The sequence below is a fragment of the Streptosporangium amethystogenes genome (assembly GCF_000721075.1).
GTDB lineage: Bacteria > Actinomycetota > Actinomycetes > Streptosporangiales > Streptosporangiaceae > Streptosporangium > Streptosporangium amethystogenes.
In genome coordinates this window covers 1-53404 of the sequence record NZ_JOEQ01000028.1, presented here as the reverse complement: position 1 = coordinate 53404, position 53404 = coordinate 1, and the positions used below count along the sequence as shown (strand labels likewise).

The 53404-nt window shown below is 68.9% G+C and carries 67 protein-coding genes; 42 read left to right on the top strand and 25 right to left on the bottom strand.

Annotated features, from left to right (window positions below; genetic code table 11):
- Positions 1-129 precede the first annotated feature (129 nt).
- A complete protein-coding gene (locus tag IG98_RS0131815; RefSeq protein ID WP_030920617.1) occupies positions 130-972 on the bottom strand; it encodes an alpha/beta fold hydrolase in 843 nt (280 codons plus the stop codon).
- Positions 969-1562 carry a TetR/AcrR family transcriptional regulator gene (locus IG98_RS0131810; protein ID WP_030920614.1) on the bottom strand — a complete coding sequence of 198 codons (594 nt, stop codon included), beginning with the start codon at positions 1560-1562 and terminating at the stop codon, positions 969-971. The genes IG98_RS0131815 and IG98_RS0131810 overlap by 4 nt, the downstream gene beginning before the upstream one ends.
- Before the next feature lie 189 nt (positions 1563-1751).
- Between IG98_RS0131810 and IG98_RS0131805 the strand changes: the two genes are divergently transcribed.
- Positions 1752-1937, top strand: a complete 186-nt coding sequence (locus IG98_RS0131805; protein WP_030920611.1) for a hypothetical protein — start codon at positions 1752-1754, stop codon at positions 1935-1937.
- Between the two features lie 32 nt (positions 1938-1969).
- On the opposite strand, the gene IG98_RS0131800 is transcribed toward IG98_RS0131805, so the two are convergent.
- A complete protein-coding gene (locus tag IG98_RS0131800) occupies positions 1970-2665 on the bottom strand; it encodes a hypothetical protein (protein WP_030920608.1) in 696 nt (231 codons plus the stop codon).
- Positions 2666-2805: 140 nt separating this feature from the next.
- On the bottom strand, positions 2806-3804 hold the full coding sequence (locus IG98_RS0131795) for an ArsR/SmtB family transcription factor (protein ID WP_030920605.1): 999 nt from the start codon (positions 3802-3804) through the stop codon (positions 2806-2808).
- Positions 3805-3863: 59 nt separating this feature from the next.
- Here IG98_RS0131795 and IG98_RS52750 point away from each other — a divergent pair, with 59 nt between their 5' ends.
- Both IG98_RS52750 and IG98_RS52745 read left to right on the top strand, forming a co-directional pair.
- The gene (locus IG98_RS52750; RefSeq protein ID WP_051753228.1) at positions 3864-4178 is read left to right on the top strand and encodes a hypothetical protein; all 315 of its coding nucleotides are present in this window, start codon (positions 3864-3866) and stop codon (positions 4176-4178) included.
- Entirely contained in the window at positions 4127-4378 is a 252-nt protein-coding gene (locus IG98_RS52745) for a hypothetical protein (RefSeq protein WP_211264189.1), read from the top strand. Before IG98_RS52750 ends, IG98_RS52745 begins: the two co-directional genes overlap by 52 nt.
- A gap of 71 nt (positions 4379-4449) precedes the next feature.
- On the opposite strand, the gene IG98_RS51030 is transcribed toward IG98_RS52745, so the two are convergent.
- Positions 4450-4611, bottom strand: a complete 162-nt coding sequence (locus tag IG98_RS51030; protein WP_157594624.1) for a hypothetical protein — start codon at positions 4609-4611, stop codon at positions 4450-4452.
- 67 nt (positions 4612-4678) lie between these two features.
- Here IG98_RS51030 and IG98_RS0131780 point away from each other — a divergent pair, with 67 nt between their 5' ends.
- The 4 genes from IG98_RS0131780 to IG98_RS0131760 all read left to right on the top strand — a co-directional run bounded on the left by IG98_RS0131780 (position 4679) and on the right by IG98_RS0131760 (position 6760).
- On the top strand, positions 4679-5005 hold the full coding sequence (locus tag IG98_RS0131780) for a PadR family transcriptional regulator (protein ID WP_030920602.1): 327 nt from the start codon (positions 4679-4681) through the stop codon (positions 5003-5005).
- A complete protein-coding gene (locus IG98_RS0131775; RefSeq protein WP_030920599.1) occupies positions 5002-5358 on the top strand; it encodes a DUF1048 domain-containing protein in 357 nt (118 codons plus the stop codon). The genes IG98_RS0131780 and IG98_RS0131775 overlap by 4 nt, the downstream gene beginning before the upstream one ends.
- Before the next feature lies 1 nt (position 5359).
- A complete protein-coding gene (locus IG98_RS0131770; protein ID WP_030920595.1) occupies positions 5360-5686 on the top strand; it encodes a DUF1048 domain-containing protein in 327 nt (108 codons plus the stop codon).
- 330 nt (positions 5687-6016) lie between these two features.
- Positions 6017-6760 carry an MBL fold metallo-hydrolase gene (locus tag IG98_RS0131760; RefSeq protein WP_030920592.1) on the top strand — a complete coding sequence of 248 codons (744 nt, stop codon included), beginning with the start codon at positions 6017-6019 and terminating at the stop codon, positions 6758-6760.
- A gap of 259 nt (positions 6761-7019) precedes the next feature.
- On the opposite strand, the gene IG98_RS0131755 is transcribed toward IG98_RS0131760, so the two are convergent.
- Complete coding sequence (locus tag IG98_RS0131755; RefSeq protein WP_030920589.1) at positions 7020-7937, bottom strand: aldo/keto reductase; 918 nt, start codon at positions 7935-7937, stop codon at positions 7020-7022.
- Positions 7934-8890: a glycoside hydrolase family 113 protein gene (locus IG98_RS0131750; RefSeq protein WP_245651801.1), complete on the bottom strand. Its 957-nt coding sequence runs from the start codon at positions 8888-8890 to the stop codon at positions 7934-7936. The genes IG98_RS0131755 and IG98_RS0131750 overlap by 4 nt, the downstream gene beginning before the upstream one ends.
- Before the next feature lie 382 nt (positions 8891-9272).
- On the opposite strand from IG98_RS0131750, the gene IG98_RS0131745 reads away from it, so the two are divergent.
- From IG98_RS0131745 to IG98_RS0131725, 5 genes are all read left to right on the top strand, one after another.
- Complete coding sequence (locus IG98_RS0131745) at positions 9273-9557, top strand: hypothetical protein (RefSeq protein ID WP_030920583.1); 285 nt, start codon at positions 9273-9275, stop codon at positions 9555-9557.
- A gap of 93 nt (positions 9558-9650) precedes the next feature.
- Positions 9651-10208: a MarR family winged helix-turn-helix transcriptional regulator gene (locus IG98_RS0131740; RefSeq protein WP_030920580.1), complete on the top strand. Its 558-nt coding sequence runs from the start codon at positions 9651-9653 to the stop codon at positions 10206-10208.
- Entirely contained in the window at positions 10205-10588 is a 384-nt protein-coding gene (locus IG98_RS0131735) for a hypothetical protein (protein ID WP_030920578.1), read from the top strand. The genes IG98_RS0131740 and IG98_RS0131735 overlap by 4 nt, the downstream gene beginning before the upstream one ends.
- Before the next feature lie 281 nt (positions 10589-10869).
- Positions 10870-11283, top strand: coding sequence for an SRPBCC family protein (locus IG98_RS0131730; protein ID WP_030920575.1), 414 nt, complete (start codon positions 10870-10872; stop codon positions 11281-11283).
- Positions 11284-11366: 83 nt separating this feature from the next.
- Positions 11367-11927 carry a GNAT family N-acetyltransferase gene (locus IG98_RS0131725; RefSeq protein WP_030920572.1) on the top strand — a complete coding sequence of 187 codons (561 nt, stop codon included), beginning with the start codon at positions 11367-11369 and terminating at the stop codon, positions 11925-11927.
- An 89-nt stretch (positions 11928-12016) separates the two neighbouring features.
- On the opposite strand, the gene IG98_RS0131720 is transcribed toward IG98_RS0131725, so the two are convergent.
- The gene (locus IG98_RS0131720) at positions 12017-12271 is read right to left on the bottom strand and encodes a hypothetical protein (RefSeq protein WP_030920569.1); all 255 of its coding nucleotides are present in this window, start codon (positions 12269-12271) and stop codon (positions 12017-12019) included.
- A 32-nt stretch (positions 12272-12303) separates the two neighbouring features.
- Between IG98_RS0131720 and IG98_RS0131715 the strand changes: the two genes are divergently transcribed.
- Genes IG98_RS0131715 through IG98_RS0131695 form a run of 5 tightly spaced genes read left to right on the top strand, consistent with a single transcriptional unit; the run spans position 12304 to position 17208 of the window.
- The gene (locus IG98_RS0131715) at positions 12304-12708 is read left to right on the top strand and encodes a GntR family transcriptional regulator (protein ID WP_030920567.1); all 405 of its coding nucleotides are present in this window, start codon (positions 12304-12306) and stop codon (positions 12706-12708) included.
- Positions 12705-13592 carry an ABC transporter ATP-binding protein gene (locus IG98_RS0131710; RefSeq protein WP_030920564.1) on the top strand — a complete coding sequence of 296 codons (888 nt, stop codon included), beginning with the start codon at positions 12705-12707 and terminating at the stop codon, positions 13590-13592. The genes IG98_RS0131715 and IG98_RS0131710 overlap by 4 nt, the downstream gene beginning before the upstream one ends.
- Positions 13589-14626, top strand: coding sequence for a hypothetical protein (locus tag IG98_RS0131705; RefSeq protein ID WP_030920560.1), 1038 nt, complete (start codon positions 13589-13591; stop codon positions 14624-14626). Before IG98_RS0131710 ends, IG98_RS0131705 begins: the two co-directional genes overlap by 4 nt.
- Positions 14623-16041, top strand: a complete 1419-nt coding sequence (locus tag IG98_RS0131700) for a S41 family peptidase (protein WP_030920557.1) — start codon at positions 14623-14625, stop codon at positions 16039-16041. The genes IG98_RS0131705 and IG98_RS0131700 overlap by 4 nt, the downstream gene beginning before the upstream one ends.
- Before the next feature lie 12 nt (positions 16042-16053).
- Complete coding sequence (locus IG98_RS0131695; RefSeq protein ID WP_030920555.1) at positions 16054-17208, top strand: alpha/beta hydrolase family protein; 1155 nt, start codon at positions 16054-16056, stop codon at positions 17206-17208.
- A gap of 90 nt (positions 17209-17298) precedes the next feature.
- Here IG98_RS0131695 and IG98_RS0131690 read toward each other — a convergent pair whose 3' ends face one another.
- Both IG98_RS0131690 and IG98_RS0131685 read right to left on the bottom strand, forming a co-directional pair.
- Positions 17299-17769: a TetR/AcrR family transcriptional regulator C-terminal domain-containing protein gene (locus IG98_RS0131690; RefSeq protein WP_051753226.1), complete on the bottom strand. Its 471-nt coding sequence runs from the start codon at positions 17767-17769 to the stop codon at positions 17299-17301.
- A 116-nt stretch (positions 17770-17885) separates the two neighbouring features.
- Positions 17886-18203 carry an Lrp/AsnC family transcriptional regulator gene (locus IG98_RS0131685; protein WP_084195792.1) on the bottom strand — a complete coding sequence of 106 codons (318 nt, stop codon included), beginning with the start codon at positions 18201-18203 and terminating at the stop codon, positions 17886-17888.
- A gap of 247 nt (positions 18204-18450) precedes the next feature.
- On the opposite strand from IG98_RS0131685, the gene IG98_RS53680 reads away from it, so the two are divergent.
- Positions 18451-18765 (top strand): LysE family transporter, encoded by a 315-nt coding sequence (locus IG98_RS53680; RefSeq protein WP_342666866.1) that lies wholly within the window; start codon positions 18451-18453, stop codon positions 18763-18765.
- A gap of 48 nt (positions 18766-18813) precedes the next feature.
- Here the strand turns inward: IG98_RS53680 and pdxR are convergent, their stop codons facing one another.
- Positions 18814-20184: a MocR-like pyridoxine biosynthesis transcription factor PdxR gene (pdxR, locus tag IG98_RS0131680; RefSeq protein WP_030920547.1), complete on the bottom strand. Its 1371-nt coding sequence runs from the start codon at positions 20182-20184 to the stop codon at positions 18814-18816.
- 53 nt (positions 20185-20237) lie between these two features.
- Between pdxR and IG98_RS0131675 the strand changes: the two genes are divergently transcribed.
- The 5 genes from IG98_RS0131675 (at position 20238) to IG98_RS47540 (ending at position 25438) form a co-directional block, all read left to right on the top strand.
- Entirely contained in the window at positions 20238-21389 is a 1152-nt protein-coding gene (locus IG98_RS0131675) for an MFS transporter (protein WP_037971771.1), read from the top strand.
- A gap of 11 nt (positions 21390-21400) precedes the next feature.
- On the top strand, positions 21401-22057 hold the full coding sequence (locus tag IG98_RS0131670; protein WP_030920541.1) for an HAD family hydrolase: 657 nt from the start codon (positions 21401-21403) through the stop codon (positions 22055-22057).
- A 271-nt stretch (positions 22058-22328) separates the two neighbouring features.
- Positions 22329-22850 (top strand): recombinase family protein, encoded by a 522-nt coding sequence (locus tag IG98_RS54420; RefSeq protein WP_030920538.1) that lies wholly within the window; start codon positions 22329-22331, stop codon positions 22848-22850.
- A gap of 422 nt (positions 22851-23272) precedes the next feature.
- Positions 23273-23839 (top strand): hypothetical protein, encoded by a 567-nt coding sequence (locus IG98_RS0131655; protein WP_030920535.1) that lies wholly within the window; start codon positions 23273-23275, stop codon positions 23837-23839.
- A gap of 324 nt (positions 23840-24163) precedes the next feature.
- Positions 24164-25438 carry an eIF2A-related protein gene (locus IG98_RS47540; protein WP_211264188.1) on the top strand — a complete coding sequence of 425 codons (1275 nt, stop codon included), beginning with the start codon at positions 24164-24166 and terminating at the stop codon, positions 25436-25438.
- Between the two features lie 580 nt (positions 25439-26018).
- Here IG98_RS47540 and IG98_RS0131645 read toward each other — a convergent pair.
- Positions 26019-26675, bottom strand: coding sequence for a LysE family translocator (locus IG98_RS0131645; RefSeq protein ID WP_030920530.1), 657 nt, complete (start codon positions 26673-26675; stop codon positions 26019-26021).
- A 197-nt stretch (positions 26676-26872) separates the two neighbouring features.
- On the opposite strand from IG98_RS0131645, the gene IG98_RS52740 reads away from it, so the two are divergent.
- Both IG98_RS52740 and IG98_RS52735 read left to right on the top strand, forming a co-directional pair.
- On the top strand, positions 26873-27034 hold the full coding sequence (locus IG98_RS52740; RefSeq protein WP_211264186.1) for a hypothetical protein: 162 nt from the start codon (positions 26873-26875) through the stop codon (positions 27032-27034).
- Entirely contained in the window at positions 27031-27222 is a 192-nt protein-coding gene (locus IG98_RS52735; RefSeq protein ID WP_030920528.1) for a penicillin acylase family protein, read from the top strand. The genes IG98_RS52740 and IG98_RS52735 overlap by 4 nt, the downstream gene beginning before the upstream one ends.
- A gap of 193 nt (positions 27223-27415) precedes the next feature.
- Here the strand turns inward: IG98_RS52735 and rox are convergent, their stop codons facing one another.
- The gene (gene rox / locus IG98_RS0131630; RefSeq protein ID WP_030920525.1) at positions 27416-28846 is read right to left on the bottom strand and encodes a rifampin monooxygenase; all 1431 of its coding nucleotides are present in this window, start codon (positions 28844-28846) and stop codon (positions 27416-27418) included.
- Between the two features lie 504 nt (positions 28847-29350).
- On the opposite strand from rox, the gene IG98_RS0131625 reads away from it, so the two are divergent.
- Positions 29351-30532: an FAD-dependent monooxygenase gene (locus tag IG98_RS0131625; protein ID WP_245651800.1), complete on the top strand. Its 1182-nt coding sequence runs from the start codon at positions 29351-29353 to the stop codon at positions 30530-30532.
- Positions 30533-30585: 53 nt separating this feature from the next.
- Entirely contained in the window at positions 30586-31302 is a 717-nt protein-coding gene (locus IG98_RS0131620) for a TetR/AcrR family transcriptional regulator (RefSeq protein ID WP_030920520.1), read from the top strand.
- 132 nt (positions 31303-31434) lie between these two features.
- Here the strand turns inward: IG98_RS0131620 and IG98_RS0131615 are convergent, their stop codons facing one another.
- A complete protein-coding gene (locus IG98_RS0131615; protein ID WP_342666865.1) occupies positions 31435-32070 on the bottom strand; it encodes an MFS transporter in 636 nt (211 codons plus the stop codon).
- A 251-nt stretch (positions 32071-32321) separates the two neighbouring features.
- Here IG98_RS0131615 and IG98_RS0131610 point away from each other — a divergent pair, with 251 nt between their 5' ends.
- Positions 32322-32813, top strand: coding sequence for a substrate-binding domain-containing protein (locus tag IG98_RS0131610; protein WP_245651798.1), 492 nt, complete (start codon positions 32322-32324; stop codon positions 32811-32813).
- A gap of 323 nt (positions 32814-33136) precedes the next feature.
- On the opposite strand, the gene IG98_RS52730 is transcribed toward IG98_RS0131610, so the two are convergent.
- Both IG98_RS52730 and IG98_RS0131600 read right to left on the bottom strand, forming a co-directional pair.
- Entirely contained in the window at positions 33137-33907 is a 771-nt protein-coding gene (locus IG98_RS52730) for a hypothetical protein (RefSeq protein WP_211264183.1), read from the bottom strand.
- 223 nt (positions 33908-34130) lie between these two features.
- Positions 34131-34859 (bottom strand): MerR family transcriptional regulator, encoded by a 729-nt coding sequence (locus IG98_RS0131600; protein ID WP_051753236.1) that lies wholly within the window; start codon positions 34857-34859, stop codon positions 34131-34133.
- Positions 34860-34946: 87 nt separating this feature from the next.
- Between IG98_RS0131600 and IG98_RS0131595 the strand changes: the two genes are divergently transcribed.
- Positions 34947-35423, top strand: coding sequence for a DUF6194 family protein (locus IG98_RS0131595; protein WP_030920504.1), 477 nt, complete (start codon positions 34947-34949; stop codon positions 35421-35423).
- A 142-nt stretch (positions 35424-35565) separates the two neighbouring features.
- Here IG98_RS0131595 and IG98_RS0131590 read toward each other — a convergent pair whose 3' ends face one another.
- Positions 35566-36567 (bottom strand): helix-turn-helix transcriptional regulator, encoded by a 1002-nt coding sequence (locus IG98_RS0131590; protein ID WP_051753223.1) that lies wholly within the window; start codon positions 36565-36567, stop codon positions 35566-35568.
- A 63-nt stretch (positions 36568-36630) separates the two neighbouring features.
- Between IG98_RS0131590 and IG98_RS0131585 the strand changes: the two genes are divergently transcribed.
- Positions 36631-37767: an epoxide hydrolase family protein gene (locus IG98_RS0131585; protein ID WP_030920498.1), complete on the top strand. Its 1137-nt coding sequence runs from the start codon at positions 36631-36633 to the stop codon at positions 37765-37767.
- A gap of 252 nt (positions 37768-38019) precedes the next feature.
- On the opposite strand, the gene IG98_RS0131580 is transcribed toward IG98_RS0131585, so the two are convergent.
- The gene (locus IG98_RS0131580; protein WP_037971754.1) at positions 38020-38712 is read right to left on the bottom strand and encodes an alpha/beta fold hydrolase; all 693 of its coding nucleotides are present in this window, start codon (positions 38710-38712) and stop codon (positions 38020-38022) included.
- A 302-nt stretch (positions 38713-39014) separates the two neighbouring features.
- On the opposite strand from IG98_RS0131580, the gene IG98_RS0131575 reads away from it, so the two are divergent.
- The 3 genes from IG98_RS0131575 to IG98_RS0131565 all read left to right on the top strand — a co-directional run bounded on the left by IG98_RS0131575 (position 39015) and on the right by IG98_RS0131565 (position 40564).
- Positions 39015-39614 carry a TetR/AcrR family transcriptional regulator gene (locus IG98_RS0131575; RefSeq protein ID WP_030920490.1) on the top strand — a complete coding sequence of 200 codons (600 nt, stop codon included), beginning with the start codon at positions 39015-39017 and terminating at the stop codon, positions 39612-39614.
- Positions 39615-39803: 189 nt separating this feature from the next.
- The gene (locus IG98_RS0131570; protein WP_030920487.1) at positions 39804-40256 is read left to right on the top strand and encodes a hypothetical protein; all 453 of its coding nucleotides are present in this window, start codon (positions 39804-39806) and stop codon (positions 40254-40256) included.
- The gene (locus IG98_RS0131565; protein ID WP_030920483.1) at positions 40253-40564 is read left to right on the top strand and encodes a transcriptional regulator; all 312 of its coding nucleotides are present in this window, start codon (positions 40253-40255) and stop codon (positions 40562-40564) included. The genes IG98_RS0131570 and IG98_RS0131565 overlap by 4 nt, the downstream gene beginning before the upstream one ends.
- 82 nt (positions 40565-40646) lie before the next feature.
- Here the strand turns inward: IG98_RS0131565 and IG98_RS0131560 are convergent, their stop codons facing one another.
- A complete protein-coding gene (locus IG98_RS0131560; RefSeq protein ID WP_030920480.1) occupies positions 40647-41489 on the bottom strand; it encodes an alpha/beta fold hydrolase in 843 nt (280 codons plus the stop codon).
- A 108-nt stretch (positions 41490-41597) separates the two neighbouring features.
- Here IG98_RS0131560 and IG98_RS0131555 point away from each other — a divergent pair, with 108 nt between their 5' ends.
- Complete coding sequence (locus IG98_RS0131555; protein WP_030920476.1) at positions 41598-42050, top strand: MarR family winged helix-turn-helix transcriptional regulator; 453 nt, start codon at positions 41598-41600, stop codon at positions 42048-42050.
- A gap of 119 nt (positions 42051-42169) precedes the next feature.
- Here IG98_RS0131555 and IG98_RS0131550 read toward each other — a convergent pair whose 3' ends face one another.
- Positions 42170-42655 carry an ArsI/CadI family heavy metal resistance metalloenzyme gene (locus IG98_RS0131550; RefSeq protein ID WP_030920474.1) on the bottom strand — a complete coding sequence of 162 codons (486 nt, stop codon included), beginning with the start codon at positions 42653-42655 and terminating at the stop codon, positions 42170-42172.
- Positions 42656-42772: 117 nt separating this feature from the next.
- Between IG98_RS0131550 and IG98_RS0131545 the strand changes: the two genes are divergently transcribed.
- The 6 genes from IG98_RS0131545 (at position 42773) to IG98_RS54415 (ending at position 46502) form a co-directional block, all read left to right on the top strand.
- The gene (locus IG98_RS0131545; RefSeq protein WP_030920472.1) at positions 42773-43156 is read left to right on the top strand and encodes an ArsR/SmtB family transcription factor; all 384 of its coding nucleotides are present in this window, start codon (positions 42773-42775) and stop codon (positions 43154-43156) included.
- Between the two features lie 65 nt (positions 43157-43221).
- A complete protein-coding gene (gene arsB / locus IG98_RS0131540; RefSeq protein ID WP_051753235.1) occupies positions 43222-44253 on the top strand; it encodes an ACR3 family arsenite efflux transporter in 1032 nt (343 codons plus the stop codon).
- A complete protein-coding gene (locus IG98_RS54935) occupies positions 44250-45395 on the top strand; it encodes a GNAT family N-acetyltransferase (protein WP_157594623.1) in 1146 nt (381 codons plus the stop codon). Before arsB ends, IG98_RS54935 begins: the two co-directional genes overlap by 4 nt.
- A gap of 200 nt (positions 45396-45595) precedes the next feature.
- Entirely contained in the window at positions 45596-45934 is a 339-nt protein-coding gene (locus IG98_RS0131525) for an SbtR family transcriptional regulator (protein ID WP_211264181.1), read from the top strand.
- A 55-nt stretch (positions 45935-45989) separates the two neighbouring features.
- The gene (locus IG98_RS51025; protein WP_157594622.1) at positions 45990-46238 is read left to right on the top strand and encodes a hypothetical protein; all 249 of its coding nucleotides are present in this window, start codon (positions 45990-45992) and stop codon (positions 46236-46238) included.
- A 141-nt stretch (positions 46239-46379) separates the two neighbouring features.
- Positions 46380-46502 carry a hypothetical protein gene (locus IG98_RS54415; protein WP_281178554.1) on the top strand — a complete coding sequence of 41 codons (123 nt, stop codon included), beginning with the start codon at positions 46380-46382 and terminating at the stop codon, positions 46500-46502.
- Positions 46503-46554: 52 nt separating this feature from the next.
- Here the strand turns inward: IG98_RS54415 and IG98_RS0131515 are convergent, their stop codons facing one another.
- The 3 genes from IG98_RS0131515 to IG98_RS0131505 form a co-directional block, all read right to left on the bottom strand.
- On the bottom strand, positions 46555-47493 hold the full coding sequence (locus IG98_RS0131515) for an EamA family transporter (RefSeq protein WP_030920463.1): 939 nt from the start codon (positions 47491-47493) through the stop codon (positions 46555-46557).
- A gap of 192 nt (positions 47494-47685) precedes the next feature.
- Complete coding sequence (locus tag IG98_RS0131510) at positions 47686-48507, bottom strand: ABC transporter permease (RefSeq protein WP_030920460.1); 822 nt, start codon at positions 48505-48507, stop codon at positions 47686-47688.
- Positions 48504-49448, bottom strand: coding sequence for a daunorubicin resistance protein DrrA family ABC transporter ATP-binding protein (locus IG98_RS0131505; protein WP_030920458.1), 945 nt, complete (start codon positions 49446-49448; stop codon positions 48504-48506). Before IG98_RS0131505 ends, IG98_RS0131510 begins: the two co-directional genes overlap by 4 nt.
- Positions 49449-49534: 86 nt before the next feature.
- Between IG98_RS0131505 and IG98_RS0131500 the strand changes: the two genes are divergently transcribed.
- Both IG98_RS0131500 and IG98_RS0131495 read left to right on the top strand, forming a co-directional pair.
- Positions 49535-50353 carry a TetR/AcrR family transcriptional regulator gene (locus IG98_RS0131500; protein ID WP_030920455.1) on the top strand — a complete coding sequence of 273 codons (819 nt, stop codon included), beginning with the start codon at positions 49535-49537 and terminating at the stop codon, positions 50351-50353.
- 249 nt (positions 50354-50602) lie between these two features.
- Positions 50603-51154 carry a YciI family protein gene (locus IG98_RS0131495; RefSeq protein WP_245651805.1) on the top strand — a complete coding sequence of 184 codons (552 nt, stop codon included), beginning with the start codon at positions 50603-50605 and terminating at the stop codon, positions 51152-51154.
- A 337-nt stretch (positions 51155-51491) separates the two neighbouring features.
- Here IG98_RS0131495 and IG98_RS0131490 read toward each other — a convergent pair whose 3' ends face one another.
- Both IG98_RS0131490 and IG98_RS48175 read right to left on the bottom strand, forming a co-directional pair.
- Positions 51492-52658, bottom strand: coding sequence for a YbfB/YjiJ family MFS transporter (locus IG98_RS0131490; RefSeq protein WP_051753222.1), 1167 nt, complete (start codon positions 52656-52658; stop codon positions 51492-51494).
- Positions 52655-53065, bottom strand: coding sequence for a hypothetical protein (locus IG98_RS48175; protein ID WP_211264179.1), 411 nt, complete (start codon positions 53063-53065; stop codon positions 52655-52657). The genes IG98_RS0131490 and IG98_RS48175 overlap by 4 nt, the downstream gene beginning before the upstream one ends.
- Between the last annotated feature and the right edge of the window lie 339 nt (positions 53066-53404).

The following is a 53404-nucleotide window of genomic DNA, read 5'->3' as shown; positions in this document are numbered from 1 at the left end:
CGACCGCGAACGGGCCCGTGCGATGTGGCGGTGCACCGAACGCCTGTGCCGCCGAACCCTGGCCACCAGGTACCTCGCGCCATCGAAGTTTGAGTGGCACGGGGTACCTGGTCGTCGTCTTCATCGTCTTTAGGCGCTCAGCACCTTGCGGAGCAGTTCGGCGAACTCGGCGGGGTGCGTGCTGAGGCCTGTGTGCCCGCCGGGGAAGTGGATGAGCTCCGTGCCGAACCGCTCGGCGAGGAGGGCCGCGGGACGGTAGGGCAGTTCACCGCGCGAGTCCGCCCCACCCGCGAGCACGAGCCGGTCCGACAGGGCCGCCAGGCGATCCACGTTCGGGACATAAGCCATGAAGCTCGGCACGATATGCCCGAGGAAGTAGGGCATGTTCGCCCTTGTCCGCTCAGCTCGTGCCGCCGCCTGCGGCGGCAGCTCGATGGCCGCCTCGGCGGCGACGGGCTCCTCGGCACCCGGCCGCCGCAGGCCCGCCGCAAACTCGGCCACCGCGGGCATCAGGCCGTCCCGGCAGAACGTGTCCTGGACGCGGGCGAGCAACGCGCGGTGCTCGGCGGCGTCCGGTAGCACCTCCACCGCCGGCGGCTCATGCGCCACCACGCGTTCGATCCGCTCGGGATGGGCGGTGAGCAGGTGCAGCGCAACGATCGCACCTGAACTGCAGCCGGCCACACACGCGGGCGCATCCGGAGACAGCAGTTCCAGCAACCGGAACGCGTCATCGGCATGCTGCACGACCTGCTGAGTGGCCTGCGGGTCCTCCAGCGGGCTGCGGGACAGGCCGCGTGGGTCGTAGGAGGCGACCGTGTAGTCGGCGGCCAGGTCGTCGGCGATGCCGTTGTAGGAAGCCGCGTCTCCGGCGCCGCCGGGGATCAGCAGCAGGAGCGGACCGCTTCCACGCACCTCGTAGTGCAGGGTGGCACCGTCCACGCGCAGGCGGCCGGTGGTCGGGTCGGTCATGAGGGGTCTCCTTCACGGGGTGCGGGCCAGTGCTCCAGGAGAGCGTGCAGGGCGTCGAGACAGCGGGCCCAGGAATCCTCGGCCGGGCGCGCGTGCGCGAACCCGTCGGCGGCCTCGAGGCTGACGAAGCCGTGGAGCGTGCTGCGCACGAGCCGAACGGCGTCGGTCAGGTCGGGCTCGGCCAGTGCGTAGGCGCGCAGCATGCTGTAGGTCAGCTCGACCGCGCGCCGCGGCCCGGGAGCCCGGGCCGCGAGCTCGGGATCGATCTGCGTTGGGATCTGTGTCGCGGTGTAGCGGCCGGGGTGGTCGTGGGCGTAGGTCCGCCAGGCGTTCGCGAACGCCATCAGCGCGTCCTTCCCCGCCCGCCCGGCGGTGGCCTCGGCGATGCGGATGGTCTTCTCGTCCGCCGCCAACAGCGCGATCCGCCCGCGCAGGTCCTCCAGACCGCGCACGTGCACATACAGGCTCGCGTCCTTCACCCCGAGCCGCCGCGCCACCGCCGACATGGTCACGTGGTCGAGCCCGACCTCGTCCGCCAGTTCGGCGCCCGCGAGCGTCACCCGGTCCGCCGTCAATCCGGCCCGCGCCATGCGCACCTCCCTTTCCCTAGAGTCATTAGGAAAAAACTAGTAGCACTAGGTTAAACTTTGTAGCACGAGGATGGCAAAGCGGGGCGGGAGGACTTCGCCGTCTCGGCTCCAGCTCGATGCCCTGGCCGAGAGCGGCTACGACACCCTCACCGGCTGATCCCCGGATCAGGCTGCCTTCAGCTTCCCCTGGTGACGCGGACCCGAGCGGGGGGCCAGGTCGGGGACCTGCTCCGAGGGTTCGAAGTCCGCTACAACGCCACGGCACAGCCGTTCCAGTGGAAGTTCACCACCTTTGACCTGGACGATCTGCTGGCCAGGCTCGACCGGCACACCGCCGATCACCAGGAAGAGTCCTCCGTCGGTCTGGCAGCATGATCAAATCTCGAACGATTTCCGGAGCCGACCACTCAGGTAGGGGTCGTGAAGGTCACCCGTTCGGTGGTCTCCAGCATCTGCCGGGCGAACGCGGCCGACCCGAACCCGCTGGTCACGTTGAGCTTGCTCGCCATCCTGGCGGCCAGCGTGGCCAGCGGCACGGTCCCGGTCGGGCCCAGCGTCACCGCGTCGGCGGAGCCGGTGGCCCCGCGAAGGACCCGGGAGACCTTCCCCGGCCCGGCCGACTCGACCGCGAAGTGCTGCTGTTCCGGCTTCTGGTGCAGGTCGAGCCGGGCCAGCACGCCCGTGAACAGCACCAGCAGGATGTTCGGCGACAGCGCGACCCGCTGGGCCACGTCGAGTGCCTTGCCGTCGGCGCCGTAGGCGTCGATCAGCAGCCCGGGATAGGCGCTGATGATCGACGACCGGATCAGCGCGCCGGTCAGCCGGGCGGGCGCCACCAGAGGTCCCCCGGCCGCGTCGCGCGCGGCGTCGGCGGCGGTCACCCGGCCGATGCTGTACGCCCCATCGACCAGGCACCGCACCCACTCCTGGTCGACGTCGACGAATCGGATCGACTCCAGCGGCAGCAGGCCCTCGTCGGGGATCAGGTAGGTGAACGGCACCTGCGAGAGCATGGCCAGGTCGGCCATCCAGTCGACGACCTCCTGCGGCGGCGCGTCGTCGGCCGCCGGGACCTTCAGCGGATAGCCGTCGCCGGCCCCCACCGGCCGATCGCGGCGCCGCTTCCAGTTGAGCAGCGTCGTCGCGCAGCGCGAGCAGCCGCCCGGCGCCCGCGCTCTCGGCTATGTTTCGCATTAGCACTCATGGTGGCGGGTGGGATCCAGCCCGCCACCGGTGGCCGCGCTCAGTCGCCGGCCAGGGTCCCGCCCAGAGGGGTGCGCTCGTAGTGCACGGATCGGCCGGTCCGCGTCCGCGTGACCAGGCCAGATTCGCGCAGCACGGCCAGGTGGCCGCCGACTGCGCCCAGGCTGAGACCCAGCTGGCGGACCAACTGCGTGGTCGTCGCCGGCACCGCGAGCGCCCGCAGCACCTGCGCGCGGTGCGGGCCGACCAGCCGCGCCAGTGCCACCGCACCGCCCTGCGGGGGCGGCGGCCCGAGCAGGTTCGCGACGCCACGCGCCGGATACACCAGGGCGTACGGCCAGGGCGGCTCGACGTAGCTGATGAGGGTGCCGAAGACGGTCGGCATCAGCAGCAGTCCCTTGCCGCCCAGCCGGTGCCACTCCCACTCGTTCCGGGGGCCGGTACGCACCTCGATCACACCGTCGGCTCCCTCGGAGCGCCAGCCCACCCGCGGATCCAGGTCGGACAGCGCCGCGGCCCAGCCGTACATGGCGAGGTGCCCGGCGCGGTGCACCAGGTCGCGCTCCAGCACCGTACGCAGCCGCGGCCAGTCGGGCTCGACCAGCGCGTGCCAGGTCGCCTCGATCGCGTCCGAAAGCCGGGTGAGCACGTCCGGGGCGGCCAGGATCTGCTGGACGTGGCGCGGCGGCGTACGCAGCCCGACCAGGTTGCGGGCGATCTCCGCGCGAACCTGGTGCAGCGGGGTCGCCCGCACCGCGGCGAGTTCGACGGCGAAGTCGTCGCCGGGGCCCGAAGGCGGAGGATGGATGAAGTCGGCGTTGTAGTCGCCGCGGCGAAACAGCGTCGTCAGCGCCCCGACCGCGGGCGTCTCGCAGAGCAGCCGCGCGTACCGCGGCGCGATGCGCTCCGCCCAGGGCCGCAGCGGCCCGGCCGGCTGCTTGCCCGCCACGACCCGCAGCGCGTTCATTGCTTCACCCAGCGGCGAGATCGCGTAGCGGGTGTGCGCCACGTCGACCGGCCCGACTTCGATGGCAAGCATCTTTCGCCTCCACACGAAAGCTTAACGCCTCCGTCTGCACCGCCCCGAGACTGGCCCGCATGACGACACTCCTGGCCGCACCGGCGCGGGCCACCTACCGCGAGGTGTTCGCGGTGCGCCAGTTCCGCGTGCTGTTCACCGGCTACGCGCTCTTCCTCGGCGGCGAGACGGTGAAGATGCTCGCGCTCTCGGTGACCGTCTACGCCAGCACCGGCTCGCCCCTGCTGGCCGCGCTGGCCTACGCCGCCGGCTTCCTGCCCTACGCCCTCGGCGGCACGCTGCTGCCTCGCCCGGGCCGGTCACCGCGGCGCTGCTGCTCGCCGTGTCCGGGTTCGGGGTCGCGTACCAGCTGGGGCTGGCCCGGCGCTTCCTGAAGGCGGTGCCGGAGGCGAACCGAGGCCAGGCCTTCGGGCTGGCGCTGACGGGGACCATGACGTTGCAGGGGCTGTGCGCGGTCGGCGGCGGGGCGTTGGGCGAGGTGTCAGCGCCCGGCCTGGTCGTCGGCGCGGCGGGCGCGGCGTCCCTGCTGGCCGTACTGGGTCTCTGGCGCGTGCTCGCGTCGCCGAGGGTATAGCAGCGGCCGATGTCGAAGGAGGGTTCGGTCGCGCAGACGCCCACCGTCGTCATCACGCGTAAAGAGGACGGTCAGCCCATCTGCCTGATCAGCAATCCGTAGTCCGCAGGGCCAGCCAGCTTGGTCATCACCATGGCGAAGCCGCGGCCGAGTTCGGCGGCGTCCGCGAGTTGCTGGGCATTCGAATCGCTTCCGTGGTCTGTGCTCGCCGCTTGCCGGGCACGGTGCTCCACTACTCCGTGGTACCGTGTAGTGGTACTCGGTAGCACCGAGTACCAGGAGGGCGGAAGAGGACCCACGATGGACGACCTGACGGAGATGCTGAAGGGCACGCTTGAGGGCTGCGTGCTTGAAATCATCGGCAGCGAGGAGACCTACGGGTATGCCATCACACGCCGGCTGAACGAACTCGGCTTCGCCGACGTCGTCGAGGGGACGGTTTACACCATCCTGCTGCGGCTGGAGAAGAACGGGCTCGTCCAGGTGACGAAACGACCGTCCGGGCTGGGCCCGCCGCGCAAGTTCTATGCGCTCAACGACGCGGGGCGCAAAGAACTCGCGAGGTTCTGGGCGAAATGGGAGTACATCACATCACGGATCGACAAGCTCAAGGAGGGCGGGAGATGAACTTCTGGGAAACCATGACAGGCAGCGATCTCACCAGGGAATGGAAGGCGTTCGAAGTTCGGGCCAAGGCATTGCCGGCCGACTACCGGGCGGCATGGGAAGAGATCAAGGGTCACCTTTCTCCCTACTCGGACTTCACAGGTCGAAACCTGATGCCGATTTTCGACAGCGCTCTAGGACTGCTCGAAGAGACAGCGGCCGATGGGCGGAGCATTCACGAGGTGCTGGGCGACGACATCGAGGGCTTCTGCGCGGCGCTGGCCGGCGGAGAAGGGGCTCGGAGCTTTCGCGGCCGGTGGCGCGAGCAGTTGAACAGGAACGTCGCAAGGAAATTGGGCCAGCTAGGAGGCTGACGTGGGCATCCACGACATCATCGAGGGCAAGAAGCAGTGGCGGGCGCACATGGCGCGGGTCAAGGCGCTCCCGTCGGACTACCAGATCGTCTACAAGGAGATTCAGAGGTACTTCTTCAAGGTTGGACCGATCGACTTGCTTGACGGGTCCCTGCTCTCAGGGATCGTCGATTTCTTCGAGGAGGGCGTCGCGGCCGGCAAGAGAGTCCTGGAACTCATCGGCAACGACGTCGCCGCCTTCTGCGACGACCTGGTCAAGGACTCGCGCACCTACGCGGACATCTATCAGGAGTCCATCGGAGGGGAACCCGGCACGGCCGAGAAGTAACACCCGTCGACCCGGCCTTACACCGCTTGATCAGTGCCGGCGCATGCACGGTGCCGGCCGACCCGAACTCCAGCGCCTCGATGAGTGGGTGGTGTAGGAGGCCTTGAACACGCGCCGCTTGTGCTGCCGGTACGAAGATCCCTTGGCCTTTACTCGTGCAGCAGCGTCACCGGAGCCTTGTAGCCGCCAGGCACCGCGCGGGATAGACGACGTCCTCGACCGCTCGGTCGGTCATCTTGACTCCGAACTCTAACTCCTCATCCGCCGAACTGACGCGCACAGCTCATACGGGCGCGCCATGGTTGGTGGGCCGGCCGTTAGAGTTCATGGATGCTGCTGACAATTCTTGGCGGATGCGGCGCGTGGCCGGGGGCGGGCCAGGCCTGCAGTGGTTATCTCGTGGAGCACGACGGGTTCAGGCTACTCGTCGACCCTGGATATGCGACGGTGCCGCGGCTGCTGGAACGGATCACCGCCGATCAGGTCGACGCGGTGTTCATCAGTCACGGACATCCCGATCACTGTGCCGACCTGAACCCGCTGTTGCGGGCGCGGACATTGCGTGATGACCCGCCGGCGCCGTTGCCGGTGTACTCGCTGCCCGGCGCCCTGGATGCGGTACTCGCGCTGGACCGCCCGGGGATGCTGACCGACGCCTATGTCCTGCACGAGTTCACCGCCGGCGGCTCGCTCGACATCGGCCCGTTCCACGCGCGGACCCGTCTGCTGCCGCACTCGGTGCCCAATGCCGGCATACGGCTGACAGCGGGCGAGCGGGTGCTCGCATACACCGGTGACACCTGCCCGAGCCCCGATGTGGTGGACCTGGCGCGCGGCGCTGATCTGCTTCTGGCCGAGGCCACCTATGCGGACCGGGTCCCGGAGGATTCGCGGCGCCACCTGTCGAGCGCCCGCCAGGTAGGCCGGCAGGCCAAGGAGGCCGGCGCCCGGCACCTGTTACTGACTCACCTGCAGCCAGGCACAGACGCCACAGCCGCGCAAGCCGCCGCTGAGGCCGAATACGACGGCGAGACCGGCATCGCCACTTCCGGTCTCACCATCGATCTTTCCTGAGCAAGGCTTCCCCCGGCGCATGCCGGCCGGCCGATGACCGTGCCGGTCAATCTCAGGGGTCCTCGTCCCCGAGATCGCCAAGGAGCTCACGATCAAGATCGGGAAGAACGCGGGCAAGTCCCCCTTGGTCGCCTCGCTGTGCCGGGCGCTCGCCGAGGCCGAGGAGCAGGACACGCAGGCAGAGGCGGAGATCGTCGGGCCCGCCGCCCTGTCCCCCGCCGCGGCTGGTGTTGCGGCGGGTCCGGCTCTCGGCAGCCCCCTACCTCGGGCTGAGGCGGTCCCGCAGTGCGTCGTACACGTCCATCGGGAGTGGGCCCTTCTGGGCGGCTGCGACGTTGGCCTGCACGTGCGTTACCTGGGTCGAGCCAACGATCAGCGAGTGCAGATCTTGGTGAGTGAGGATGAAGCGGAGCAGGAGTTCCATCGTCGAGGCGCCGTCTGCCAGATCGTCCAGGTTGGCGGCGGCGAGCCGTGCGTGGCGGTCGGCGAGCGGTCGGCGCACCGGCTCCGGCATGGCCTCGGGCGGGGCCAAGAGCGGGCGGGCGACCGAACCGTGAGCGATCGTCCCCGCGCCGGCTGCCGCGGCGGCGCTGATGAGTTCCTCGTGGGAGCGGTCGAGCGCCGAGTAGGGGAAGAGGAAGACGTCGAACACCCCGATCGCGATGTGCTCCGGGAGGTGGGGCAGATTCCCCGACATACCGGTGAAGCGGATCGCGCCTTGGTCCTGGAGGGCCTGCATCTCGGAGATGGTGTCCTCGGCCTGCATCACGGCGACGCTCGGGCTCATGTGCACCATCAAGATGTCAAGGTGGTCGGTGCGCATCCGGCGCAGGCTCTGCTCGACGCACGCGCGGACGTTCGCCTTGGTGTAGACATGCGGCGGAACCGTCCGCGGGTCACCGACCGCGGCGAGTGGGCAGCCGCACTTGCTGGCGAGGAGGAACTCGTCGCGCCGGTGGGAGATCCAGCGGCCGATGTGCTCCTCGGCGTCGCCGTAGTCCGGCGAGGTGTCGATGAGGTTCACTCCCGAGTCGAGGACCGTGTTCAATACCGTGCGGGCCTGATCGTCGCTTATCGGTTTGCCCCACGCCTGTGGCCCGCGCATCTCCATCGCTCCGTAGCCAAGGCGGCTCGCCTGCAGCCCGGTCCTTCCGAGCTTCGCGGTTGGCAGCCTCACGTCATCGTCCTCTTTTCGGTCTCGGCCGTCCTGGCGCGTCCGTATGCGGCCAGGGTGTGGAAGGCGGCTTTGGGTTCCCACGGCAGCCCCGGATAGGTCGTCCCTGTGCGGCCGCGCTCCAGGATCTTGACGATGCCGAAGCTGGCGGTGTCGAAGTCCCGTCCGGGCTCGGAGGACGTCGGCAGGCCGCGTTGGGCGAACGTGTTGACGAACACCGTGTCCGTGCCCTCCTCGTCGTAGATGTCGAGGAGCTCGCGCACGTATTCGGCCTGCTCTTCTTCGTCCCGCATGACGATTGTGGTCAGGCGGGGGCAGAGGCCTTCGTCCCATTCGATGATGTAGTCGCCGCGTGCGCCCAGTTCGGCGGCTCCGCGGTGGGTGGTGCAGCCGAACTCGGTGACGGCGAACGGCTTGCTCTGCGCGGTCTGCGCGCGCAGACTCTCACGGAAACTGTGCGCGGTGGTCGCGTCGCGGTATCCGGCATCGGTGGCGATCACGTCGAACGGAGCCCAGTCCACGCCTTCGAAGGGCAGGGAGGCGTAGCTGATCGGACCGCCGAACCGTTCGCGCACCGTCGCAGCGGCTCGGGCGAGGAAGGTGTTGACGCGGGCGGGTACTTCGGGGAGTGCGGCGCGCAGCCGTGCGGGCTCGGCCATCAACCCAAGCCGCTCCTTCAGGCTGTCACCGGGCAGAAATCCACTGGTGAACAGGCTGATCTCGGAGCCGGTGAGGAATACGACGGAAGTCCCTTCCTGGCGTAGGCGTTCAGCCCGTCCGGCGCTGTCGACGATGAACGTCATCAGCTCGTCTTGGGTGAGGCCGTTGGTGAACGGCGAATACCAGACCTCCAGGCCCGCGCGGGCGGCGTGGCGTGCGGCGGTCTCAAGGCGGTCCGGGTCTCCTCCGGTGATACGGACCGCGTCACAGTGCAGCTCATCGCGGATGATCTGCATTTCGCGGCGCACCGCGTCCGGGTCGAAGGGCTCGTGGGTGGTGGTTCCGGCAGACAGGAAGCCGGTGTCGTAGGTGACACCGTAGACACGCATCAGGGGCCTCCGTGTGTGTGCGTGTGGGTGGGACATGCGAGAAAAAATGGGCTAGAAGCCCATGTCCCCGCCGAGCATGCCGACGGGGGTGGCCGAGCCGCCCCGGCACACGCCCTTGTGGCTGGCACTCTTCAGGCGTGAGTGCCAGGTGCTCCATCGCACTCTACTCACAACTTGCGTGTTGCGCACCTAATGCGCGACACGCAATCAGAAACGCGGCCTCGGCCGCGGCGTCACCCTGCCGACCAGCTCCGCGGTCGCCCGGGCGACAGAATATTATTCTAGAGAGGTGCTGGAGCTGCGCTTACAAGGCCTGGAGGTAAGCGACCAGATCCTGTCGCACATCTCTCCCGGCCACAGCGACAACATCAACTTCTTCGGTGTCATCAACGTGGATGTCGAGGCGGAGCCGGCCAAGCTCGACACCGGTGACTGGCGGCCGTTGCGGCCCGCACAACTGCGCGAGTTAGGGCTGAGGCCCCGAGTGACCCTGTTCCATGCTCCGCGAAGGAGGCGTAGACGGTGGTGGCCCCCGCACGGCGCGGGCCGCCACCTTACGGTCCGGCCTGTGTAAGCGCGACGGACAGTTCTTGCCGATCCACAGGAGCGTGCACATCAGGCATGGATTGGCAAAGTATGGAAGTACGTACTATTGTTGTACTTCATAATGAAGGACGTAAATATCTACGAGAGCGACTCTGACGGCCTCCTCTACGATCCTCGGGTCAGGGCCGCGATGACCCAGTTCACTGACAGCGACGAAGACCTGCTCAGCTTTGAGGCGGGCGCCGCCGTCCGCACCGCCAACCATGCCGTCGAGCGCATGCGCGCCCACGGCTCTCAGGGACGAGGGGTCAGCGCGGGCGCGCTCGACCTGCTGATCCGCCTCAACAGCAGCGAGCACGGCATCAGCATCGGCGAGTTGGCCCGGACCGCCAGGGTCAGCTCCCGCAACGCCACCGGCTTGGTCGACACGCTGGAGCGCGACGGGCTGGTCCGCCGGGCCCCCGACCCAAAGGATCGGCGTTCGGTTCTGGCCGAGATCACACCTGCCGGGCGGGCGTGGATGGAGGCGTTCCGCAGGCCGTCGCAGCTTGCCATGCGGGCGATGTTCCACGGGTTCACTCCTGAAGAACTGGTCGTTCTGCGCGACCTGTGCCTGCGGCTGGCCGCCAACCAGCATCGTCTCGCCGACCATCTGCGCCAGATCGGACAGCAGTCATGACCACGACAGCTGAGGAACAGACCCGTCGCACCGTGCGCGGCTATCACGAGGCCCGTTTCCGCGGCGAGGTGTCCCCGGCGGCGGCGCACCTGGGAGAGCCGTTCCGCTTCCAGAGCCCGTTCGTCACCTCCGACGATCGGACGGGCCATCTGGCGACCTTGCCGGGGTTCGTGTCGATCGTGACCGGCGTCGAGCTGATCAGTGAGCTGTACGGCGAAGCGGAGGCCACGCTCGTGTACGACGTGCACACCGCGACGCCGGCCGGCACTCAGCACACGGCCGAGCAATTCCGGCTGGACGGCGACAAGATCGTGTCGATCATGCTGTTGTTCGACGCCTCGCCGCCTTGGCAGCCGATGAAGGCCCACATCGAGCTATGAAACAACGCGCCCCATGACACGTGTCAAAGGCGTGAAAGACATCGGCGAGTTTGGCGTCGGTACACCCGTCACCGCAGCATCGCGGGTGGTCGGTGTCGGTGTGCCCAGGCCGGACAGAGCCGAACGCGAGCACAGGTTCATAGCCGTCACAGGACCGATACCGCTGTTTTAGCCTGTGCCAGGTGTGGTGCCCCAGGGCACCCGAAGAAGATGCCGGCCACGGGTCGCGTTCCCTGCCTGCCGGCGAGGAACTACCCCATCTCGAGAGGAGTTCTCTACCTATGGCCTCCATCCGCCACGAGATCGTCATCGATGCGTCTCCTGCGCACATCTGGGATGTGCTGCGCGACGTCGGAGCCGTGCACGAGCGTCTGCTGCCGGGCCGTGTCATGGACACCCGGCTGGAAGGCGACCAGCGGTTCCTGACCTTTCCCGACGGGCACGTCATCCGCGAGCTGATTGTCGCGATCGATGACGAATCCCGCTGCTTGGCCTATTCCGTTGTTGAAGGCGCGAGACCTCCTCTTGAGCACCACCACGCCTCATTTGAAGTTCGCCCGGAGGGCGACGAAGCGGGCCGACTGATCTGGACCACCAACGTGCTGCCACACACGCAGGCCACCGAGATCCGCATTCGCATCGAACACGGCGCATGGGAGATGAAGCAGGCGATCGAGGCCGCGGCACGCAGCTGAGCCGCCTATCCGTCTGAACCCCTGGAAAGGGGAAGGGGCGTCATGAGCCCAGAACGAGTCCCGCGTTCTATGATCACGGGCCTATGAGCCAATTGCGCACGCTATCCGCCACGGAGGTCCCTTCGGAACGGCTCCTGCTTCGCAGAGCGTTGCATGACGCCGACCGTGAAGGATTCATCGAGCTCTATACCGATCCCGAGGTTCAGGCGTACCTCGGCGGTCCCCAGCCTCGGAGTGACGTCGAACAGCGCTTCGATGCGGCGATCGCCAGCGCGACATCCAGGCCCGGAAACTATGTCATCGCGGACAACACGACGAACCGGCTTGTCGGGACATTGATGCTCACCCGCCGATCGACCGATGGCCCCGGGTATGTCACCGAGGATGGCGAGGAACTGGAACTGGGCTATGTACTGCGGCGCAGTGCATGGGGCGCGGGGTTCGCATTGGAGGCCGCAACGGCCACGTTGCGCGCGGCGGCTGACGAACTCCCCGACCAGCCGGTCCTGCTCGTGACCCAGACCGCGAACAAGCGATCTTTGAAACTCGCCGCCCGCCTTGGCTTTTGCCCCATCGGCACGTTCGAGGAGTTCGGCGCTGAGCAGACCCTCTGCACGGCTCCCCTGGCCAAGTTCAAAATCTGATCTCAGTCACCCGCTCCAGCTGGACACGATCAGCGACGCGGAGGGCTGGGGCGACGCCAGGTTCCGCATGGTTGTGCGGCCTGCGGCCGTCAGGCGCGGGCCGTCATGAAGGCGGCGGCGCCATCGCGGTCAAGCCAGGTGGCAAAGTCCATCAGGCCCGGCTGCTCCTTGCGCAGCGCGTCGACGTCGGCGTGCCAGCCGCCGTGGTCGGCGAAGTCGTAGCCGACCACGGCGTCGGCGTCGCGGCCAGCCAGCGCCTCGCGCGGGATGTTCCGGGGAGCGACGAGGTGCTTCGGGCGCCCCCGGGCGAGGCCTGTACAGCGATCCTTATGATCCTTTAACATCCGTGACTCTAAAGTACTAGCAGGCTAGATAAATGGAGGAGCTGGTGATCGAGCTCCACCTGGACGGCAGATCGGGTGTTTCGCCGTACCTGCAGCTGGTCCAGCAAGTACGGCATGCGCTGCGGCTCGGCGTGCTGCGCGAGGGCGACCAGATGCCGACCGTCAAGGAGGTCGTGGCGCACTTGGCGATCAACGCCAACACCGTCCTGAAGGCCTACCGGGAACTCGAGCACGAAGGACTGGTCGCCGCCCGGCCCGGGGTGGGGACGTTCGTGACGGCGACGCTCACCAACGCCTCGCTGGCCGCACACGGCCCGCTGCGGCTGGAACTGCGACGCTGGCTGGCCAACGCCCGCCGAGCCGGCCTCGACGACGAAAGCATTGAGGCCCTCTTCATGACCACCTTTCGGACCACCGCTCAGGAGGACACAGCGTGAACACTGTCCTACAGGCCCAGGGACTGGGCAGGAAATACGGCAAGCGCTGGGCGCTGCGTGAGTGCACCCTCGACATCCCAGCGGGCCACGTCGTGGGGTTGGTGGGTCCCAACGGAGCCGGCAAGACGACGCTGCTGAAGCTGGCCAGCGGCCAGCTGGAGCCAACGGCGGGCGGCATCACCGTGCTGGGCGGCCGTCCCGCCAGCGGCCCGGCGCAGTTGGCCAGGGTCGGGTTCGTCGCCCAGGACACCCCCGTCTACACCGGGCTGAGCGTCGCCGATCACCTGCGGCTGGGATCGCGGCTCAACCCCCGCTGGGACGCCACCATGGCGCGGGACCGCCTCGCACGACTCGGTCTCGACCCCGCCCAGCGGGCAGGCAAGCTGTCGGGCGGCCAGCGTGCTCAGCTCGCCCTCACCCTCGGCCTGGCCAAGCGGCCCGAACTGCTGATCCTGGACGAACCGGTCGCCTCGCTCGACCCGCTGGCCCGCCGCGAGTTCCTGCAGGGGCTGATGGAGGCCACGGTCGAGCACGAGTTCAGCGTGCTGCTCTCCTCCCACCTGGTCTCCGACCTGGAACGAGTGTGCGACTTCCTGATCGTGCTCGTCGACTCTCGCGTCCAGGTGACCGGGGAAGCCGACCAACTGCTGGCCACCCATCACCGGCTCACCGGCCCGCGCCGCGATCCCGACCGGCTCCCCGCCGACCAGCACGTGGTCTGCGCGCGCCACACCGACCGGCAGAGCACGTACGTGATCCGCACCGACGCCCCGATCCACGACCCCGCCTGGACGGTCACCCAACTCGGTCTGGAAGACCTCGTCCTGGCCTACATGGACAGGCGCACCACGGACCAGCGAGTCGCCCTGGAGGTGCAGCGATGATCTGGCTGACCTGGCGCCAGTTCCGCGGCTCGGCCGCGACGATGGCCGCCCTGCTCGTCACCCTCGCCGTCGTCCTGGCCCTGACCGGCCCCGGCTTGGCCTCCGACTACTCCGCCGGGATCGCAGCCTGCACCCAGGACAACACCTGCGACCGCTTCTACGACCACTTCTTCGGCGGGCACGAGACCTCGTTCATGGCCCTGACTCTCGTCGTGTTGCTCCTGCCCGTCCTCGCCGGGCTCTTCTGGGGGGCACCGTTGATCACCCGCGAGCTGGAGGCGGGCACGCACCTGATGGTGTGGAACCAGAGCATCACCCGCGGCCGCTGGCTGGCGGTCAAGCTCGGGCTCATGGGTTTGACCGCCGTGGCCGTCGCCGGCCTGTGCGGCCTCATGGTGACCTGGTGGTCCGATCCTCTGGACAAATCAGCCGCTGAGAATTTGGCCCTGATGGCTCCCCTGGTGTTCGGCGCGCGCGGCATCGCCCCGATGGGATATGCGGCCTTCACCTTCGTCCTCGGCGTGACCGTGGGCATGCTGGTGCGCCGCACGCTGCCCGCCATGGCCCTCACCCTGGCCGTCTTCGCCGCTATCCAGCTCGCCATGCCGCTGCTGGTCCGGCCCCACCTGGTGCCTCCGATCACCTCGACCTTCGAGCTCGGCAAGACGAACGTGAACGGCATCGGTGTAAACCGGGACCGAGGCGGATATGTGGATATTCAACTGAGGTCGGCCGTTCCCGGTCACGCGGGCGCCTGGGTCCTGTCCGCCAACCTGATCGATCCGTCCGGACGTACGCTCGGCAGCGAAGGTGCCGCCCAGATCTCCACCACGTCGGGCCCCTGCGCACCGTCGGCGGGCGGCGGGGACAGCTGCATTGTCGAGATCAACCGGCTCGGCTATCGGCAGCAGGCGACCTACCAGCCCCTGGAACGCTTCTGGCCCTTCCAGTGGATCGAGACCGGGATCTACACCCTGCTCACCCTCGGCCTGTCGTGGTTCTGCTTCTGGTGGATCCGCAGGCGCCTGTCATGACCATCATCAGGATCGCAGCCGCCGGGCTCGCCCTCGCGGCGGCGGCGGCCTGCACAGCACCGACACCGCCGCGCAGCCAGGCGAGCACGGCAGCCAGTACGGTCTGCGCAGCGCCCCGGGAAACTCCCGGGGCGGAGACGGCCACCACGATCGACATCATCGAGCAGGCCTACTTCTGCCTCCTCGGCAACTACTACAGCGGCACCACGCTGGACGCCCGCTCGCTGCTGAGCGCCGGATTCGCCGCCCTGACCCAAGAGCTCAACCGCAACGGTCACGACGTACCCGAAGCGGGCATGCCGGCGCTGACCGGTGACCACAAGACCGACTGGACCGCCTTCGAGGCCGCCTACCGAAAGACCACCGACCAGGTCCCCGACCTTCGCGACAAACTGGCCGTCGTCACCCTCGAGGCCATCGTGGCCAGCCTCGGCGACAACCACGCCCGCTGGGCGCACGACGTCAGACGGCCGCCCGACCACTACGACGGCGACGGCTACGGCCTCGGTTTCCTGGCGAACGTCAACGGCCCACAGGTGGACGCCAACCCCGGCACCGCCGTCGGCCCGCTGTTCGTCACCACCGTGCAGGGCGGCGCGGCGCAAGCGGCCGGGCTACGCCCGGGCGACATCATCGAATCGGTCAACAGATCGGCACCCTTCATCGACGGGAAGGCCACCCCCGCGATCGCCGCCCTCTACCCGGGGTACCCGGAGGCGCGCCCGGTCCGGTTACGGCTCCTGCGGCAGAGCACCGGCCGCCACTGGACGGTCACACTCAAGCCCGGCCTCTACCAGCGGGATCTGGCCGCCCTTCAAGTGGTGACCTCGAAGCTGCTGGACGACGACATCGCCTATGTACGGCTGCGCGGGTTCGCTCCCGACTCCGCGAACAGGGTCTTCAAGGCGATCTCCAGACTGCTCACCAGCCGGACCCTGTCCGGCCTCGTGCTGGACCTACGCGGCAACGGCGGCGGCAGCCCCATAGAGGCGACCCGGCTGGTAAGCGCGTTCGGCCACGGCAAAGTCACCGCCTACCAGTGCACCGTGGACGGCACGTGCGAAACGTCGCGGACCGACGACACCGTCGAGCTGCTCAACCTGCCGCTGATCGTGCTCACCGACCGCAGCTGCGCCTCGGCGTGCGAGCACTTCAGTTCCGCGATCAAGGACCTGCGCCTCGGCCAGCTGGTCGGCACCAGAACCGCAGGCGTCATCTCCGGCCCGGCGCAGCCGTACCTGCTCGGCAACAACACCAGCCTGAGCTTCCCTGCCAAGCACCACCTCGGGCCCAAGCGCGAGGTGAACGACCGGATCGGCGTGCCGCCCGACCACCACGTGCCCCTGACCCCGAAGGACGCGGCCGCCGGGCGCGACCCCGCGCTGGCCAAGGCCCTGACCTTGCTGAACAAGTGAAGGGACCTCTCAATGAGACAGATCCTGGCAGTCGCCGCGGGACTGGTCGTCCTGGCCGCGTCCGCCTGCTCCGCGCCCACGCCACCCCGCTTTGCCGCCCCATCGGCCACACCGACCGGCCCCACCACCCTGCCCGCCCCCACCGGCGCCCATCCGGTCGGCACCACCGCCCTGTATCTGAAAGACACCTCCCGCCCCGATCCCTGGAACCTCGACGTCGACGCCAGGGAACTCAAGGTCACCCTGTGGTATCCGACCGAGCAGCGAAACGGGCAGCGGGCGCCGTACATGACGCCAAAGGAATCGGAGCTCACCCTGAGGCGCCTGGGAATCGGGGACATACCGAACGACACGCTCAGCAAGACGCACACCAACGCCATCAAAGACGCCGAACCCGCGGGCCGGAACCTGCCACTGGTGGTGCTCTCCCCCGGCTTCACCAATCCGATGATCACTCTCACGTCCCTGGCCGAGGACCTGGCCAGCCGCGGGTACGTGGTGGCCGGGATCGACCACACCTACGAGAGCTACGCCACGACCTTCCCCGGCGGGCGGATCACCGAATGCCTCGCCTGCGACAGCGACACCGACCCGGGCTTCGGCACGGGGGTGGTCGCGGGACGGGCGGCCGACGTCTCCTTCGTGCTCGACCAGCTGCCATCGAAATGGGATGGTTCCGACAGGATCGACCACTCCAAAATCGCGATGGCAGGCCAGTCGATCGGCGGGGCCAGCGCCATGGCGACCATGATGAAGGACCCCCGCGTGCGCGCCGGCGTCGACATGGACGGCACCACCTACGCCCGCATCCCCAAGAGCGGATTCTCCCGGCCGTTCATGTTCCTGGGTTCGCCGCAGCACGTCCCCGGCGGTCGCGACACTTCGTGGGAGCGCGACTGGAAGCTGCTGACCGGGTGGAAGCGCTGGCTCGTACTGTCGGGCGCGGAACATCAATCCTTCACCGACGGCCCGCTGATGGCCGGCACCCTCGGTATCACGCCCGCCTACAACGTTCTGCCCGCGGCGCGCGCCGCCGAGCTCACCCGCACCTACGTGGCAGCCTTCCTCGACCAGCACCTGAAGTCCAAGCGGCAGCCCCTCCTGGACAAGCCATCCTCGCGCTACCCCGAGGTCACGTTCTGCCCCGCGACCTGCGGCCAGTCCTGAGGCCCTGCGAGCCCTACGGGCCCCATCGGTAAGGGCTACGGCATGCCGTTGTCACAGGAGATAGGCCAGAAGTGGTACCCACCAGCGCGGTCAAGACTCGCCACGCGAGCCGACGAAGCCGGCAAGCAGTGCCTCCAGGGCGAACTCGAAGCGGGCGGCGGGGCCGCGGTCCGCACTGGCGCGGGCGGCTTCGGCGAGGAGCGGGTATCTCTCAGCGGGCAGATCGGCCAGGCGGCTGGTCTGACCGAGTTCGCCGTGTGGCTGGGGCGCGTCGCCGACGCCGACGCCGAGCGCGGCGTGCACGAGGATCAGCCCGTTGAGGGCGTACACCATGTCCAGGGCCCGCCGCGGCTGGAAACCGGCCGTGCACAGCGATTGGAGGAGTGTCTCCATCATGCGGTGATTCCCCGCGGTGGTCGCCGGCCGGGACAGGACGAGCGGGACCAGGTTCGGGTGGGCGGCAAGAGTGTCCAGCTGCACTCGGGCGTAGTCGCGCAGTCCGTCTCGCCAGTCGGTGCCGTCGAAACTTACCGGTGCCACGGTGGCGAGTTCTTCGACCATTCCGTCCTGCCGAGGCACGGGAGCAGCCCGCGCAATCATCCGAGGTCAGGGCCTGTTTGTAGGTGATCGGTCTTTAGTCCATCCTGTTAATGATCTTGAAAACCGGTCCGACGCCTTTACATTGTAGATTTATTACATGATTGCCGAGCATACGGTCTGCGCGACCTGTTGAAGATCCTCCCGACCGGGCAAGCCCCTGGAGTGGCACGGTTGGCGGCGCGCATGGCGACGAAGACCAGGGCCTCGAAGGTCAGACCGAGAGCGTGGGCGTCCAGGGCGGCGTGGTAACCGCTGATCGCGCCGGAGCGCTCCAGGGCGCGCAGGCGGCGGTGGCAGGGCGAGAGGCTGAGGCGCACGCGCTCGGCCAGGTCGGTGAGGGTCAGGCGCCCGTCCCGCTGGAGCTCGGCAAGGATTTTCCGATCCACGTCGTCCATACGAACGATGCTTCCCCATCACCCCTGGTCAGCAGGGAAATTGGGGAGCATGTTTCGGACATACGAACATAACTTTCTCTTCGGGAATGCGGGCCCTGAGGTTCCGGGCTCGGCAAGCGAAGGGAGAAGCGGCTCATGGCGATCGCCACCATCACCGCGTTCTGGGCGGTGTCGTTGATGTTCGTGGTCACCCCGGGAGCGGACTGGGCGTACGCGATCGCCGCCGGACTGCGGCACCGCACGCACGGTGCTGCCCGCGATCGGCGGACTGCTGGCCGGGCATCTGGCGGCCACCGCGGTGGCCGCGCTGGTGGCCCGCACCCCACTGGCGCTGACCATGCTGACCACGATGGGCACGGCCTATCTGGTATGGCTGGGCATCGGCATGCTCACCCGCCCGTCAACCCCGACGACCTGGCCACCGTCTCCCCCTACATCACCCACGTCATCCGCCGGTTCGGCGACTGGATCCTCAACCTCACCCCATCACGCACCTCGATCTCGAATCCCGCGCCCTATTCGCCCCGTAGTCGCGCGGCTCCCCCCGGGGTCGACTGAGTAACGGCCGTGAATCCAACGAAGTTGGGTCCTGACGCGCGTTGGGGGTGGGTTAGCGGAAGCATGCGGTCAAGGCGTCCAGAGCAGCGGTGTAGGCATGTTCGGGGGGACGGCCGTAGCCGATGATGACGCCTTGGGTGGTGGAGGGGAGCTCGCGGCGGTCCGACAAGTAGCCGAGGGCGAGGTCGTGCGCTTCCGCCGCCGTGCGGATGTCGGTCTCGGTGGGGCCGCCCGGGGGAAGGACGGCCAGAGCGTGCAGGCCGGCGGCGATGCCGGTCAGGATGACGGGAAAGTCGGCGAGGCGGAGACGGAGCCGGTCGCGGCGGCGGAGGTATCGCTGGCGAGACGCGCGGATGTGCCGGTCGTAGCCGTGCCGGGTGATCAGGTCGGCCAGGGCGAGCTGGCCGAGGTGCTCGGTGTGGTGGTCGGTGTGGAGTTTGGCGTCGACGACCGGGCCGATCAGTCGGGGCGGCAGGACCATCCAGCCGATCCGCAGTGCCGGGCCGAGGGTCTTGGACGTCGTGCCTAGGTAGGCGACGTCTTCGGGGCAGGCGCCCTGCAGCGCGCCGACGGGCTTGCGGTCGTAGCGGAACTCCGCGTCGTAGTCGTTCTCGATGATCAGGTTGCCGGACGAGCGTGCCCAGTCCAGCAGTGCGCGCCGCCTGCCGGGATGGAGCGTCCGGCCGGTCGGGTACTGATGGGCCGGGGTGACTTCCACGGCGTCCGGATCCAGGCCGCCGACGAGATCGGTGCGGGCACCCAGTTCGTCGACCGGCAGGGGCACCACCCGCGCTCCGGTGCGGCGGACGGCCTCACGGTGCATGGGGACACCGGGATCCTCCATTGCGAACGTCCCGCCGACGACACCGGCCAGCAGTGTCAGGCCCTGCAGATACCCGTTGGTGATCACGATCGAATCCGGATGCGCCAGGACGCCCCGCGCCCGTCCCAGATAGTCGGCCAGCGCGACCCGCAGTTCGAGGCGGCCCCGCGGATCGCCGTATCCGAAGGCATCGGCCGGTGCCGATCCCAGAGCCCTCCGCGACGACTCCAACCACGCCACCGTCGGGAATGCCGAGGTGTCTGGACTTCCCGGACGCAGATCGTGCCGCGGTCGCTTCATCACCGGTACGGCTGCGGCCGTCGGCACGGCCTGCGGCGGCAGCGCCACCACGGTGCCGGAACCCTGCCGCGCGGTCAGATACCCCTCGGCGATCAGCTGGTCGTACGCCGCCCGCACGGTGCCCCGCGCCAGCCCCAGATCCTCCGCGAGCCTTCGCGTCGCCGGCAGCCGCGTCCCGGTCACCAGTCGCCCCGACCGCACCGCCGCACGCAACGCCCGCTCCAGCCCCGTCCGCAGCCCTTCGGCGACGTCCAACTCCACATGCAGATCCAGCCCAAGATTGGGCCACTCACCTGTCATATGAATGGACCTTACCGAAGACCTAATTCCTACCTAGGGTCGTTCGGGTGATCATGGCTCGAACTCCTCAGCTCGTCGCCCCCAAGACCGTCGGGCTGCTCGCGGCGGCCTACGGGCTGACGATCGCGAACCTCTACTACTGCCAGCCCCTTCTTCCGCAGATCTCCCGATCCCTCGGCCCCCACTCCGCCGACCACCTCATCGCCGCCGGCCAGCTCGGTTACGCCCTCGCGCTGATCCTCATCGTCCCCCTCGGCGACATCGTCCCCCGCCGACCTCTCCTGGCCGTCCTGCTCTGCACGGACGCCGCCGCCCTCGTCCTGACCGCCGCCGCACGCACCACCGGCCTCCTTCTCGCCGCCGGAGCGCTCATCGGGCTCACCACCGCTGCTGCCGTCAACATCCTCATCCCCTACGTCGTCACCCTGGCCGCACCCGACGAACGCGGACGCGCCGTAGGAACGATGCTCACCGGCGGACTCATCGGCATCCTCCTGTCCCGTACCGTCGCAGGCCTGGTCTCGCAGGCCGCCGGGTGGCGTGTCCTGTTCGCCGCGGCCGCGATCGTCACCCTGCTCCTGGCTGTCCTCCTCACCCGCGCCAGGCCGCCCGCCCCACCTGACCTGGTCCTCCCCTACCGGGCCCAGCTCCACGCCACCGTCCGCCTCGCCGCCACCCACCGGCTGCTGCGACGTCGCGCCTTCATCGGAGCCTGTTCCTTCGCCGCCTTCGGCGTCTTCTGGTCGACCGCCGCCTTCCGCCTCTCCGAACCGCCCTACCGTTACGGCCCCGCTCAGCTCGGGCTGCTGGCCCTGGCCGGCGCCGCCGGAGCACTCGCCGCCCGCCACATCGGCCGCGCCGCCGACCGAGCGGAACACCGGCAACTCACCCGGGCGGCCCTGGCCCTCGGCGTCGCGTCCTTCGCCGCCCTCTGGGCCGGAGGCCAGCACCTCGCCTGGCTCCTCATCGGGCTCCTCGCCATGGACATCGCCATCCAGGCCACCCACCTGCTCAACATGACCGTCGTCTACAGCATCGACGACGCCCGCGCCCGCCTCGCCTCGGTCTACATGGCCGCCTACACCCTCGGCGGCGTCGCCGGCGCCGCCACCGGGCCCGCCGCCTACGCGACCGGCGGCTGGACGCTGACCTGCCTCCTCGGCGCCGCCTTCCTCGTGACGGCCCTCATAGCGACCTTCAACTGAATGGAGAACCCGTGAAACCCCAACTTGTCATCTTCGACAACGACGGCGTCCTCGTCGACAGCGAACCCACCGCGCACCGCGCGCTCTCGGGATACCTGACAGAACTGGGCTTTCCCTTCACCTTGGAGGAGTCCTACCGATACTTCCTCGGCAACGCGGCCCGTACCGTCCACACCGTCGTCGCGGACCGATACGGTGGCGCCCTGCCCGCAGACTTCACCGCCCGCTGCCACGAGCGGGTATTCGCCGCCTTCCGGGAACGACTGGACGCCACCCAGGGTGCCTCCACCGTGCTCACCGAACTACGGCGCCGCGGCATCCCCTACTGCCTGGCGTCCTCCTCCGACCACGCCTGGATCGACCTCACCCTCGACAAGACCGGCCTGCGCCCCCTCCTGCCTCCCGGCGTCGTCTTCAGCGCCCAAGATGTTGGTGGCATCGGAAAACCCGCCCCCGACCTCTTCCTGCACGCTGCCGCCACGATCGGCACCCACCCGCGCGACTGCCTCGTCATCGAAGACAGCCCCAACGGCATCCACGCGGCAAGGGCCGCCGGCATGCCCGTCCTCGGCTACACAGCCCTCACCCCCGCCAGCAGCCTCCCCCAAGCGACGTCCTACATCACCAACCTGACCGATCTCCTCGACCACCTCGATCCCGATCATTGAACGACACAAACCACCGCAACAACTATCAAAATCGGCCAGCACCCCCCAGTCCCAGGTCGGAGACGACTTCGTTGGATTCACAGCCGACGCTCGGTCGACCTCCATCGCATTGACTTCTTGGCGGGGTGTTGAGAATCGTTCGATTCTCAACACCCCGCCCAAAGTCCTCTGCGCAGACCGACCGGCACCAACAATCTGTCGGAAAAACGTGTTGAGAAGTCAGGGTGTTCAGGAATTCCGAGCACACCCTTTTACCTACACACTTCTCGACATGGCGATCACCCCGCGGGACCCACTCGGAGCTCCCGGACTCAGTGAGGCCACAGACGACCTGCTGTCCGCCGAACCAGCCGTCCTGTCCGGGGCCCTGGTCGGGTACGCGCGGGTGTCGACCAAGGACCAGCTCCTGGATCGGCAGGTCCTCGCGTTGGAAGCCGCAGGCTGTAGCCGGATCTTCGCCGACAAGAAGTCCGGCAAGGACGTCGAGCACGAAGCGCTCTGGAAGGCCCTGGACTACATGCGGCCCGGCGACAGCATCGACCTTCCGTTCGTCTTCGGCCTGCCGCACACCCGCTACGCCGCCCGTTTCCTCCGCACCCCGCCCCCTGCCGGCTTCGCCGCCCTGTCCCACCGGATCCGCACCGCATGGACCTCTTTCGCCGCTACCGGCGACCCCGGCTGGCCGCCCTTTGACACCCGGCTCGGCTCCACCCGTGTCTGGGACGTCACTCCCGCCAACACCGCCTATCCCGTACCGGACTCCCACCGTGTCTGGGGCCGGACACAGCCATAGACAAGGTCGAAGCCGAGGACAAGGTCCTGGCGACCGATCCCGAGACCAGAGAAGTTCTGGGACGGCGCGAACCACTCCGTGGGAGTACGCGCCCTCACCCGTGGCGAGGAGCCCGACCTGGAGCCGTCGCCCCGACGGATCATGGTGGGCGGCGCCTACCGGCCTGGCCGCTACCTCGACGACGACACCCCGCTGCGTGCCTTCTTCATCACCTGGACCAGCGACGACGGCCCGGACAGGGCGGTGGCCCACGAGGGCGACCGGCAGATCCCCTTCGCCAGGGGCCGGATCCACCTGTACGGCTCCCCACCGACGTCGAGCAGCCGTGGCATTTCGGCGCCGACGACGAGGACGAGGACGAGGAGATCTACGACTACAGACTGCCGGACCGCCTCCGTCCGGTGCGGACGAGGCCTGGCGTCTTGTACGACGACTCCGTGGAGGCCATGCCGCCCTTCATCCTCGATCGCGCCTACCAGCGCATGGCCGAGCTCGGCGTGGCCCCCGCCCGGATCGCGGCGATGCGGGCAGAGGAGCAGGTACCCCCGCCAGGCCCAAGCGAGCCGCTCGTGGAGGTGACCGTCGTCTTTGTCCCACCCCGGCTGCGTTCCTTCATGCCCAAGGAGTTGCCCGAGCACGACGAGTGGCGGCGGCGCAACCAGCTGCCCCACCCCAATCGCGTCTCCCCGCCCCACGATTTCCTGTTGCACCGCTACGCGGAACTCGCCGAGGCCCTCCCAAACGGCACTTTGCCGTCGGTGCTGCTGGCCACACCGACCTGGATGAGCGGCCACCTCGACCCCGACGTGCTGGTCGACCGGCTGGAGACCTGCGCCTCCGCCGGAGTGGAGCCGCCCCCGGCCGCGACCTGGCGCAGGCGCTGGTGCGGTTGCCCCGGGGCAGCCACCAGGCCGCGTCCGAGCGGACCGCCAAGGTCGACTCGGAGGCGGCGCGCTCGGCCGCTCGCTGGCTCGCCGGTGACGGCATGACCGACCCCGAATGCGGCCACGTGTGGCGCCACATGGTGGATGCGTCCATGGTCGAGTTCGGCGACGGCCGGCGCACAGCCCACGCCGCCCGTCTGGCCCTGGAGCGCCCCGGCAACCAGGCTCGTCGGGAGGCCGCGCCAATCATCCCGTCGAGGACGGGCCGACCTTCGGCAGCGCCGAAGAGCTTCGGGTCTACGGCCCGGGGCCGTCCCAATGATCTCCAAGTCGGTTCCCAGTGCCGGCCCGTAGCTTCGTCCTCGGCTCCCACGGCTCGGCGCGACAGGGGCTGGGGCGGGCAGGTGAGCAACGGTGAGGAGCGAGATCGTGACGGTGTCCGGAAACGGCCGGGTGATCGCTGAAAAGCGGATCGACGAGTGCCTGCGCGACAGGTCGAGCACGCTCGATCTGTCCGGGCTCGGCCTGAGGACGGTGCCCGAGTCGCTCGGCGGCCTCACCCACCTCACCGTGCTCCACCTGGAGAACAACGAACTGACCGCTGTTCCCGAGTGGCTGGGAAACCTCTCCCGTCTGAGTACGCTCCACCTGGAGAACAACCAGCTGATCGCCCTCCCCGAGTCGTTGGGAAACCTTCCCCACCTGAACACGCTCCACCTGGAGAACAACCGGTTGCCCCTCCTGCCACCGCCCCACAGCACGGATCGGCGGCTGCCCCGGCGCCGTGTCCTGCTCCTGGGCGGACTCGGGGCCCTGGCCGCGGTCGGCGTACCGGTCGCGATCGCCCTCACCATCGATCTCCCCCCCAGCGCCACCCCCGAACTCCCACCGACCGCCACCCCCACCGGCGCCCCCGAACTCCCACCGACCGCCACCCTCACCGGCCACATCGGCTCTGTCTACTCGATGGCCTTCAGCCCGGACGGCAAAACCCTCGCCGCCGGCGGCCACGACGACACAGTGCGATTGTGGAACGTGGCCGGCCGCAAAACCATTGCCACCCTCCCCAGCCACACCGACATCGTCTACTCGGTGGTCTTCAGCCCGGACGGCAAAACCCTCGCCACCGCCGGTGGCCTCGACGGCACGGTGCGGCTGTGGGACGTGACCGGCCGCAAAACCGTTGCCACCGCCACCCTCACCAGCAGCCCCGTCTACTCAATGGCCTTCAGCCCGGACGGCAAGATCCTCGCCACCGGCGGCAGCGACACGGTGCAGTTATGGGACGTGGCCGGCCGCAAAACCATTGCCACCCTCAACAGCCACACCAGCGACTGGTTCCACTCGATGGCCTTCAGCCCGGACGGCAAGATCCTCGCCACCGCCGGCAGTATCAACGGCGAGGTGCGGCTGTGGGACGTGGCCGACCGCAAAACCGCCACCACCCTCAGCGGCTACACCGGCGCCGTCTCCTCGGTGGCCTTCAGCCCGGACGGCAAAACCCTCGCCACCGGCGGCCTCGACAACACGGTGCGCCTGTGGGACGTGGCCAGCCGCGAACCCACCACCCTCACCAGCAACACCGAGAACGTCTACGAGGTGGTCTTCAGCCCGGACGGTAAAACCCTCGCCGCCGGCAGCGAAGACGGCACAGTACGGCTGTGGAGCACTACTCGCCCCGTCACCGAGGCCACTCACTCCTAATCAGCTCGGAACAGGAATCCACGCTTGTGCTGTCTAAACCACGAACCCAAAGGGCGAGACCGGGCTGTTGGGGTGGTCTGGGAGGTTATGCGCTCTGAGGTTCGTCGGAACCCAAGAGCGTCTCCAGTCAACCGGTTCCGAAGCGGCATTGGGCGGTGCTCAGGACCCGGCGACGGCGGGCCGCCCGGCCCGGCGAGCGGCTGGGGCGTCTGAGCTGGTGTACGGAGCCGACCCCCCACATGAGCAGGCGTTCTCTGTCGGGACGGCCTAGGTACCGGACCAAGCCGTCCTCGACCGGGGCCGGCACGCGGCTCGACGACCGGCAGCAGACGTGGTCGCAGCGGCACTTCACCGATACGCCCTGGATGATCGCGACAAAATCACCGCAGCGTGGTGACACTACCTAGGCTCCACGCCCGCCACACCGTACGCTGCCCCGGCACGGGCCGCCTGGGCGATGACCACGCGCCGCCGTGCCCACATCGGTGCGGCGGAGGCCGTCAGCGACGCGCACTGACCGCGGCGACGGCCGGGCGTCCCCGGCCACGACGGCAACCACCGTGGCCCGGTGTAGCCATCGTCAGCGACTCTCGGCCGCCAGGCGTAGGCCCAAGGCGACGAGGACCGTGCCGCTGACTGCGTCGAGCCGACGCCGAATCACCGGGCGACGGAACCACGCGCCGGCCCGGCCTACCGCGGCCGCCAGCGCCAGATACAGGACGGTTTCGATAGCCACCTGGAGCACGGCAAGCAGCGCGGTCGTGGCGAACAGCGGCCGGTCGGCCGGTACGAACTGCGGATAGAACGCGATCATGAAGGCGGCGGCCTTCGGGTTGGCCAGCATCACCACCGATCCCTCGCCGAACGCCCTCCACCATGACAGCGACGAGCCGGGCTCCGGCTCACTGACCGCTACCGCCTTGGCCGCTCCGCCTGTGTTCCGGCTGCACCAGGCTGAGCGCCAGGCCTTGATCCCGAGGTATAGCAGGAAGGCACCGCCCACCACGCGCAGGACCAGGAAGGCCACCTCTGAGGCGGTCACCAGGGCGGCGAGCCCGGCGGCGGCGAGCAACGCCCATAAGTACAGGCCTGCCTCCAGGCCCAGCACTGTGGGCACCGCGCCGGAGAAGCCGCGCAGGGCCGCGCGGCGCAGGATCAGCGCCATCGCCGGGCCCGGCGATGCGGAGATCAGCACCACGGCAAGTGCGAAGGCCGGCAGAGAAGAGATGATGTCCATGAGGGTCATCATGATTGCGGGCGTACTGCCCGTTCAACGCGTTTGCGCGGGCTGCCTGAGAGTGGGTGATCGTAGGCTTTGACTGCCAGAGGTGGCCACCCCAGAGACGCCTCTTTCACAAGGGTTGAATCTACTTCCAACACCAACTGGACGGTTCGACCTCCGCGTGCCTGTCGGGCAAGGATCGCGACGCCGTCGTGCCCGGCATCTTCGGGCCGGGCAACCAGCCGAAACCGGCCCGCGCCGACTACGTGGCCAACTCCAACAACACCTCCTGGATGACGAACCCGCCGGAGCCGCTGACCGGCTACCAGGGCGTATGGGGCAAGGCGCGCACGGAGCTGGAACCACCTTCATGATGGCCGTCGAGCTCACCCCCGACGGCCCCCGCACCGTACTCGCCTACTCCCTCTCCGCCGATCCCACCTCGGCCCACCACACCGACCAGACGGTCCTGTTCTCGCGTGGCCAGTGGGTCACCGGACGCTTCACCGAAGCCGAGATCGCCACCGACCCGCAGCTGAGGACCACCACGGTGCGCGGGTGAGGTATACGACGTTGAGCACCCGGAGTCGACTGGCATCGACCAGTCGACTCCGACCTCCGGCATGGCCTGGTAGGTCGGGTGAGAGGCGGACTCGGTGGACCGGCGCAGGATCGCCTCGGTCGACGCGGTGCCCTGCTTGCGGGTGACCTTCGCCGGAGACAGGCCCCCACCCTTTCGAGCCGCAACTGTGCGCTCAGCCGACTGCGGCACCGAACCACTTGGACAGCTGACTGAGCAGCCCCTGCTGGTCTTCACCGACCCACGCCACGTGGCCGTCCGGCCGCAGCAGCACCGCGGGCACGCCCAGTTCCTCGCTGACGTCGACGACGTGGTCGACCCGATCCGCCCAGCCCGCCACCGAGAGCCGGCCGGTCTGGTCGAGCAGCAGCCCGCGGCCGCCGTGCATCAGCTCGTAGAGACGCCCCCGCTTCAGCTCCACGTCCCGCATCCGCCGACCGAGCAGGTCATGCCCCTCGCCGAAGTCGTAGCGGACCCCGATCGCAATGATCTTCTCGATCAGGTACCGGTTCACCTCCTCGAAATCCATCAACTCCGCCAGCAGCCGGCGCACCGCCTGCGGCCCCGGCTCGGTGGACATCAGCTCCGTCTGCGCACGGGTGTTGTCCAGCACGTCGGCGGCCACCGGGTGCCGTTCGGTGTGGTAGCTGTCCAGCAGCCCCTCCGGCGCCCAGCCGCCGACCTCGGCGGCCAGCTTCCAGCCGAGGTTGAACGCGTCCTGTACGCCGAGGTTGAGCCCCTGCCCGCCCATCGGCGGGTGGATGTGCGCCGCGTCGCCAGCCAGCAGCACCCGGCCGACCCGGTAGCGCTCGGCCAGCCGGGTGGCGTCGCCGAAGCGGGAGAGCCAGCGCGGTGAGTGCACGCCGAAGTCGGTGCCCGCGAACACCCGCAGTTGCTGCCTGAACTCCTCCAAGGTCGGCGGGAGCGTGCGGTCCTCGGCCACCCCCTCGGCGGGCACGACGACGCGGTACGCCGCTCCGTCTCCGAGTGGCCCGGCGCCGAACCTCAGCTGGGTCTTGCGGATCTCCGCGACAATGGCGGCGACCGTCGCCGGATCCTCGGTCACCTCCATCTCACCCAGCAGCGTATCGACCCTGGTGGGCTCGCCGGGGAAGCCGACGCCGAGCAGCTTGCGCACCGTGCTGCGGCCGCCGTCGCAGCCGACGAGGTAGCGCGAGCGCAGCTGCGTGCCGTCGGCCAGCTCGACGGTCACCCCGTGTTCGTCCTGGTCGAACCCGACCAGCTCGCACCCGCGCCGGATCTCGGCGCCGACCTCGGTGGCGTGCTCGGCCAGCAGGCGATCGGTGGTGGTCTGCGGGATACCGAGGACGTAGCCATGCGCGGTGTCCAGCCGGTCGGGCGAGGGCTTGGTGATACCGGCGAAGAAACCACCGACCGGGTACTTCTTGCCGTGCGCGAGGAACCGCTCCAGCAGACCGCGCTGGTCCATCACCTCGATGCTGCGCACGTGCAGGCCGAGTGAGCGGACATACGCGGTCGGCTCCGCTTCCTTCTCCAGCACGAGCACATGCACATCGTGCAGCCGCAACTCGCCGGCCAGCATCATGCCGGTCGGTCCGCCGCCGACAATGATCACGTCAATCATGAACCCCCCATTCAACAAGGTTGTATTTCGGCCAGCTGCTCCGCGCAGTCCGGCGGCTCACACACCCGCGACTCCGCACCGCGACTCCCATCGACGGTTCGACGTCCCGCGAAACCTACGCGTCGACAAAATCGCGAATCCCTGATTTCCGCAGGTTCTGGCCTCGGCCGCCGATTCTGCATCACCACCCGGGTCTTGCCGCAAGCCCCCCGGTGCGCTATACGTTGAGAGTGGCAGGGAGTGGGCAACCTCCCTGCCTTTGCCTTTTGTCGTCCCCTGTGGACGGACAAGCTGCTCCCGAAGCGGTGACTCGCCGCGTACGGCGATGCCGCCGTCGGCTGAACACAACACCTGGGGCTCATCCCTCCTCGTCGGTGTCGGTGGTGGCCTTTATCACCTACTGACCAATTGAATCGAATTGGTCAGTTAGTCGGATAGGGCGACGCTGACACGACAGGAAAGAGAGTTGTCATCAAGGACACGGCTCAGCGTCGCCGTGCGCTGGTGGTCGGCCTCGGGATCGCGGGCATTGCCACCGCGCTACGGCTCCGGCAGATCGGCTGGGAGCCGGTGCTGGCGGAGCGAGCCGCCGGGCGCCGCTCAAGCGGGTACTTCATCATGCTGTTCGGCACCGGTGTCGCCTCCGCGAGACGGCTGGGCGCGTTGGAGGCGATCGGTGACCGCAGTCATCCGCGGCTCTCCGTCCACGAAATGAGCCGGGCAGGGCGCCGCAGCCCTGGCATGAACCCGGCCAACCTGCCCGGTGGACCTCGGTTGTTGCTGCGTGGCGACATCGAGCAGGCGCTGTTCTCCGCGCTGCCGGACGATGTGGAGATCCGCTACTCCACCGTGCCCACCCGCATCACCCAGGACGACTCCGCAGCTGAGGTCACCCTGCACGACACCGCCTCAGGCGTCACCGTCACCGAGCGCTTCGACCTGGTGGTGGGCGCCGACGGGATGCGCTCGACCGTGCGCAGGCTGGCCTTCGGCCCCGAGGACTACCTGCATCCGCTGAATTACATGATCGGCGCCACCGTCCTGGACAAGCCGGTCGAGGGCTTCGGCCAGGAGCAGGGCCTGGTTCTGGCCGAGCCGGGACGCTCGGCGTGGATCTTCCCCTTCTCCGATCACGCTCCGGGCCTGCTGTTCTCCTACCGCACCGACGACATCGACGCCGAGTTCGCCCACCCGGCGATCGAGTCCATCCGCGCCGCCTTCGGCCCGCAGCCCCCCGGGCCCCTGCTGGAAAACTTGTTCACAGCGTTCGAGCAGGCCCCGGATCATCTGTTCGACTCGGTGCACCAGGTCAGGATGCCGCGCTGGCACAGCGGCCAGGTCGTCCTGGTCGGCGATGCCGCCTGGTGCCTGACCCTGTACACGGGCATGGGCGCCTCCAGTGGCATCGCCGGAGGCGAACTGCTGGGGACCCTGTTACAGCGGCATCCCAACGACCTGCCCGGCGCGCTGCAGGCGTGGGAGGCCCGCATGCGGCCGTTCATCCATACCGAGCAGAACACCGCACTGACCATGCGCCGGCTGTTCACCCCACACGACCGCACGGAACAGATCATGCGCACCGCGATGCTGCGCCTCATGCACACGCCGGTCATCGGGCAGGCCATGGGCAAGATAATGAACGGCCGCGGCATGAAGAACAAAACCTTCGACGTCGCCGCCGTGTGATCCCGACTCCAGCACGAAGAACACGAAGAGCACGAAAGAAGAGACCAACTCAGGTGAGCCAGCTGATCGAGCGCCACTCGCGCAAAGCCGCCCGCATTCTGGACAGCGCACGGGAGCTGGTGCTCGACCATGGTGTGCGCAAGGTCACCGTCAGCGAGATCGCCCAGGCGGCAGGGGTCGGCAAGGGCACCGTCTACCTGTACTGGCCCGCCAAGGAAGACCTCATCCTCGGGCTGCTCGCCCGCGAACTGCTGACTTTCCTGAATGAGATCATCGCCCGCATCACCGCCGATCCCACCACCGTGCTGCCGCGCCGCCTGGCCCCGCTGCTGATCCGCACCGGACTGCGGCTGCCCCTGGCACGCCGCGTGCAAGGCGGCGATGCCGACCTGCTGCGGCTGCTCACCCAGCAGGTCGGCGACCGCGAGTTGTTCGCCCGCACCACGCCCAGCGCCCTGTGCGAGATGGGCCTGCCGATCTATCACCGCCACGGCCTGATCCGCCACGACCGCCCTCTGCCCGACCTGACCTACGCCGTGCACGCCGTACTCACCGGGTTCGGCGCCGTCATGTCCGACCCGGCCACCGCACCCCTCGGCGTCGACGACCCCGCCGAGATCCTCGCAGACACCGTGGCCCAGCTGCTCGAACCCCCCGTCGCCCCCGGTGAGTCGGCCATCGCCACGGCCGCCGAGGAGACCATCGTCGTCCTACGACAGATCACTGGGGCGTTGCTCGACCTCATCGAACGCAGCCAGACCTTTCAGTAGTGAGAGGATCTCCATGATCTGTCTTCACGGACGGGCGCTGATCCAGCCCCGCGGTATCGCGCGCACAGTAGCGGCCCGGCAGGTGCCCAAGTCAGCTGGGCGCAACATGTCCGTATTTGCTCTGGTTCGGCGTCATCCGGTCGTCTTCCCACCGCGCGTAAGAGCGAACACGAACCAGGCGATGGTGCAGACCGCGGCCGATACCAGCAGGGCCCATCCAGTGCCCGCGGCGACGGCGGCACCCATAAAGGCGACACCGAGGGTAGCACCGACCTGGCGCACAGCGTTGAGCAGGCCGCCTGCCGCACCGGCCATCCCCGCCGGGGCGACGCTGACAATGGCCGTGACCAGGGCCGGCAAGGCATAGGAGACACCGAAGCCGGTCATCAGGAGGCCCACCGCGAGCCATGGATAGCCGCCGTCGGCGAAGACCACGCCGGCCAGCACAGCACCGCCAGCGGCCAGTAGCACCAAGCCGGCCAGAATCGGACGGCGAGGACCCACCCGTGCCACGATCTTGCCCGTGAACGGCGGGTTGGCTGCGAAGGGAACGGTCAGCGGCAGGAAAGCCAGCCCGGTCTGCAGCGGGCCCAGGTGCCACTCCTGCTGCAACAGCAGCGGCAAGACGAACAGACTCCCGGTCAACGCGAAGTTCACCGCCGCGGCGGCCAGCAGTCCGGCCCGCACCCGGCCTGACCGCAGCAGAGCCCGGTTCAAGACCGGCGCCTGGCTGCGACGCTCCAGGCCGTAGAACACCAGCACCGACACCCCGAGCCCCACCGACGACCACGCGGCGTGGGCCCATGCCTGCGAACCGTGAAGTAGCCCAGCGAGATGCCCGCCAGCGCGTGAGCGCGCCCCCGTCCCGGATGGGGGTTCGCCGACACCGGCATGGGTGAGTTCCCAAGGGTCATGTCTGAGACAGCTCCCGAAGACAATGGGCGAAGATTGACGTAACCCACCGTGCGTTTCAGCGGACCAGCGGCTCCACCGCCATAGCCGCACGTCTCATTCGGAATTTGCGAACGCTCGGCGTCGTTCCTCCCCGCGTGGAGTTGCGCCAGCTCAGAACCTTCCAGGCCGTCGTCCGGCACCGGACCGTGACCGACGCCGCTGTCGCACTCGACCTCGACCCGGTCCCACTCGCCCTGGTATCCGCACCCGCCCATCCGCTCGCCGCCCGAGCCGCGCTGACTCCCGAGGACCTCAAGCACGAGCGACTCCTGGTCAATGTGCCAGAGTGCTCGTTCTGGATGGTTGGGAACAAGATCCTTGGCTCGGGTCCCAAACGGATCAAAGTCGGAGGCGTCCCGGTGATGCGCGCATGGGCCGAACACGGACTCGGAATCTCGCTGCTACCCCGGTTCGCGGTCGCCGACAGTCTCCGCTCCGGCGCCCTAGTCCCACTCGACCTTCCGCTCATGGATCTCAGCCTGCGGCTGGTCTGGCGAGAAGATCGGGAGGCGCTGCCCGGCATGCGCGACATCCTGTACGCCGCAGCCCGCCCGTGAACACCGAACCCCGCCGTCCCACCGGGGTGATCCTGGGTTCTGGCACAAAGATCGTGATGCGGCAGCTGTCGGTGATGTCACGCACCGAGCACACGGGGCCGACGATCAGATGAAGTCGATCACTCACGGCTGCTTCTCCTCCGGTGGCGTCGACCCGAGTGGAGAGCCCAGGTGTGAGGAAGAACAACGTCTCAGTCAGAGGCTGGTCACGGCGGACGCGGCGTGACCCGGGGGGACGACTAAGGACGTTACGTCCAACCAGCCCGTCGCGCTCGGCTGCCTGGCGGCTTGGCCACAGTCGGGAGCACATCGCCCGAGCCGGGTCAGCCCGGTGGTCCGCCATCACGGGGAGCGTGCCCGACACGGCGGGCGTTGCTGGTGCCGCAGTCCAGGCACACCACCCAGTCCCGCAGCTCGCCGTCTTGTTCCCAGATCTCACTGGCGACATTGCTCTGATCTTCGCCGCAGAAGAAACAGTTCCCCTCGCGGCCCTTCAGGCGCCGCATCGCGTGCAACTGCTCGCCCTCATGGTGCTGGTAGCCCAGCCAGCCGCACCCAGAGCACTCCCACCACAGTTCGTGCCTGGGTTGTGGTTCCTGACCGCCCCAAAGGTTGCGGCGACGCAGAACCCGCAGGGCCGTCAGCCTCCGCCGGCACCGTGCGCATTCCGGGCTCACGGGGTGAAGCCTGCGGGGTTCGTGCAGTGCCATCGCCGGGGTCCGGCCGGTGACGGTGAGGGAGTCGCGCGCCTGGGAGATGAGCAGCGACATGCGGAACTCACCGGTCCTGGCCTCGATGTTGGTCGGCACTCCGGGAACATCTCTCAGCACGGTGACGTCCCAACCGGCGGCCGCGAGCAGAGACCTGGCGCCCTCCACCGGATCAACACCCGGCTCACCGTTCATGGTGTGCTGGACGTGCACGGAATAGGAGAACCGCAGCGGTTCCTCCCAACAGGTGATAGCCGGCGCCTCCGGTAGCGCCACCTCCAGGTCCTGATCTCCGGTCAGCTCCACGACGACCGCCCGGACCTGGCCGCGCAGCCACCGAGCCGCCCGATCCAGCTCCTCGCGCGCACCTGGGATCTTCGTCATCACCACATCCCAACATCGGAGCGTTCGCCGTGCCTCACCGGCGAACCCGTACATCCTCCCAAGCCCGACGCCGAGCTCCTCGTCGCCGCCGGTCCTGTCCGTCGGGGGCCTTGTCCGGATGTGGACCGGCATAGAGGCGGCGCACCCATGATTCACAGCTTCCCTGATACCGGGAAGCCCCTGTGCCGATGCGTCTCGCCGGTCTCCCGGGGGCTTGGGGTACCTACCCGGGTTTCGCGTCGGTGGGGTCGCGGGGTGCTGAGGTGGCGAGCGAGAGCACGGCACTGAGTGCGGCGGCACCGTCGAGGAGGGCTCTGGAGCGAGCTGCGATGCCGACGTCTCTGGTGGCCAGCGCGGAGGCGACATCCGCCAATCGGCGGGCGCGCCGTAGCTCCGGTATGAGGGCCCGAAGGGGTGCGATGCGGTAACCGGCCCTGCGGAGTTGATGAACGATCCGTGCGTCCCGCACTTGGTCGGGTGTGTATCGTCGCGTTCCTCGCGCGGGGTCGCGGTCAGGGACGACAAGATCCTCGGCATCCCAGTGCCGCAACGTCGAAGGGCGCACGCCGAGAGCGGAGGCGAGTTCGGAGACGCCCATCGAGTCCGATGCGCGCACGTCTTCGAGCGGCTCACTGGAGATCGCCCGGGCGGCCTCCTCGGCGTGCCTCAGTTCCGTGCGCTCCGCGTCGAGCCGGGCATGCGCCGCGTCGAGCAGGGCGAGCACCTGCGAGGCAGGAAGGCGGTGGACGGCCCGAACGATCTTCTTGGCCTCGATCGGACCCGCGCCTGCCGCGAGGGCCCGGTAGGCCAACGCGGACTGCAGATGTATCTCTCCATAGATCCGGTAGCCCGTAGCCGTGCGCGTCGCCGACGGCAGCACACCGTCGCGTTCGAGATTGCGCACCTGTTGGACGGAGTACCCGGCACGCCGCGCGACGTCGACGGTACGCATGTCCCGCGATTTGAGACCTGACACCCTGAAGACCCTCACCCTCAGCCCCAAAGCCTCCACAAGCACTTTAATGTGACGCTGGAGCACATGACCATAGACGAGATCATCAGCTTCATCGACGGCCTCGACGGCGTCCTGACCCTCAGGCCGGCACCTGGCGACGGCTCGCCGGAGACCAGCTGGGGCGACGCGTTCTTCTACTACGCACCCGATGGCGTCACCCCGACGACGACCCAGCCCTTCGCGACGGTCGTGACCAAGGACTACCCCGGTGACGAGGCGTCGCGCCTGGACCGGCCGGACACCTTCCGCGTGAACATCTCCGCCGGAAAAGAGGCATTCGTCCGGTGGACCGGTCACGCGCCACGCGAATCAGCCACCACCGAGGTCGACCCCGGCGCCGCCGACACCGTGATCGCGCACCCCGTCTACGGCACCGTCGGCTGGCTGGCGGTGGTGAACCCGGGCTCGCGTACTGGAGCGGCAACCCGTGAGCTGCTGTGTACGGCCCATCGCCTCGCACGCTCGCGTTATGAGCGACGCGCTGAATCCACGGCGCGCTGACATGAGGCGGCTCTGAAGATCGTGGAGCTGGGACAGGTCAAGGCCATCGGCCTGTCGGCCACCTTGTTCGACATGGTCTCGGAGAAGGCCGCCGGGTGGCGCCGTTTCACCCTACACACGGTCTGCGACGCCCGCCGGCCTCTCAGCCGAGCGGGCGACCGAAGTCGTCCACCCCGCCGAGGCCCTTGGCCGTGGTTCCTGATGCCGCCCGGAGACGGTCGGCCATGACGCCGATCCGCTCGATCAGCTCCGGCGGTTCATGGACCTCGAACCCGATGTCCATCAGGGCGACCCACACGATGATCTCGTCGAGGTTGTTCGCACCGCACAGGAGGACGCAGGTCTCCGCGTCGACAGGCTCCACCGTCCCCATCGTCGGCGGCATGTGCCCGGTCACCACCTCCGCCGGGGCGTGCATGGTGAAGCGCGCCTGATAGCGGTACGGAGCACTGGAGATCGCCCGGGACATGTAGGCGGCGAGGTCCTCGTCAGGCGGGTCCCGAGGGAGGAAGCGGGGCCCGTTCGGCGTCCTCAGGCGCAGCCGGTCGACCCGATAGGTTCGCCAGTCCTCCTTGCCGACGTCCCAGCCCACGAGATACCAGCGGCGCCCCGAATGCACGAGCCGATGGGGCTCGGCTGAACGGCGGCTCTCCTGACCCTCGTGCGACCGGTAGTCGAACCGCAGTCCCTCATGATCTCGACAGGCCGCGGCGATGGCGGTCAGTACCTCGGGGTCCACCGGCGCCGCGGCCCCCGTCATGGGCACGGTCATCGACTGCAGCGCGTGAACGCGATGCCGCAGCCGTGAGGGCAGCACTCGTTCGAGCTTCGTGAGCGCCCGTACGGATGTCTCCTCGATTCCGGCGACCGTGCCCCCGGCGGCCGTCCTCAGCCCCACCGCGACCGCGACCGCCTCGTCGTCGTCGAGCAGTAGCGGGGGCAGGTCGGACCCGGCGCCCAGCCGGTAGCCCGGCGTGCCTGCTGTGGCGTGCACGGGATAACCCAGTTCCCGCAGCCGGTCCACATCCCGCCGTACGGTCCGCATCGTGATGCCGAGCCGCTCCGCGAGCTCCGCGCCGGACCAGTCCCGGTGGGTCTGCAGGAGGGACAGCAATCTGAGAAGTCGAGCCGAGGTCTCCAACATGCTTTCCACCTTGCCCGCATCCTAGGACCGGGTCTGTCCTAACCGGCTTCTAACGTCTTGGACATGGCGAAAATCACCCCGTTCCGCATCGATATCCCGCAGGCCGACCTGGACGACCTCCGCGAACGTCTGGCCCGCACCCGCTGGCCGGACGAGCTGCCCGGCACCGGCTGGTCGTACGGCGTCCCGTCCTCGTACGCGAAGGAGCTGGCCGAGTACTGGCGGACGGCGTACGACTGGCGGAAACAGGAGGCGGCGCTCAATGAGTATCCGCAGTTCACCACCGAGATCGACGGCCAGAACATCCACTTCCTGCACGTCCGCTCGCCCGAACCCGACGCGCTGCCGCTGATCCTCACGCACGGCTGGCCTGGCTCGGTCGCCGAGTTCATGAAGGTCATCGGACCGCTCACCGACCCGGCGGCACACGGTGGTGACCGGTCCGACGCGTTCCACATCGTCGCCCCGTCGATCCCCGGGTTCGGTTTCTCCGGCCCCACCACCGAGACCGGCTGGGACCTGCAGCGGGTCGCGCGGGCATGGCCGGAGCTGATGGACCGGCTCGGCTACCAGCGATACGGCGCGCAGGGCGGCGACAGCGGCTCGGTCATCTCGCCGATGCTCGGCCGCGCCGCGCCCCAGAACGTCGTCGGCGTGCATGTCAACGGCGCGCTCGGGTTCCCGACTGGCGATCCGGCCGAGTTCGAGGGGCTGACCCAGGCGGAACTCACCCGCCTCGGCCAGTACCAGGACCAGGACCGGGCCGGCTACGCGATGATCCAGGCGACCCGGCCGCAGACCCTCGCGTTCGGGCTGCACGACTCGCCCGCGGCGCAGCTGGCCTGGATCGTGGAGAAGTTCAAGGAGTGGACCGACCCGGCCCACGAGCTGCCCGAGGGCGCGGTGGACATCGACCAGATGCTCACCGACGTGAGCATCTACTGGTTCACCGGGACCGCCGCCTCGTCTGCCCGCCTCTACAAGGAGGGGCAGAAGAGGTGGGGGGCGGTGGCCGAGTACTCGGCGCTGCCGCACGGCGTCGCCGTCTTCCCCGGCGACGCCGGGGTCCGGCGGATCGCCGAGCGCGAACACAACGTCGTGCACTGGTCGGAGTTCGACCGGGGCGGCCACTTCGCCGCGATGGAGGCACCGGACCTGCTGGTCACCGATATCCGCGCGTTCTTCCGGCTGGTTCGCTGACCTCAGGTCCGCCTGACATCGAACGGAACGAGGAGCCATGCCGAAGGATCTCTTCGATCTGCCGCCGTGGCCCGTCCTGACCATCTTTGTGCGGGGGCAGGGCCACTACCGGCTCGGCCCCCGCATCACACCTTCCGGCCGGGCAGAGCAGTGCCCCAGGACAGGGCCTCCAAGGCAGGACCTCCAGGGCGAACCGACTTTCCCGAAATCACGCCATCGAACGCTCCAGGCCACCCGCCCAGCCCGCGCGCGTCACCCTGCATCCTCGCCATCAGCGGGGTCAACGACCTGGAGCAGGATCTTCAACAGGTCCTGCGGCACGTCCCGCATGAGGTTGTGCCCGCCGTCCAGCGCGTACGTCCGCCACGAGAGGTCTTCACGCAACCGCTGGTAGACGGGAGTGAACGGGGACTGGCCATCCCATTTCGCGGCGTACACGTAGTCCCTGCGGCGGATGTGCGCGAGGTCGCCGGTGAGCTGGAGCGGCTGGAGCAGCGAGGCCAGTGGGTGGGGCGTGGCCCGCGGGTCGAAGAAGGGCAGCGGCCGCACCGCGTAGCCGGTCTCCACCACGTCCATGTACCATCGCCGCTCCTGGTCGGAGACGAGGGTCCAGGAGGAGTCGCCGGGCCCCGGCACCATGGCGTCCAGGTACACCAGGGCATCCACCCGTTCGGGTGCGCGGTCGGCGACACCAGTGATCACCATCCCTCCGTAGCTGTGGCCGACCAGCACCGCATCCTGGATGTTCTCGGCGGCCAGCACACCGGTCACGTCCTGGATGTGCGTGTCGAGGTTCACCCCGCCGTGCAGCAGATGGCTGCGCTCGCTGAGCCCGGTCAGCGTCAGTGGGTAGACGGCGTGCCCCCGCGCGCGAAGCTCGCCGGTGAGTTCCTCGAAGCACCAGCCGCCGTGGCACATCCCCGGGGTGAGCACGAAGTTGCTCATGATCTTTCTCTCCTCTTGTCGGATTCGTGTCTGGTGGCCCGTGAGGCGTCGCCGGAAAGAACGTCGACCGCATGTGCGGTCTTTGTGTAGGGGGCGCCGGTGTCAGGCGCGCGTCTCAGCGGTGCGCCGCGGCGGGCCGGATCGCGGTCCACGCCAGGGGGGCCTCGAATCGTTGCGCGCGTTCGAGACGTTCCGGGTGCGCCATGAGGCGAAAAGGTGTGGCACGGCACTCCGATGATCGAACCGATCGGTACGAAGTTGGATGTTAACAGCAGAACGAACCGACCGGTACGATCTGTGGCATGCCAGTTCCCAAAGGCTCGACGATCGATCCGGAGCGCACCCGAGCGGCCATCCTCGAAGCGGCCACCCGGGTGCTGTACGAACGCGGGCTCGACGGCATCGGTGTCGCCGAACTGTGCGCCCGCATCGGGGTGTCCAAGGAAACGCTCTACCGGCACTTCGGCACCAAGGACGGCCTCGTGGAAGCCGTGCTGCGAGCGCGCAGCGAGCGGGTGACGACCTGGCTGGTCGCAGCCGCCTCAGCCGCCGGAGACGCCCCCGATGACCAACTCGCCGCGGTGTTCGACGCCCTGCAGCGGTGGTACGACGAGCCGGTCTTCCGTGGCTGCGCGATGCTGAACGCGGCCGCCCAGCATCACGTCGACGCCGTGCGCACCATCACCGCGCGTCACCTGGACCGCTACCTTGAGCTTCTGACCGGCATCGCCGGCCGTGCCGGAGCCGTCGATCCGCCCACCCTGGGACGGCAGTTGCTCATGCTGGTCGAGGGGGCGACCGTCGTCGCCGCGAATCATGACACGGTCGGCGCGGGCGAGGCCGCCCGCCAGGCCGCGCTCATCCTGCTGTCCGCCGCCACCCGCACCGGCCCCCAGGACTGACGCACCGGACCGGAGGTCTGCGGTGGCCCGGCCCCGGACCTACGCCGAATGCCGATGTCCGGCCGCTCCCAAGCGAGCACGGTCCGACCTCCCGCCGGCATCACCTGCTACGTGATCACGATCCATTCTGTTTCCGTGACGGAAAGTCTAGTGTTGACAACTCGGAAAGTCTGGGTGACTGTTTCTGGTATGGAAACAAACGAAAGCTTCGAGCGCCCCTCCCCGACCGAGGCCGCCGCCGCCCTGGAGGCGGCCCAGCAGGCCCGTGCCGCCGGGTACAGCCCGGTCCCAGCGTGGTTCTTCCCCGCCCTCGGCCTGCTGGTGGCCGGCCTCATGCTGTTCCAGATCAACATGGCCCCTGAGCTGACACTGTTGGCCGTGGCGGGGGTGATAGCGGGCTACGTGGTGACCGAGCGCTTCTACAACAAGCAGGTCAGTCGGTCCGGGATCGCGCCGCGGCAGCTCACACTCGGCCAGCAGCTGGTTCTCGTGACACCACTGGCCGCGCTCTGGATCGCCAGCGAGATCCTCGACACCACATGGGGCTGGAACTGGCTCTGGGTGGTCGCGGCCATGGTGGGCGGATGCTGGACGGTCGGATACGGCCTCTTCCGCAACCGGCGGGCGCGGACCTCGGCATGAAGGTCACCGACAAGGCCCAGGACGGTTTCGACGCCACGATCCACGCACCGAACCGGCTGCGGATATGCGCGCTGCTGGAGTCGGCGGAGCAGGTCGAGTTCGGCCTGGTGCGCGAGCGGCTGGGGGTCAGCGACTCGGTGCTGAGCAAGCATGTCAGCGTGCTGATGGACGCCGGATACGTGCTGCAGACCAAGGCCGTACGCGATACCCGGCAGCGCGTCTGGCTCTCGCTCACCAAGGCCGGCCGTGCGGCGTACCGCGCGCATGTCGCGGCCCTGCGTGCCATCGTCGGAGAAGCACAGGAGTGACGATCTACTGACGCAGACCTCACCCGACACCACAACTTAGCGATCTTGGGGGTGTGTCGCGAACGAGTTGATCGGCCCCGTCTCAGCTCGTCGGAGTCTGCAGGATTTCGCGCAGACGGGATGCGTAGGCGCGCGGGTGGGTGGTGTTGCCGTTGTGGCCGCCGGGAAACTCGGCGATCTGGGTGCCGAGCAGGTCGGCCAGTTCCTGGGCGCAGCGGTAGTCGAAGACGTCTCGCGGGGTGATGCGGCCGACGGCGGGGATGATGCGGGTGGTCGTATCCTTCAGCGCGGCCATCGGCGGGGTGTCGGCGATGACGGCGGTGAAGTCGTGCTCGATGAAGAAACCGAAGTTGGCGATCCGCTGCGCGGTCATCGGCTGCGGGGTCAGGTCGCGTTCGACATCGGGGTCGGCGGGGTTGATGCCCAAGACCTCGGCGATGACCTTCAGGGCCACCCCCAGCCCGTCGCGGCGGTAGATGTGCTGAATTTCGGCCAGTTCCTGCTGGTGTCGTGCGCGTTCGGCGGCGGGCAGCAGTCGAGGCGCGACCGGCTCGTGCGCCACCAGTGTGCTGATCTGGTGGGGATGGCGGGCGGCCAGATGCATGCCGATGACGGCACCGAGGCTGCAGCCGAGCATCAGGGCCGGTTCGTCGGTGAGCGCGGCGAGCAGATGGTGGACGTCCTCGGCGTGCTCGGCCAGTGTCACCTCTTGCCCGGGGGTCTCCAGCCTGCTGCGGGACAGGCCGCGGCGGTCGTAGGTCACCACCGTGTAGTCACCCGTGAGCCTGCCGGCCAGGTCGGCGCTGCGCCCCGCGTCGCCTTCACCGCTCTGGGAGATCACCAGCATCGGTCCACTTCCGCGCACTTCGTAGTAGATCGTGGCGCCAGGCACGCGCAGCAGGTCGGTGATCACAGTGGTGTCCATCTCGATTCCTTTCACAGGGGGCCTTGGCGTCCCCTTCGAGATCCACCGTAAAGCAACAAACTAGATGCATCAATAATAATGCATCTAGTTTGATGTATCCTGGATCACATGAACGGAGTCGAACTGTTCCTGCTGGGCCGGACCTTGATGAAGATCGGCGAAGAGGCGCTGCCCACCGAGGGCATCGGTGACCAGCCGGCCAGTGTCCGGACGGTCCTGATCGTGGTCAGCGACGTGCGGGCATATCCGGGAAGCGCGATCGGGGAGATCGCCGCCCGGACCGGCCTGCCGCAAAGCGCCGTGTCGGGTGCGGTGGCCCGGCTCCGCGAGGCAGGCGCCGTCGTCGCCGATCCCGATCCCCGCGACCGCCGTCGGCTCCTCATCCAGCCCGCACCCGAGCTCTCCGACAGGGTGGAGGCGGTCAGGTCGACCTCCATCGACGCCGCACTGGCGACCGCTCTGGGCTCCACCGACCCGCAGGCGGTCGCCAGGATAACCGTCCTCCTGGAGGAGCTCGCTCGACATCTGACCCCGCAGGCACTCACCCGCCTGCGCGGTTAGCTTCCACCTCGACGCACCAGGCTGCTTCCGCACCGGGCGCGATCCCCTTGGATATGTAGATCACGCAAGCGGGTTCTTCGCCCAGGCATGGCGGGCCCGGGGTTGTCTTCCGCAGGTCGTCAGCAGCAGCCGGTGTTCGCCGCGGCGCCGACCGGCCGGCCGGGGGCCCGGCCCTCGTCCGAGCCGCAGGCGCAGGGCACCGCCGGGTCCTGGGCGGTGGCGGACCTGCCCAGGACGTCGGCGTCGGCCTTGACCACGTACACCTCCCACGGCTCGGCGCCGGGACCGGTCACCCACACCTTGTCCTGCAGGGCGTAACAGCAGGAGGTGTCGTTCTCCTCGAAGGTGGCCAGCCCGGCGTCCTTCAGCCGCCGGGTGGCCGCGGTGACCTGGGCGGTGTCGGTCACTTCGACGCCGAGGTGGTCCAGGCGGGTGTCGTGGCCGGCCTCGCCTTCCAGGAGCACCAGCTTCAGCGGGGGCTCGGTGATGGCGAAGTTGGCGTAGCCGGGGCGACGCTTGGCGGGCTCGACACCGAACAGCTTGGAGTAGAAGGCGATCGAGCCTTCCAGGTCGGAGACGCGAAGGGCGAGCTGAACACGGGACATACGAGTCCTCCTTCAATGGACGGACGCCGGGATGGCGGCCACATTGTTTCGATAAACACCGAATCAGCGATCCGGCCTCAGCTTGCACGCTGGTTAGATCTCTGTCAACTTAGAAGTATGTCGAAACAAGTGTCACCGATCGTGGACCTCGCCGGGACCGACCAGGCCGGGCAGGCGTGCTGCGCGCCGCTGGTCTGCGAGCCGCTGAACGCGGCCGAGGCCGAGGAACTGGCGCCGTTGTTCAAGGCGATCGCCGACCCGGTACGGCTGCGTTTGCTGTCGCTGATCGCCTGCCACGAGGGCGGCGAGGCGTGCGTGTGCGACCTGACCGGCGCCTTCGAGGTCACCGGGCCGACCATCAGCCACCACCTGAAGGTGTTGCGCCAGGCCGGGCTGATCGACTGCGAGCGGCGCGGCACGTGGGTCTACTACTGGGTGAACCCGGGCGTGCTGGCGCGGCTGTCGGCGATTCTGGGGCCGCGCGTCACGGCGATGACGTGAGCGGCACCGCGCAGGCACCGTCCGCGCAGGCGGCCGAAGCGGCGCCGACACCGGGGCGGTTGTCGATGCTGGACCGGTTGCTGCCGGTCTGGATCGCCGCCGCGATGGCCGCCGGGCTGGCGACGGGCCGGGCGATCCCTGGCCTGGGCGCCGCACTGGACGCCGTTCAGGTCGACGGCATCTCGCTGCCGATCGCGCTCGGCCTGCTGGTGATGATGTATCCGGTGCTGGCCAAGGTCCGCTACGACCGACTGGAGACGGTGACCGGCGACCGGCGGCTGCTGGTCTCCTCCCTGGTGCTGAACTGGGTGGCCGGCCCCGCGCTCATGTTCGCCCTCGCCTGGCTCTTCCTGGCCGACCTGCCCGCCTACCGCACCGGGCTGATCATCGTCGGGCTGGCCCGCTGCATCGCCATGGTCATCATCTGGAACGACCTGGCCTGCGGCGACCGGGAGGCCGCCGCCGTCCTGGTCGCGCTCAACAGCGCCTTCCAGGTCGTCGCCTTCGCTCTGCTCGGCTGGTTCTACCTCGACCTGCTGCCGGGCCGGCTCGGCCTGCCCACCACGACGTTGGACGTCTCGATGTGGGGCATCGCCCGCTCCGTGCTGATCTTCCTGGGCATCCCCCTGGTCGCGGGATACCTCACCCGCCGCCTCGGAGAGAAGACCAAGGGCCGCACCTGGTACGAGACCCGGTTCCTGCCCAAGATCGGCCCCGCCGCGCTGTGGGGGCTGCTGTTCACCATCGTCATCCTGTTCGCCCTGCAAGGCGACGCGGTCACCTCCAGGCCCGGCGACGTCGCCCGGATCGCGCTGCCGCTGCTGGTCTACTTCGCCGTCATGTGGGCCGGCGCCTTCGCCCTGGGCCATCTGGCCGGCCTGGGATATGAGCGGACGGCGACGCTGGCCTTCACCGCGGCGGGCAACAACTTCGAACTCGCCATCGCGGTCGCGATCGCCACCTTCGGCGTCACCTCCGGCCAGGCCCTGGCCGGGGTGGTCGGCCCGCTGATCGAGGTACCCGTCCTCCTCGCGCTGGTCTACCTCTCCCTCGCCCTGCGTCGCCGCCTCACCCGCCCTCACCCCCTCCCTGTTTGATCGGAGGTTTCCATGCCCCTGCCCTTCGACCGGCCCGGCCCCGCGCCGTCTTGGATCGCGCCGCCGACGAGCCGGCCGATCGCCACACCGGGAATTCCGCACCCGAGACCATCGCCGAGCCGGTGCACGATTCATGTGGCCTGATGATCCGCAGCGCCCGCGTCCACACCCACCTGCCCACCCTGGCCGCCCGTTTCGCCGCTGACCGGCTGCGGGCCGCCGCCCTCGTTCAAGGAGCCTTCGTGTCCGACGTACCCGAGGTGTTGTTCGTCTGCGTGCACAACGCCGGACGCTCCCAGATGGCCGCCGCCCTGCTGGAGCACCACGCCGCCGGACGCGTCACCGTCCGCTCGGCCGGATCCGCCCCCGCCGGCTCCATCAACCCGGCTGTCATCACGGTCATGGACGAACTCGGCCTGGACGTGACCCGCGAGTTCCCCAAGCCGCTCACCACCGAGGCCGTCCAGGCCGCCGACGTGGTCATCACCATGGGCTGCGGGGACGCATGCCCGATCTTCCCCGGCAAGCGCTATGAGGACTGGCAACTGGCCGACCCGGCCGGCCAGGGCATCGAGCTGGTACGCCTTGTCCGTGACGAGATCGACGCCCGCGTCCGCGGGCTGCTCGCCGAGCTGGTCCCCGCCGAGAGGCCGCGCATCACGGCCATGACCCCTGAGCATGCCGCCCAGGTGCTGGCCATTTACCAGATCGGCATCGACGAAGGCCAGGCCACCTTCGAAACCACCACCCCGGACTGGGAGCGCTTCGAGGCGGCCAAACTGCCCGCCCACCGGCACGTCGCCGTCGACACCGACGGCGGCCGGGTGCTGGGCTGGGTCGCGGCGGCCGTGGTCTCCAACCGGTGCGCCTACGCCGGTGTGGTGGAGCACTCGGTCTACGTTCACCCCGCCGCCCGAGGCCACGGTGTCGGCTCCGCGCTGCTCGCGGCTCTGATCGCCTCCACCGAGGCCGCCGGAATCTGGACGATCCAGTCTGGGATCTTCCCCGAGAACACCGCCAGCCTCGCGCTGCATGCGCGCGCCGGGTTCCGGGTGATCGGCACCCAGGAGCGGATCGGCCGCCATCACGGCGTCTGGCGTGACGTCGTGCTGATCGAGCGCCGCAGCCCGGTCATCTCCTGACACCACGCCCAGGTCCGCCCGCAGGTCCGGGGCCCGACCCCGGACGCCGAAACCGGCGGGCGGGTCCCGGGGCCGAAGCCCGGTACCGCCGACAGAGAACATCGCACCGGAACTTCCCGACCCGGGAGATCCTCATCGAGGCCGCCTACCGCAACGAGCTGGCCAGGCTGTGCGACGCCGCTCCCGACCTGCTGGCCACGATGGAGCCGCGCGAAGCGCTGCGCGCCTGGATGGGCCGCTTCATCGACTACGCGACCGCCAAACTGGGCATGGCCGACGCCCTGCGAGCCCTCGTCGAATCAGGCGTCAACCCCTACGCCCAAAGCCACGGCATGATGCTGGCCGCCCTGACCTCACTCCTGGACGCCGGTGTCGAAGCCGGCACCATCCGGCCGGACATCGGCGCGACCGACATGTTCGCCGGCCTCACCGGCATCGCCCTCGCCTCGGGAAAACCCGAACAGCGCGAGCAGGCCGAACACCTCCTCGACCTCACCCTGGACGGACTGAGCGCCATCCGGCCCGGCGGCCGTCGATGACCTCCACGCCCGCACCGCCCTGGCCGTCACCCCCCGCGCGGCGCGAACACGCCCGGTGGCGTACCGCGCCAGGGCGCCGGACGAGCGCCGCTATCTGCGCGAGGTGGAGAAGAACGCCTCCACCCGGGACGCGGTGATCACACTGCCGCCCCACCGCGCGGGCCTGCGCATCGGCGAGGTCGCCGCCCTGGACATGGCCGACGTACGCCGTCAGAGTCCACGCCGCAAGGCTGATCTGCTCAGACCCAGGGTGTCAACAGATGTGACACCAATCCGCGTTCGTCGTTCCGCTCCTGCTGGATGATCCTCGGTCTCATCGTGACCTGCGGCGGAGCGGGCGCCTTCCTCGGCAGCATGTCCAGTGCCCGGTTGACGGCGCGCCACGGGTACGGCCGCTCCCTGCTGATCAGTCTCGTACACCGCGGCGATCGCCGGAACGGCGCTGATGGCACTCTCGACACTGCCCGTCGCGCTCTCCCCCGCCCGGCACCTCCGCACGATCGAGGAGGCCGCTCCCCGGTGGGCCGAACACGGCGACGCGCCCGCGGCCGAGCCCAGCCCGCGTTAGCCTCGTTTCCGTCGAACCGCCGAAGGGGTCGCCGCGCCGAGGTTCGACCGGTTCAAGGACCGGTGCCCGGATCTGAAACGGCAAGGGCGGAGCCGGTGGCGGTCTGGGCGAGCAGGGCGCCGGACAACACGATCAGCCCGCCCACGATCTGGAACGCGCCGAGCGTCTCACCGACCAGCCCCCAGGCCACGATCGCACCGCCGATGACCTCCAGCGACGCCACGGTGGCGCCCACGGCGGCCGAGAGCCGCCGCACGGCGTTCACCCCCAGGATGTACGCGGCCACGGTCGCGACCAGCACCATCCACAGGTACGCCACCAGCACCGGCAACATCCGGCCACCACCCGCGGCGGGCGTCGCGGAGACCATGAAGGCGTCCCACAGGATGTCCCAGGGGCGGGCGAACGGGATCAGCACCACGGCCGCCCCCGTCATCCCCCAGGCGATGAGCCCAAGCGGGTCCACATCGTCGCCAAAGCTATCGTTCATCAGGAAATATCCGGCAGAGCATGCCCCGGCCAGCAACCCCAGCAGCAGGCCCAGCGCGTCCAGCCGTACCTCCTGCCAGACCTCGACGACGATACCGAGGCCCACGACCGCGACGACCGCCCCGACGTACGCGGCCCGCGCAAGCCGTACCTTTCGTACAAGCCGCACCCACGCCACCACCATCACCGGCGCCATGCACACCAGCAGCAACGCGATTCCCACCGGCAGCCGGGTGATCGCGACGAAGTAGAGCGACTGCACCCCGGCCACCGCCATGACCGCATACAGCCCGAAGAACGACAATCTGGAGCGGGGGATCCGCAACGCCCGCGGCCTGATCACAGCCAGCGCGGCCACCAGTAAGAGCCCCGCCCCCGCCATCCGCGTCCACACCGCCTCGATCGGTGTCAGCCCGGCGGTGATGAGGTATTTGGCCATCGGCCCCGAGAACGCGAAACACCACGAGGACACGAACGCGAGCACGAGCCCCGTATGCCTCATCCCACACCACCTGTGTCGTAATTACCATCCAGCGGGCTTGACGCTGACATGTCCGGCGTCCCTGGCGCAATGAGATAAAGCTCTTCGCATGATCGCTGACGGCAGACGACGGTGGCGCGGGGGCCGGCCGTTCACCACGGCGACAGGCGGTCGGCTTCCGTTTGGTCAAGAAGCTGCAGATGCCTGGAGCGTTCAGCGTCCTCTGCGCATGTAGGCGCGGAGCGACAACGGGACGAAGATCACCAGCAGCGCGGCCGACCAGAGCAGGACGGCGGCCACCGGATGCGCGAGTGGCCAGGCCACGTTTCCGGACGGGGCGCCCGGGTTGCCGAACAGCTCCCGTGAGACGGCGGTGAGCGCGCTCACCGGGTTCCAGTCGGCCAGGAAGCGCAGCCAGCCCGGCATGCCGCCGGTCGGGACGAACGCGTTCGACAGCATCGTGAACGGCAGGAACAGCGGCACCATCGTGTCGGCGACCTGGTCGTTCTTCACCGCCAGGCCCACATAGACGCCCACCCAGCTCAGCGCGTACCGCAGCACGATCATCAGCAGGAACGCCTGGGCCGTGGGGATCAGGCCGCGGTGCGGCTGCCAGCCCACCAGCAGGCCCGCGCCCACCATGATGGCCAGCATCAGCAGGCCGGTCAGCAGGTCGGCGCCGGTCTGCCCGAACGGCACCGCCAAGCGCGCCATCGGCATGGAGCGGAACCGGTCCATCACACCGCGGGAGGCGTCGGTGGCCACCCGCGTCATGACCCCCATCACCGCGGAGAAGGTCACCATCGCGAACAGGCCGGGCATGAGGTACTCGCGGTAGTCGCCGCCGTCCGGCACCTGGATCGCGCTGCCGAAGACGTACCCGAACAGCACCACCATGATGGCCGGGAAGACCAGCGCGCCGATGAGTTCGCCGGGCTCCTGGCGCAGCCGTCCCAGCTCGCGGCCGACCAGGGTCAGCCCGTCGGCGAACGTCCAGCGCAGGCGGTGGGCCAGCGGTGGGGTGGAGGTGATCATCGTACGGACTCCTTACGGTCGGTGAGACGCAGGAACACCTCGTCGAGGGTGGGGCGGCGCAGCCTCACATCGGCCGCGGCGACCTCGGCGCGATCGAGCTCGCGCACGATGTCGGCGAGCCGCAGGCCACCGCCGGGCAGGGCGACGCTGAGCCGGTCGGCGCCCGTCATCGTGGGATCGGTCCCGGTCAGGGCGTTCAGTACGGTCGCCGCCGGACGCAGCGCGGCGGGGTCTTCGACCACGACGTCGAGGCGGTCCCCGATCGTGGCCTTCAGCTCGTCGGGAGTGCCGGTGGCGACCACCTGCCCGTGGTCGATGACGGCGATGTCGTCGGCCAGCTGGTCGGCCTCGTCCAGATACTGGGTGGTGAGCAGCACCGTGGTGCCGTCCGCCACCAGCTCGCGGACGCTGTCCCAGATCTCGCCGCGGCTGCGCGGGTCCAGGCCGGTGGTCGGCTCGTCCAGGAAGAGCACCTCGGGGCGCAGGATGAGACAGGTGATCAGGTCGAGGCGGCGCCGCATGCCGCCGGAGTAGCCGGCGACCTGGCGATCGGCGGCGTCCATCAGACCGAAGCGGTCGAGCAGCTCGTCGGCCCGCCGGTGCGCCTCGCGCCGGGACAGGTGGGAGAGGCGCCCGAACATGCGCAGGTTGCCGCGGCCGGTGAGCTTCTCGTCCACGGCGGCGGACTGACCCGCGAGCCCGATCCTGGCGCGCACCTTGCCGGCCTCGCGGACGACGTCGTATCCGGCGATGCGGGCGTGCCCGGCATCGGGATCGGACAGGGTCGCCAGGATGCGCACCGCGGTGGTCTTCCCCGCGCCGTTGGGCCCCAGCACACCGCAGACCGTTCCTCTCGGAACGCTCAGGTCCAGCCCCCGCAGCGCGTGGGTGTCGCCGAAGGACTTGTGCAGCCCCTCGGCGACCACGATCGGATCCGCCATGATTCCTCCTAATGGGTACGTCGTACGCGGTTGTGGAGGCAGGTTAAACTACTGGGTACTATGTACGCAACTAGGAGGTGGGGCCGGTGACCGACGCCGAATACGTGAACATCTGGATGCGGCCCGAGCGCCCCGCCCGCGGGCCTAAGCCGGCCTACAGCCGCGCGCAGATCACCGAGGCGGCCGTCCGGATCGCCGACGCCGAGGGGCTGGAGGCCGCCACCATGCGGCGGATCGCCGCCGAGATCGGCGCCGGCGCGATGTCCCTCTACCGGTACGTCCCGAGCCGCGACAACCTGGTCGAGCTCATGGCCGACCGGCTGATGGGCGAGATCGACGTCACGGGCATGCCCTCGGGCGACTGGCGCGCCGACCTGACCCGCTACGCCGACGGGCTGCGGGCCATGTGGCTGAGGCACCCGTGGATCGCCACCGTGCAGCGGTCACTCCCCAGCTTCGGCCCCAACCAGCTGCTCTTGATCGAACGGCTGATGGGAGTGCTCGACGTCTTCGTCTCCATCGACGAGAACCTCAGCCTCATGGCCATGCTGAACAGCTACATCGAGGGCACCGTCCGCGAGGAGATCAGCTCGGCCAAGGAATTCCGCCGCAGCGGGCTCAGCGAGTCGGAGTGGATGGCGCGGAGCTACCCGTACGTCGACCGGCTGGTGAAGAGCGGGGAGTACCCGATCTTCACCAAGATCGTGATGGAGGCGCGCCAGCCGCACCTGAGTCGCGACGACCAGTTCCGGTACGGACTCCAGCGCATCCTCGACTGCATCGCCACGGCCCTTCCATCAACGGCCGAGTCTTTGATGTCGGCGCACCGAGAGGGGCGGGAAGAGCAGGACGGGTCAGGGCAGACTCATAGTCAACCCTCCGAGAGGTCATCAAGGGCGAAATAGACGCACAAGCCATGCCTGAATGCCCACCGAAAAGGCGTAGCGGCGGCCCGTAGCGCAGAGAACTACGGACAGGCCGGCGCTTCACAGTCCTCTGCATAGATCCCCGAAAGCCCAGGACATCCGTGCACACGACTTCGAAAACTGACATTCCAGTCCGTGTTGCCGAGGAAGAACATCGGCGGCGGTCGTCCCGGAATCAACCGTTTCCTGGACGACTTGCGCGAAGTGATCCGTTGGTGGGTGAAGACTATGGTCATGGAGTTCTTCTGCTATCACCGTGACCGGCCCGGCTCCGCAGCGCTGCGCGATGAACTACTGGAAGAGCATTGGTCCTATATGGACCAGTACGCGAAGGAGATGATCGCCCGGGGCCCGACCCTCGCCGGCGACACGCCCACCGGCAGCGTGCACATCGTCGACCTGCCCGATTCCGTCGCCGCCCGCGCGTTCGCCTTCGACGAGCCGAATTACCAGGCCGGCGCGTACCGAGACGTGCTGCTGCGGCGGTGGCGCAACACGCTGGGGCGCACCATGTGGGACTTCCCCGGCGGCCGGACCGGTGGCAACCGGTACCTGGTGCTCGGCCTCGGCACGGGGCAGGCCACCGACCTCACCGTGCCGCCCGACCGGGACGCGCTGATCGCCTACGGGCCGCTGTTGTCCGACAACGGCGCCACCTGGCTGGGCACGGCGGCGCTGATCCAGGCGCCGGACCCGGACACGGCGCGCGCCATCCTGACCCCGGACCGGTACGCCGACATCGAGGTGCACAACTGGCAGTTCGGCGGGCGACCGTCATGACCCGGGGACGCCCAGATGGTGATGGTCGTACATGACACCGAGTGCGAGCCCGCCGGGCCCCGAGGGGGGCTCGGCGGGCTTTGACATGGATGCCGGTGGTCGCCATCCAGTCTCGACACGAGCGCAACCCCCAGGCCTCCACCCTCACCGCGCACACCAACATGATCGCGCCGCTGAGGTGGCCCAACGGCCGGCAACATACTGAATGCGGCGGCTGCCGTCGGTGCCCTAACGCGGCGGACATGGGCTCGCGGCGGCGCCGGTCGCACGAGCTCGACTACGTTTGCGCCGACCGGTACGTGTCAACGGCGATGTGGGCGAATGAGCGGATCCCCCGTCAGGCATCCGTCTTGATCACACTCGGTCGGGGCGCCGCGGACGGGCGCGAACGGCTCGTGATCAGCGCCGCAGCAGCACACAGGATCGCGGTCCAGGCCAAGGTGGCGTCGGTAGAAAAGCGATCGGCAAGGAGCCCTGCGAGCCACGGCCCGGCGGTCTGACCGGCCGCGAACAGGACGGTGAAGGCCGCCAGCGTGGCCGTCCAGTCCGCGGGCGGCGTGTTCGCCTTGATGAGTGCGGTGACGGCGGCGGGCACGCTCATGAACGTCGCCCCGTAGGCGACCGCGGAGGTGAGAACGACCGGCGGCGCCGAGGACACCAAGGCGAGTGCCGCTGCGCCGGCGAGGAGGGCGAGCAACACGGTGAGGGCTCTGCCGCCGGGCCAGCGGGTGATGGGACGGCTCCACAGGGCGGGCGCCGCCGCGACGGCCAGCCCCAGCACCGTCCAGGTGAGCGTCACCTGCGCGACCGGGGCGTGCCGGTCCACGAGGTAGGCGGACAGGAAGGTGATGTACGTGATGTAGCCGGCGGCGAACAGCACGTAGGCCAGGGCCGTCCGCCACAGCGGGCGCACCCCTGCTCGCCGGGCGGCGTCGGCCGGAGCGTCTTCCTCCTCATCGGTGCGTGCGGCGGACCAACTGGCCAGCGCCGCCAGACCGGCCGCGGCGCTGAGACCGGCCCAGGCGAGTTGCCAGCGATCTCCCAGTGCCGGGATGATCGCGCCACTGAATACGATGCCCAGTCCGGTGCCGGCGAAGTAGACGACGATCGGCGTGCTGGAGGACATACCGGTGGCGAGGCGCGCCGCGATCACCCCGCCGGTGACGAACACCAACGCCCCCGCCACCCCGGCGGCGGCCCGCGCGGTCAGCAGCGCCAGATAGTCACCACCGACCGCGGTGGCGGCCAGCGTCACCGCGGTAAGGACCATTCCCCAGCGGAAGGTGGCGGCGGTGCCGAGTCGGCGCTGGACAACGGGCGTCACCAGCGCGCCGACGAGGTAGCCGAGCCCGTTGGCGGCGCTCATCACTCCGGCTTCGGCCAGGCTCCAGCCAAGGTCGTCACGCATGGCCGGGATGAGCAGCCCGTATGCGAACCGCGCGAGTCCCAGTGCCGAAGCGGTGCCCAAGGCCAGCCGCAGCGCCTGCCACTGTGCCGCCCTCAAAGGTGCCGCGCCAGGAAGTCCAGGATCGTACGTGCCAGTGTCACGCGGTGGTCCGACAACGCGTGGTCGGTGGGGAAGACGTGGTGTTCGAGGTGCGTGACGGGCTGCGCCCGGTAGGCCGTGACAACCGGTTCGTGATGCACGTCGTAGGGGGTGACGGTGTCGAGGCTTGTGCCGATGAGGAGCACCGGACGGTCCGCCAGCAGCGGCGCGATCCCGGCCAGCCGCCACGATTCGCCGGCCGCCTCCATCTCGGCGACCAGCGCCTCCCCGCTGGTGCCTCGAAGAGGGCCCAGCTCACCGGCGAACGCCTTGACACAGGCTGCGCGGTGACTCGGTTCGGCCCGGCAGAGCGCCGACACCGTACCGAAGTCGAACGTGGAACACCAACGACGCGTAGCCCGCACGGCGCAGCACCTGCGCAAGATCGAAGTTGCGCTCGTTCCCCGGGAACCCGTGCGGGAGCACGACGACCGGATGCGGCCCCCGGCCGGCCGGCATGTGCAGCACCCCCAGCAGGGTCGCGCCGCCGCTGTCGAAGGCCGGCGGGTGTGGTGGCCGGAAAGTCCGGGTCGCGCGGCGGGTCGGCGGCAAGCGGATCTGTCATCGAAGGCTCCAAAGGTCGAACCGATCGGTACGATCTCTGACGCTAGTGCCGTGACCGCATAGGTTCACCGGGTTGAAGTCGAACTGGTCCTCGTCGCCCGTGTGCCCCTGGCAGGATCTTGCCCATGTTCGAAGAGAAG

Excerpts from the sequence above, each read along its gene's own strand:
- IG98_RS0131815 (WP_030920617.1), bottom strand. The coding sequence starts at position 972 with ATGACCGACCCGACCACCGGCCGCCTGCGCGTGGACGGTGCCACCCTG.
- IG98_RS0131810 (WP_030920614.1), bottom strand. The coding sequence starts at position 1,562 with ATGGCGCGGGCCGGATTGACGGCGGACCGGGTGACGCTCGCGGGCGCC.
- IG98_RS0131795 (WP_030920605.1), bottom strand. The coding sequence starts at position 3,804 with ATGCTTGCCATCGAAGTCGGGCCGGTCGACGTGGCGCACACCCGCTAC.
- IG98_RS52750 (WP_051753228.1), top strand. The coding sequence starts at position 3,864 with ATGACGACACTCCTGGCCGCACCGGCGCGGGCCACCTACCGCGAGGTG.
- IG98_RS0131780 (WP_030920602.1), top strand. The coding sequence starts at position 4,679 with ATGGACGACCTGACGGAGATGCTGAAGGGCACGCTTGAGGGCTGCGTG.
- IG98_RS0131775 (WP_030920599.1), top strand. The coding sequence starts at position 5,002 with ATGAACTTCTGGGAAACCATGACAGGCAGCGATCTCACCAGGGAATGG.
- IG98_RS0131760 (WP_030920592.1), top strand. The coding sequence starts at position 6,017 with ATGCTGCTGACAATTCTTGGCGGATGCGGCGCGTGGCCGGGGGCGGGC.
- IG98_RS0131750 (WP_245651801.1), bottom strand. The coding sequence starts at position 8,890 with ATGCAGATCATCCGCGATGAGCTGCACTGTGACGCGGTCCGTATCACC.
- IG98_RS0131740 (WP_030920580.1), top strand. The coding sequence starts at position 9,651 with ATGAAGGACGTAAATATCTACGAGAGCGACTCTGACGGCCTCCTCTAC.
- IG98_RS0131735 (WP_030920578.1), top strand. The coding sequence starts at position 10,205 with ATGACCACGACAGCTGAGGAACAGACCCGTCGCACCGTGCGCGGCTAT.
- IG98_RS0131730 (WP_030920575.1), top strand. The coding sequence starts at position 10,870 with ATGGCCTCCATCCGCCACGAGATCGTCATCGATGCGTCTCCTGCGCAC.
- IG98_RS0131725 (WP_030920572.1), top strand. The coding sequence starts at position 11,367 with ATGAGCCAATTGCGCACGCTATCCGCCACGGAGGTCCCTTCGGAACGG.
- IG98_RS0131720 (WP_030920569.1), bottom strand. The coding sequence starts at position 12,271 with ATGTTAAAGGATCATAAGGATCGCTGTACAGGCCTCGCCCGGGGGCGC.
- IG98_RS0131715 (WP_030920567.1), top strand. The coding sequence starts at position 12,304 with ATGGAGGAGCTGGTGATCGAGCTCCACCTGGACGGCAGATCGGGTGTT.
- IG98_RS0131705 (WP_030920560.1), top strand. The coding sequence starts at position 13,589 with ATGATCTGGCTGACCTGGCGCCAGTTCCGCGGCTCGGCCGCGACGATG.
- IG98_RS0131700 (WP_030920557.1), top strand. The coding sequence starts at position 14,623 with ATGACCATCATCAGGATCGCAGCCGCCGGGCTCGCCCTCGCGGCGGCG.
- IG98_RS0131695 (WP_030920555.1), top strand. The coding sequence starts at position 16,054 with ATGAGACAGATCCTGGCAGTCGCCGCGGGACTGGTCGTCCTGGCCGCG.
- IG98_RS0131690 (WP_051753226.1), bottom strand. The coding sequence starts at position 17,769 with ATGGTCGAAGAACTCGCCACCGTGGCACCGGTAAGTTTCGACGGCACC.
- IG98_RS0131685 (WP_084195792.1), bottom strand. The coding sequence starts at position 18,203 with ATGGACGACGTGGATCGGAAAATCCTTGCCGAGCTCCAGCGGGACGGG.
- pdxR (WP_030920547.1), bottom strand. The coding sequence starts at position 20,184 with ATGACAGGTGAGTGGCCCAATCTTGGGCTGGATCTGCATGTGGAGTTG.
- IG98_RS0131675 (WP_037971771.1), top strand. The coding sequence starts at position 20,238 with ATGGCTCGAACTCCTCAGCTCGTCGCCCCCAAGACCGTCGGGCTGCTC.
- IG98_RS54420 (WP_030920538.1), top strand. The coding sequence starts at position 22,329 with ATGGCGATCACCCCGCGGGACCCACTCGGAGCTCCCGGACTCAGTGAG.
- IG98_RS0131645 (WP_030920530.1), bottom strand. The coding sequence starts at position 26,675 with ATGGACATCATCTCTTCTCTGCCGGCCTTCGCACTTGCCGTGGTGCTG.
- IG98_RS52735 (WP_030920528.1), top strand. The coding sequence starts at position 27,031 with ATGATGGCCGTCGAGCTCACCCCCGACGGCCCCCGCACCGTACTCGCC.
- rox (WP_030920525.1), bottom strand. The coding sequence starts at position 28,846 with ATGATTGACGTGATCATTGTCGGCGGCGGACCGACCGGCATGATGCTG.
- IG98_RS52730 (WP_211264183.1), bottom strand. The coding sequence starts at position 33,907 with ATGACGAAGATCCCAGGTGCGCGCGAGGAGCTGGATCGGGCGGCTCGG.
- IG98_RS0131600 (WP_051753236.1), bottom strand. The coding sequence starts at position 34,859 with ATGCGTACCGTCGACGTCGCGCGGCGTGCCGGGTACTCCGTCCAACAG.
- IG98_RS0131595 (WP_030920504.1), top strand. The coding sequence starts at position 34,947 with ATGACCATAGACGAGATCATCAGCTTCATCGACGGCCTCGACGGCGTC.
- IG98_RS0131590 (WP_051753223.1), bottom strand. The coding sequence starts at position 36,567 with ATGTTGGAGACCTCGGCTCGACTTCTCAGATTGCTGTCCCTCCTGCAG.
- IG98_RS0131585 (WP_030920498.1), top strand. The coding sequence starts at position 36,631 with ATGGCGAAAATCACCCCGTTCCGCATCGATATCCCGCAGGCCGACCTG.
- IG98_RS0131580 (WP_037971754.1), bottom strand. The coding sequence starts at position 38,712 with ATGAGCAACTTCGTGCTCACCCCGGGGATGTGCCACGGCGGCTGGTGC.
- IG98_RS0131575 (WP_030920490.1), top strand. The coding sequence starts at position 39,015 with ATGCCAGTTCCCAAAGGCTCGACGATCGATCCGGAGCGCACCCGAGCG.
- IG98_RS0131570 (WP_030920487.1), top strand. The coding sequence starts at position 39,804 with ATGGAAACAAACGAAAGCTTCGAGCGCCCCTCCCCGACCGAGGCCGCC.
- IG98_RS0131565 (WP_030920483.1), top strand. The coding sequence starts at position 40,253 with ATGAAGGTCACCGACAAGGCCCAGGACGGTTTCGACGCCACGATCCAC.
- IG98_RS0131560 (WP_030920480.1), bottom strand. The coding sequence starts at position 41,489 with ATGGACACCACTGTGATCACCGACCTGCTGCGCGTGCCTGGCGCCACG.
- IG98_RS0131555 (WP_030920476.1), top strand. The coding sequence starts at position 41,598 with ATGAACGGAGTCGAACTGTTCCTGCTGGGCCGGACCTTGATGAAGATC.
- IG98_RS0131550 (WP_030920474.1), bottom strand. The coding sequence starts at position 42,655 with ATGTCCCGTGTTCAGCTCGCCCTTCGCGTCTCCGACCTGGAAGGCTCG.
- IG98_RS0131545 (WP_030920472.1), top strand. The coding sequence starts at position 42,773 with ATGTCGAAACAAGTGTCACCGATCGTGGACCTCGCCGGGACCGACCAG.
- arsB (WP_051753235.1), top strand. The coding sequence starts at position 43,222 with ATGCTGGACCGGTTGCTGCCGGTCTGGATCGCCGCCGCGATGGCCGCC.
- IG98_RS0131525 (WP_211264181.1), top strand. The coding sequence starts at position 45,596 with ATGGAGCCGCGCGAAGCGCTGCGCGCCTGGATGGGCCGCTTCATCGAC.
- IG98_RS54415 (WP_281178554.1), top strand. The coding sequence starts at position 46,380 with ATGGCACTCTCGACACTGCCCGTCGCGCTCTCCCCCGCCCGGCACCTC.
- IG98_RS0131515 (WP_030920463.1), bottom strand. The coding sequence starts at position 47,493 with ATGAGGCATACGGGGCTCGTGCTCGCGTTCGTGTCCTCGTGGTGTTTC.
- IG98_RS0131510 (WP_030920460.1), bottom strand. The coding sequence starts at position 48,507 with ATGATCACCTCCACCCCACCGCTGGCCCACCGCCTGCGCTGGACGTTC.
- IG98_RS0131505 (WP_030920458.1), bottom strand. The coding sequence starts at position 49,448 with ATGGCGGATCCGATCGTGGTCGCCGAGGGGCTGCACAAGTCCTTCGGC.
- IG98_RS0131495 (WP_245651805.1), top strand. The coding sequence starts at position 50,603 with ATGGTCATGGAGTTCTTCTGCTATCACCGTGACCGGCCCGGCTCCGCA.